This window comes from Mesobacillus stamsii, assembly GCF_030814065.1.
In the GTDB taxonomy this organism is placed as follows: domain Bacteria; phylum Bacillota; class Bacilli; order Bacillales; family Cytobacillaceae; genus Mesobacillus; species Mesobacillus stamsii.
In genome coordinates this window covers 1-57,671 of the sequence record NZ_JAUSUN010000007.1, presented here as the reverse complement: position 1 = coordinate 57,671, position 57,671 = coordinate 1, and the positions used below count along the sequence as shown (strand labels likewise).

The following is a 57,671-nucleotide window of genomic DNA, read 5'->3' as shown; positions in this document are numbered from 1 at the left end:
CAAAAATATTACTCAATTGGACTCCAATATGGACCGAACGAGAAAAAAGCCAAAACGAAGCTTCGATCGAGACGATAGGAACTTGATTGAGCAAATCGGTTCCAATGAGAGCGAGACGCTGGAAGAATACCTTCATTCCCAACTAAATTTCTTAAAAGCGTCGCCTATAGAAAAAGTGATTTTACCTGTGCTGATTGAAAATATAGATGAAAACGGTTACTTAAATCTAGATCGCGAGGAACTAATAAAAAGATTTGCAGTTGATAAAGAAATAATCGATTGCGCTTTCTTTAAGCTGCAATCATTGGATCCGGCTGGCATCGCCGGAAAGGACCTTCAGGAGTGTCTGCTTATTCAGTTAAAAAGGCAGCAGCGTTCACGAGAAAACCAGCTGGCAATCACGATTATTAGCGAGCACTTTCTTCTTTTTGCCGAGAAAAAGTGGAAGGCTCTGGCTAAAATTCTGGGGATTGATTTGAAGGATATCCAGAAGGTCCATGATGAGATTCAGAAGCTTGATCCCAAACCAGGCGCAGTTTTTCAGCGAGAGCAGCCGGCCTATATTGTGCCGGATGTTATCGTGAAACGAGAAGGAGAGAAACTATCCGTCGGTGTCTATGATGCGCTGATTCCGAAAATTTCTTTTAACGACAGCTATTATCGCCAGCTATCACAGCATAAGGATCAAGAAGTCAATAAATTCCTCCAGGAAAAGCAGGGGGATTTCCAGTGGGTTCGCCGCAGCCTTGAACAGCGGAAGGAAACATTGCTTAAAGTATCGATGAAAATCATTGAAAAACAGCCGGACTTTTTCTTGAAAGGACCTTCTCACTTGTCGCCGATGACGATGAGGGAGGTGGCGGATGAGCTGGAGATCCACGAGTCAACCGTTAGCCGGACGGTCCGTGAAAAATATGTGCAGACACCAAGCGGAACCTATGAATTGAAATCGTTCTTTACTAGTGGGGTTGCCACCACCGAAAACGATCATGCCTCATCGCAATCTGTAAAGGCGGCAATCGAGCACTATATAATGGAAGAAGATAAAAGAAAGCCGATTTCGGACCAGGCGCTAGTGGAAATGCTGAAGGAACAGAAAGGAATGATGATATCCCGCAGAACAGTCGCGAAATACCGAGACCAGTTAGGGATCCCGTCCTCCGCCAAACGAAAACGATTCGAATAAGCAGGATAAGGAGTCTGAAATGAAAAAAATAGTCAAACTTTATTCGCGTCCTCGCTGCCACTTATGCGAGAATGCGCGCCAGATTCTCGAAGAACTCCAGCAAAACTGGAATTTTACAATAGAAGAAATCAATATTGACGACGATAGCGAGCTTGTCGAAAAGTATGGGATAACCATTCCGGTCATCAAACTGGATGGAGAAGAGCTGCAAAATGGCATTATTACTAAAAAGTTCATAAATGAAGCGTTTTCACGAAAAAACCTTGAGTTTATAAGTTGATTAAGAATTTCACACCTGTTAAAATGGATTCTGTAGCAGGGGTGATTTTTTTTACCACGAGTGGGACATAATATGTCTTAGCGGGACATTTTACGCCCATCACTTATAAAGGAGAATATCAACATGGACTTATCGCTCATTGATATTCAAAAAAGAATATTGCCCGATTTACTGCAAGTTATGCAAAAACGCTCTCTCATCCTCCAATACATAAACGTAATGCAGCCAGTTGGCAGGAGGAATCTCTCGACCAGCCTGAATTTGACAGAACGGGTTTTGCGTTCTGAGGTAGAGTTTTTGAAAGACCAGAATCTGATCTCCATGTCGGTTTCAGGAATGACACTGACAAAAGAGGGTAAAGATATACTGGAAAGTCTTGATAGAGTAATGCGGGACATAATGGGTATAAACACATTAGAGCATCAGCTTGAAAAACGCATGGGCATCCGAAAGGTCATTGTGGTTCCAGGAGACAGCGATCGTTTACCATGGGTGAAAAGCGAGCTGGGCCGCGCGACAGCCGGAAGCATGAAAGAGCTCCTCCATGGCGATAAAAATATCATTGCTGTAACTGGGGGATCGACGATGGCGGCCGTGGCGGAAAGCCTGACTCCTGACTTTGGCGAAAAAGGTTTGGTGTTCGTACCAGCAAGAGGCGGAATCGGCGAGGACGTCAAGAATCAGGCGAATACGGTTTGTGCCATCATGGCAGACAAAACGAAATCCCGCAACCGGGTCTTTTATGTACCGGATCAGGTCAGCAGCGAAGTGTACAAGTCTTTTATCAAAGAACCGCTGATTTATGAAGTATGGAATTTAGTCAAATCAGCAAGCATGGTTTTACATGGGATTGGAGACGCTATTACAATGGCGGAACGCCGCAATACTAGCGAAGAAGATTTGCAAAAAATTCTCGAAGGCAAGGCAGTCGGCGAGGCTTTTGGCTATTATTTTAACGAAGAAGGAGAAATCGTCCACAAAGTGCTAACGATCGGCCTTCAGTTGGAGGATCTCGCAAATATAGGCAATATTATCGCGGTTGCTGGCGGGCAGTCAAAGGCAAAGGCAATCAGAGCCTATATGAAACAGGCACCTTCCTCGACCATTTTGGTCACGGATGAAGGGGCCGCTAAAACATTGTTACAAGGGTAACACCTTAATATAAACAACACCTTTTATAGGAATCAAAGGAGGAAATATTCATGGCAGTAAAAGTTGGTATTAACGGATTTGGACGTATAGGACGCATCGTGTTCCGCGCGGCTCTAAAAAACCCTAATGTAGAAGTGGTGGCAGTCAATGATTTAACAGATGCGAATATGCTTGCACACCTTTTAAAATATGACACCGTTCATGGAACATTGAACCAAGACATTACAGTTGATGGTGACTACCTTGTAGTGGACGGCCATAAAGTGAAGGTGCTTGCTGAAAGAGATCCAGCTCAGCTTGGCTGGGGCGATCTTGGCGTAGAAGTAGTAGTAGAATCAACTGGACGTTTCACTAAGCGTGCAGACGCAGCGAAGCATCTGGAAGCAGGCGCAAAGAAAGTTATTATTTCTGCTCCAGCATCTGACGAAGACATTACGATTGTTATGGGTGTAAACGACGACAAATACGATGCAGCTAACCACCATGTAATCTCTAATGCATCTTGTACAACAAACTGCCTGGCACCATTCGCGAAAGTTCTGAACGATAACTTTGGAATCAAGCGCGGTATGATGACAACTGTTCACTCATACACAAATGACCAGCAAATTCTTGACCTTCCGCACAAAGACTACCGTCGTGCGCGTGCAGCTGCGGAAAACATTATTCCTACAACAACTGGTGCTGCAAAAGCTGTTTCTTTAGTTTTGCCAGAACTAAAAGGCAAACTGAACGGTGGAGCAATGCGCGTTCCAACTCCAAACGTTTCACTTGTTGACCTAGTTGCTGAGCTTGAAAAGGACGTAACAGTGGAAGAAATCAATGCTGCATTTAAGAAAGCTTCAGAAAACGAACTTAAAGGCATCCTTGGATACAGCGAAGAGCCACTCGTATCTAGCGATTACAATGGCTGTACCAATTCTTCTACAATCGATGCGCTTTCCACCATGGTTATGGAAGGCAGTATGGTAAAAGTAATCTCTTGGTATGATAACGAAACCGGCTACTCTAACCGTGTAGTGGACCTAGTTGATTTCATCGCTAAAAAAGGTCTGTAAGCAAATATTGGATTCATAATCCATTTACGACTATAATGTAGTGGGATGAAAGGGGAGCGGGGTAAAAATTCCCTCTCCTCTTTTTTTGGAACATTGTCTAGCTCCAGTGTCTGAGGGCTGACCAAGGCGCTTGCGCTTTTTATGCAAAATCGCGCAATTGCGCTATTTCAAAGGAGGTTTCTAGCTTTGAGCAAAAAGACAGTAAAAGATGTGGATGTAAAAGGAAAACGAGTTTTTTGCCGCGTCGATTTCAACGTGCCGATGAAGGATGGACAGGTTACGGATGATACAAGGATCCGTGCTGCACTGCCAACAATCAAGTACCTGATGGATCAAGGTGCAAAAGTCCTTCTTGCAAGCCATCTTGGCCGGCCAAAAGGGCAGGTTGTGGAAGAATTGCGTTTGACTCCTGTAGCAAAGCGCCTGTCTGAGCTGCTAGGAAAGGATGTACAAAAAACAGATGAAGCTTATGGCGAATCTGTAAAATCTGAAATCGACAGCATGAACGAGGGCGATGTACTGCTTCTTGAAAATGTCCGTTTCTATCCAGGCGAAGAGAAGAATGATCCTGAACTTGCAAAAGCATTTGCAGAGCTTGCTGATGTATATGTCAATGATGCATTTGGAGCGGCACACCGTGCGCATGCATCAACAGAGGGGATCGCCAAGTATATTCCAGCTGTTTCTGGCTTCCTGATGGAAAAAGAACTTGAAGTACTTGGAAAAGCATTGTCAAACCCAGAGCGTCCATTCACTGCGATTATTGGCGGCGCGAAGGTTAAAGACAAAATCGGCGTCATCGATAACCTATTGGAAAAAGTAGATAACCTGATCATCGGCGGTGGACTGGCTTACACATTTGTAAAAGCACAGGGCTACGAAATCGGCAAATCTCTTTTAGAAGAAGATAAAATTGAATTGGCTAAAAGCTTCATAGAAAAGGCAAAGGCAAAAGGCGTGAACTTCTACATGCCGGTTGACGGGATCGTTGCCGATGATTTTTCTGCCGATGCAAATTCAAAAATCGTCGCGATTGAAGAAATTCCTGCAGATTGGGAAGCGCTAGATATCGGACCGAAGACTGCTGAACTATACCGGGATGTCATCCAAAAGTCCAAACTGGTGATCTGGAACGGACCTATGGGCGTCTTCGAAATAGATAAGTTCGCCGAAGGAACAAAAGCTGTAGCACAAGCATTAGCCGATGCAGGCGATACATATTCCGTCATTGGCGGAGGGGACTCTGCAGCAGCAGTCGAGAAATTTGGACTGGCTGAACAAATGAGCCACATTTCCACAGGCGGCGGAGCTTCCCTCGAATTTATGGAAGGAAAACAGCTGCCAGGAGTAGTCGCCTTGAATGATAAGTAAGGTTTTACGGACCTAATATATCTAAGGGAAACTTTAAAACAGCAATCTTGAAAGGAAGTGTCAGCATGCGAAAACCAATCATTGCTGGTAACTGGAAAATGAATAAAACGCTGCCTGAAGCGAAAGCTTTCATTGAAAAAGTAAGCGGACTTGTACCTTCAAAGGACAAGGTTGAATCTGTTGTATGTGCTCCTGCCCTATTCCTTGGCCAGCTCGTTGATTTAACCAAGCAATCAGATCTTGAAATTGGCGCACAAAACATGCACTTTGAAGAAAGCGGTGCTTTTACAGGCGAAGTCAGCCCGAAGGCATTGCAGGATATTGGTGCAAAATACGTCGTTATCGGCCACTCGGAACGACGCGAAATGTTCAATGAAACAGACGACACAGTGAACAAGAAGACATTGGCAGCATTCCAATACAATCTGACTCCGATTGTCTGCTGTGGCGAAACGCTTGAACAGCGTGAAAATGGCGAAACAAACGAGTTTGTTGGCGGTCAGATCAAAGCTGCGCTCACCGGACTTACGGAGGAGCAGGTAAAACAAACGGTTATTGCTTATGAACCGATCTGGGCGATCGGAACAGGCAAGTCCTCCACAGCTGATGATGCGAACGAAACTTGTGCTCACATCCGCAAAGTAGTTGCCGAGCAATTTTCACCAGAAGTGGCGGAAGCGGTACGGATCCAATATGGCGGAAGCGTTAAGCCAACGAATATCAAGGAATATATGTCTCAACCTGACATCGACGGCGCATTGGTAGGCGGAGCAAGCCTAGAGGCAGATTCCTTCTTACAGTTATTGGAGGCAGGTAAGAATGAGTAAAAAGTCACCAACAGCCTTAATCATTCTCGATGGCTTTGCATGTCGGTCTGAGTCGAAAGGGAATGCCGTTGCCCAAGCGAAAAAGCCGAATTTCGATCGGTATTGGAGTAAATTCCCGCACGCGAATTTAACGGCAAGTGGCGAGGCGGTCGGACTTCCTGAGGGTCAAATGGGGAATTCCGAGGTGGGCCACTTGAACATCGGAGCCGGCCGTATTGTTTATCAAAGCCTTACACGCGTAAACCTTTCCATCCGTGAAGGCGAATTTGAAAGAAATGAGACCTTTCTTGCGGCGATCAAGCATGTAAAAGAAAAAGGCAAAGCTCTTCATCTGATGGGCTTGCTATCAGATGGCGGAGTTCATAGCCATATTGAGCATATGTTTGCTCTCTTGAAGCTTGCTGCTGAGGAAGGCCTAACGAATGTTTATGTACACGGATTCCTTGACGGCCGTGATGTTGGACCGCAAACTGCCCCTAAGTATATTGAACAAACGCTAGAAAAAATGAGTGAAATCGGAGTCGGTGAATTTGCCACGATTTCTGGGCGATACTATTCGATGGACCGCGACAAGCGTTGGGATCGTGTAGAGAAATCGTACCGTTCCATGGTATACGGCGACGGACCAACGTATTCGAACCCAATGGAATTGATTGAAGATAACTATAATAATGGCATCTTTGATGAATTCGTTGTTCCATCTGTGCTTGTACGTCCGGACGGTTCACCAGTTGCGACAATCCAGAACGAAGATGCGGTGATTTTCTACAATTTCCGTCCTGATCGCGCAATCCAGATTTCAAACACTTTTACAAATAAAGACTATCGTTCATTTGATCGTGGCGAAGGTCATCCCGAAAATCTTCACTTTGTTTGCTTGACGCATTTCAGTGAGACGGTTGATGGCTATGTGGCATTCAAGCCAACCAACCTGGATAACACAGTAGGAGAAGTGATATCCCAGGCTGGCATGACTCAGCTGCGCATCGCCGAAACAGAAAAATATCCGCACGTAACGTTCTTTATGAGCGGCGGCCGGGAGAAGGAATTCCCGGGTGAACAGCGGATCCTGATCAACTCGCCAAAGGTTGCAACCTATGACCTGAAGCCAGAAATGAGCGCGTATGAAGTGACGGACGCTTTGATCAAGGAAATCGAAGCAGAAAACTTTGATGCGATTCTCTTGAACTTTGCAAATCCGGATATGGTAGGACATTCAGGTATGCTCGAGCCGACGATTCAGGCGATAGAAACAGTGGATGAGTGCCTTGGACGCATTGTAGACCTGATTTTATCAAAAGGCGGAACTGCGATTATCACTGCGGACCACGGAAATGCAGATGAGGTAGTAACCCTTGAAGGCAATCCAATGACGGCGCACACAACAAATCCGGTACCTGTCATAGTGACGAAAGAAGGCGTTGAGCTCAGGGAAGATGGAATCCTCGGCGACTTGGCACCTACTATGCTAGAATTGCTGGGACTGAACCAGCCGGCAGAAATGACAGGAAAATCTTTAATCAAGGCGGATTTCAAATAGATCCAGCTTCATCATCAAACAAACATATAATATAAGGAGAGTGTATTTATGCCATTTATTACAGATGTATACGCACGTGAAGTATTGGATTCCCGCGGAAACCCAACAGTCGAAGTAGAGGTTTATACAGAATCAGGCGCATTTGGACGCGCGCTCGTTCCAAGTGGTGCTTCTACTGGTGAATACGAAGCCGTTGAACTTCGTGACGGTGACAAGAGCCGTTACCTTGGCAAAGGTGTGTTAAAAGCAGTTGAAAACGTGAATGAAATTATCGCTCCTTTCCTTGTTGGCGAAGAGTTCAACGTTCTGGACCAGAACGGCATCGACATGGCGCTAATCGAATTAGATGGCACTGAAAACAAAGGCAAGTTAGGTGCAAATGCTGTCCTTGGTGTTTCTATGGCAGTTGCCCACGCTGCTGCAGACTATCTGGATCTTCCTTTATACCAATACCTTGGCGGATTCAATTCCAAGCAGCTTCCAGTTCCGATGATGAACATCGTGAATGGCGGCGAGCACGCGGACAACAACGTAGACATCCAGGAATTCATGGTAATGCCTGTTGGCGCAGAAAACTTCCGTGAAGCACTTCGCATGGGAGCGGAAATTTTCCACAACCTGAAGTCTGTTCTTCAGGAAAAAGGCTTGAACACAGCTGTAGGGGATGAAGGAGGCTTCGCTCCAAACCTTGGTTCCAATGAAGAAGCACTTCAAACAATCGTGACGGCGATCGAAAAAGCAGGCTACAAACCAGGCGAGCAAGTAATGCTTGCAATGGACGCTGCATCATCTGAGTTCTACAACAAAGAAGACGGCAAGTATCACCTTTCTGGTGAAGGTGTCGTGAAAACTTCTGCAGAAATGGTTGACTGGTACGAAGAAATGGCTTCTAAATACCCAATCATCTCAATTGAAGACGGGTTAGATGAAAACGACTGGGAAGGCCACAAGCTATTGACTGAGCGCCTAGGCGGAAAAGTTCAGCTTGTTGGGGATGACCTGTTTGTTACCAACACGAAGAAGCTTGCTCAAGGAATCGAGCAAGGCGTAGGCAACTCTATCCTGATTAAAGTGAATCAAATTGGTACTTTGACAGAAACTTTTGATGCAATCGAAATGGCGAAGCGTGCAGGCTACACTGCAGTGATCTCTCACCGTTCTGGTGAAACAGAAGATTCAACGATCGCTGACATCGCTGTTGCAACAAATGCTGGCCAGATTAAGACTGGTGCACCATCACGTACGGACCGCGTAGCGAAATACAACCAGCTTCTTCGCATTGAAGATCAGCTTGGCGAAACAGCTCGCTTCAACGGAATCAAATCTTTCTACAACCTGAAGAAGTAATCAGAAACACCGGTTGCATGACGATGCTTCCGGTGTTTTTTTACAACAATTCGGCCAAGTATTGTGTCCATTGCGAAAGTGTGATAAATTAAACTTACTGTTACAGTTTTATCGGGAGGTACGTCATGCATACATTTTTAACCGTTCTGCTAGTGATTGTGAGCATTGGACTTATTGCGGTTGTTGTTCTTCAGTCAGGCAAGAGTGCTGGTCTTTCTGGTGCTATTTCTGGAGGCGCTGAGCAATTGTTTGGTAAGCAGAAGGCAAGAGGGCTGGATTTAGTTCTTCACCGAGTTACGGTTGTTCTATCGGTTCTATTTTTTGTTCTGACAATTGCCGTTACTTATTTTAAACTATAATACAAGCAATTCACCCGGCTTCCAACAAGAGGCCGGGTTTTATTGTGTACAAATAACCTACATATTTACAGGGAATCAGGGTATTTACAAATTAAAGTCTTTTAATTGAATGTTCCATGTATGTTTGTTAAAACTAAGAAAGAGATTAGACAGAGGGAGAAGAAAAATGCGAAAGTTAGTGCCAAGACCTTTTACATTTAAAGCTGGAAAAAGAGCGGTATTGCTGCTGCATGGATTTACCGGCAATTCTGCGGACGTCAGGATGCTGGGCCGATTTTTAGAAGGAAAAGGATATACTTGCCATGCACCTGTTTTTAAAGGACATGGGGTACCTCCTGAAGAACTTATACATACAGGACCTGCTGATTGGTGGCAGGATGCGCTTGATGGATACGAGTTCCTAAAGAGAGAAGGATATGAGGAAATAGCAGTTGCCGGATTGTCACTGGGAGGCGTCCTGTCCTTGAAGCTTGGATATTCCAAGCCGTTAAAGGGAATCGTGCCAATGTGCGCACCGATGCATCTGAAGACGGAAGAGTTGATGTATCGGGGCGTCCTTGAGTATGCGCGCGAATACAAACGACTGGAAGGCAAGCCGGTGGAGCAAATAGAGGCAGAGGTAAAGGCACTCGAACAAAAATCGATGGCCACCTTACAAGACCTCCAGGAACTGATCAAGGAGGTCCGGGGAAGCATAGACCTAATTTATGCTCCGACTTTTGTTGTCCAGGCGCGCAATGACGTGATCATCGATCCTGACAGTGCGAATATCATTTATGACAACATTGAGTCAGAACATAAGAAATTGAAGTGGTATGAAGAGTCAGGGCATGTCATCACCCTTGATAAGGAACGCGATCAGCTTCATGAAGACGTTTATGAGTTTCTTGAAACGTTAGATTGGCAAGAATAAAGAGAAAGAACACTAAATAGAAGGAGGGATTTATATGGATGAGAACATTAAAAGCCATATAGACAGGCTATTGCACCATATGAAAGATGAAGCCTATAAGCCGCTTACCGTCCAGGAACTAGAGAGTGCCTTTGGAATCGAGGACTCCTCGACATTCAAAGAGTTTGTCAAAGCACTTGTGGTTATGGAAGAGAAGGGCCTAGTTGTCAGAACTCGCAGTGACCGATATGGTCTTCCCGAAAAAATGAATTTAGTCCGCGGCCGATTAAGCGCCCATGCTAAGGGCTTCGCTTTTGTCATAACAGAAGAGCCGGGCATGGATGATATCTTTATCCCGCCAAATGAAACGGGCAATGCGATGAACGGGGACACCGTCCTTGTCCGTGTATCGTCAGACAGTTCTGGCCAGCGCCGGGAAGGCACAGTAGTGCGGATTCTTGAAAGAGGTGTCTCACAAATCGTCGGGACTTATACAGAAAGCAAACATTTTGGCTTCGTTATACCCGATGATAAGAAATTCACAAGCGATATCTTTATTCCAAAGGAAGCTGGCATGGGGGCAGTGGAAGGACATAAGGTCGTTGTAAAACTGACGAGCTTTCCTGAAGGACGAAAAAGCGCAGAGGGAGAAGTAATCGCCATTCTCGGCCATAAAAATGACCCGGGTGTTGATATCCTTTCGATCATCCATAAACATGGCTTGCCAATGGAATTTCCAGATGAAGTAATGAAGCAGGCGAATAATGCCCCAGACCAAATCAAGGAGAGTGAAATGGCCAATCGCCGTGACCTGCGCAATGAAGTCATTGTCACGATTGACGGCGCTGATGCCAAGGACCTTGACGATGCAGTTCAGGTGACGAGACTCGAAAATGGCAACTATCAACTTGGCGTTCATATCGCGGATGTCACCTATTATGTAACCGAGGATTCACCAATTGATCGCGAAGCAGAAGACCGTGCCACGAGTGTGTATCTCGTTGACCGGGTCATCCCGATGATTCCGCACCGCTTATCGAACGGTATTTGTTCCCTGAATCCGAAAGTCGACCGACTGACGCTGTCTTGTAATATGGAGATCACTCCAGATGGACAGGTCATAGACCATGAAATCTATCAGAGTGTCATCAAGACGACTGAGCGGATGACATATTTTGATGTCAATCGTATCCTTGTTGATAAAGACGAAGAAACCCGTTCACGATATGATTCTTTAGTGCCAATGTTTGAATTGATGGAGGAACTCGCTGCTATTCTTCGGAAAAAAAGAATGGATCGCGGCGCAATTGACTTTGATTTTAAAGAATCAAAGGTACTGGTCGATGAAGACGGCCATCCAACAGATATTGTGTTAAGAGAGCGTTCCGTTGCTGAAAAACTGATTGAAGAATTCATGCTTGCAGCGAACGAAACGGTCGCTGAGCACTTCCACTGGCTGGATGTGCCGTTCATTTACCGTATCCATGAGAATCCAAAAGAAGAAAAACTCAGGAAATTCTTTGATTTCATTACCAACTTCGGATATCTTGTCAGAGGTTCTGCAAATGGGGTTCATCCAAGGGCCCTGCAGGAAATCATTGAGGAAGTCCAGGGAAAGCCGGAGGAAATGGTAATATCAACTGTCATGCTCCGTTCGATGCAGCAGGCGAAATACTATCCGGAGAGTCTGGGCCACTTTGGTCTTTCAACGGAGTATTACACTCATTTCACATCACCAATCCGCCGTTATCCAGACTTAATTGTCCACCGTTTGATCAGGACATACTTGATTGAGGGCAGACTGGACCAGGCAACGAAGGAAAAATGGAATGCGGTGCTGCCGGATATTGCCGAGCATTCTTCCAACATGGAACGCCGTGCGGTAGAAGCCGAACGTGAAACAGATGAGCTGAAAAAAGCGGAGTACATGGAAGACAAGGTGGGAGTAGAATACGATGGTATCATCAGTTCCGTTACAAACTTTGGAATGTTCGTTGAGCTGCCAAATACCATCGAAGGTCTAGTACATGTCAGCTATATGACCGATGATTATTACCGCTATGATGAACGACATCTGGCGATGATTGGCGAGCGAACGGGCAATGTCTTCCGAATTGGTGATGAAATTACTGTCCGAGTCATCAAAGTGAACAAAGATGAGCGTTCCATTGATTTTGAAATCGTCGGCATGAAGGGCACGCCAAGACGTGAGCGTCCGGCTCAGCCAAAGATCTTCAAGACCGGCAGCAGCGAGAAAAAGCCGCGTCACGGAAAAGAAGAAGAGAGTAAGCGCGGAGGCCGGAGTTTTGGGAACAGCAAAAACGGCTCAAGCTCAAATCCAAAGAGCAAGAAGAAAAAATTCTTCGAAAACGCACCAGCTGCCAAACGTAAACCGAAAAAGAGAAAATAGGCAATGTTTACTGGAGAGCTCCTGACGAAGGGGCTCTCTGTTGTCCTAGCTCTCTTTTCGTTGTGGAGGAACACTTTATTTGCTAAAATTAGAGAACAGATAAGGGGGAAGTTTTTTATGCCAAAAGGTGAGGGAAAAGTCGTTGCCCAGAATAAAAAAGCAAATCACGACTATTTTATTGAAGAAACGTATGAAGCCGGAATCGTCCTCCAAGGAACAGAGATAAAATCGATTCGCAACGGGCGCGTTCAGCTAAAAGATTCATATGCAAAGGTCGATAATGGGGAGTTATTCTTATATAATCTGCACATCAGCCCGTATGAACAGGGAAACCGATACAACCATGATCCTCTGCGCACAAGAAAACTTTTGCTTCATAAGCGCCAGATCAACCAGCTGATCGGTGAAACGAAGGAAGCAGGCTATGCACTTGTGCCCTTGAAAGTTTACCTAAAAAATGGGTATGCGAAGGTTTTAATTGGTCTTGGTAAGGGGAAAAAGAGCTACGACAAGCGTGAGACATTGAAGAAGAAGGAAGCGGGCCGCGATATTGAGCGAGCATTCCGTGAACGACAGAAAATGTAGGCTTGTCTGCTGAGGAAGAGTGTACCAGTTGAAAAAAGGATTCAGTGTGTTATAATAATAACTGTCACCAACGAGTGACAACTTAACTTAATGCTCGGCTTAACCGAGTTCTCCTAACGTCTGTATCACTGATACAGCAGCCTTTTCTATGGGGACGTTACGGATTCGACAGGGGTAGTTTGAGCTTAGGTGGCGAGTCGAGGGGATCGGCCTCGTTAAAACGTCAACGCCTATAACTGGCAAACAAAACAACAACCTCGCTTTCGCAGCTTAATACTGCATAGCGGTTCGCCCCTCCATCGCCCATGTGGTAGGGTAGCGGACTCACTCTAAGTGGGCTACGCCGGATTCCACCGCCTGAGGATGAAGGAAGAGAACAACCAGGCTAGCTGGCCGGCCGCCTGTCGGTAGGCAAAAGGACCAGCGAAACGCCAATATGCCGACTACACTCGTAGAAGCTTAAGTGCCAATATCTTTGGACGTGGGTTCGACTCCCACCGTCTCCACCAATACATATGTTGGTGGATTTTTTATTTTGTGATTTTACCCATTATTTTGCCAGTATGGCAATGATATGCTTCAATAAACTCTCGGCAAATATATGCTTCATATACTTCAATACTTCAAGAAGACTGTAGTAAATCTACGGTCTTTTTTTTTCCTAATTTCGGTAACCCCCTATAAACTAAATAAATCAAATTGAATATTGGGATTTAATTCAGCGATTTAAAACAATTCTTCATAAACAGTTGCTGGGACTCCCTTATACTTATCATTTACAACATAAAAAAATTCATTAATTGGACATAATGGATCCCAATGCGATTTTAACCCAGCAAAAATGCCATTAAAATGTATCCAAGTTCTATTAGGGCATAACGGACCACATCAAACGCAGCTGTATGCTACTGTAATCTCACTGACTGAGTTCATGATAAAGTCCGCAGCTTGATTTAATACATCATAATCCAAAAAACTTATTTCTTCATTTGGTATAAAAACTATATGTCTATCATGTCATCTTCACATAACTCCATAAATGTAACTTCTAAATTGTTAGACATGAGTTTCAAATAATCTTAATAGTCTTGAAGGATTGAATATTAAAAAAAATAAGCTAAGAGTGGATCGTTTGGTACGGCTTTACCATTTGAAAATTCAAGTTGTGTTTAATCATTACTTTAGAGAGTTTAGTTTGTAACAAAAAAAAGCGTTAGTCATTTGACTAACGCTTTTTCCAATTTAATATGTTAAGTTCTCTCGACGCTATCACAAACACATATGATGCACGCAACCTTTTAAACGACACTTATATAGACAATCCGGATTTTGAAAAAAGTTAAGTTTTAACAATTTGACTCCTGTTTGCGCAAATTGCCGAGCATCAACAAAAACCAAGAGTGGATGTGGCACCTATGGGGTATTGAAAATCCGAATGAAACTAAACTAACAGTCGTTGGTTTTCACAGAGAAACAGGAACTGTTCATCAAATTCTAACAACAGGCTGGACGATAGAGCTCGGGGGAGAGAATAATGGAGCAGATGCACACGCGCCATCAAGCGTTAGCAATTCAATGGCAGGAAAATGGGCAATATTACTTTATGTTGATGGAAAATTATTCGATGTATTAGTCTATAACATAAAGGAATAATTAATAAGTAAGGGGAGGACGTTAATAGAAATGTTAATGTCCTTATTAAGGAAAACTCCTATAGTTTGTGAAGGTTCGTACTTAAACTATAGGGTGCGAGAACACAAAATCGACGCTAACAACGTCGCTTTTGCTTAGAAATATTTTTGGTAAAACTCCTGCCTTAACCTTCCGCTTAGCTGGGCATATATTCGAGTTGTTTCACTCTTCTCGTGGCCCAAGAAGACTTTGTATGACTTCAACAGGGGCTCCGTTATTCAACAAATGGGTTGCATAGCTGTGTCTGAGTTGATGAGGATAAATTTCTTTATCAATGGCTGCACGAGCTGAGATTTGCTTTATGACATATCGCATTTGGGCAATACTCATCTTTGAGGCAACAGCTCTGTCACAAAAATGGCAGGATCGGCATCCTTACGCTCATTGATGTATCGCTTTAGCCAGATTTCTGCTCTAATATTGAAATAGACTTCACGTTCCTTATCCCCTTTCCCCCTTACAATGGCTGAACGGTTGGACCAATTAATACAGTTGCGTTCCAGCGAAACAATTTCGCCAATCCTGCATCCTGTCGAAAACATAAATTCAAACAGGTCTTTTTCCATTGGACTTACGCAAGCCTCACGCAAAAAGCTCGCTTTCCTTTTCGGTTAAGAATTTCGGAATTCGTTTTCCGACCTTGGGTTCCTTTATCTTTACTGCGGGGTTATGTGTCATATGGCCATCTTCGTGGCACCAGCGGAACAGGGATTTCATAAATCGTATCCTGTGTGCCATACTGGACGGCTTTAAGGCCGCCGCTGAATGATTAAGGTATTTCTTCAAATTTGCAGTGCTGATGGAGCCAATTTCTGCATCCTTGAAATACAGAACAAGCAACCTTGCCTGAATGCCATAGGCTTTGATTGTATATGGGGAAAAGCCCTCGATTCGTTTGTCGGCTGATATGTTTCCCACGCCTTTGATAGTAACAACCTAATTCCTCCCATTATTTTCTCTTTTAAAAGGAATTATTGCCTGGTTTATCGAAATATACACTTATTCAACAAAAGAAGCAGGTTAGTGGAATAAAGATATTCTATTTTTTCTAATGGCATAACTTGGAAAAGTTCTAGTAAAAGGAGAAATGATAAAAATGGATAATTGGTTGTTTGTTTTCATCATAACTTTCATTGGGAGTTTTGTTTTGGTATATGGAATTGGATCTATTATTGGTGGAGAAAATATTGAATTCATTTATTTATTTTTGTTTATTGTTCAATTTTCCTTTACCACGACAATACTATTTCAGATTCTTCATAGATTGAAACAGGTAGAAAAAAAAGACTACCATAAAGAGTAATATTTAATTTTTCAAAAAATGTGTGAAACATTCGATTGTTTAATCTTAAGGAACTCCTTGTGGGTTGGTTTAGGAAGAGAAAAGGCACTTTTTCTTAAATTCTTATGGAAGAATAGGTTAGAAAACGGTGCCTAATCTAGCAGGATTTACGCACCGTTTTATTGAATTTCTAATGAAACTAATGGTGCAAATGGAGAAAAGGAAATTTAGTAAGACTCCATATGAGGAAGGTGAAAATAGATTGAGTGGAATAGAATATAGAACTTCCTCTGCTTTTGATTTGTTCGATAAAGGCGAGTATCTAAAAGCTGAAAAAATTTATGATGAATGCCTAAATGAAATAGATAAAAATTCAAGTGAATATAATCAGGTTTTACACGCAATGGGATATGTGAAATCACATCTCAACAAATTTGCAGACGCACGGGATATATACAAGGAATTAAAGAATTTGGCAAAGAATGTCGAGGAAGAAGCAATTGCAATTCATCAAATGGGTATGGTAGAAAGAATGGCTAAGAATTATGAAAAAGCACTACACCATCTTGATAAAGAACATAGATTGTTAAGTGATTACGGTTTGGATAACTACCTTAAACTATCTGCTAATTTTTATGAGCGAGCTTATATTCATTTACTAAATTATGAATTGAAAACTGCGGAAAAATTAATGAATAAGTGCTTGGAATATGCTCAACTATGTGATGATAAAGTTTGCCTTGGTTGTTCTTATAGAGGTCTTGGGGAAGTTTACAAAACTAATGGAAACAACATATTTGCAACAGAATGTTTTGAAAGGGCAATAATGGCATTTAGGGAAGCAAACGACCAAATTGCTGTAAGGGAAATTGAAGCCTTAATGAAATAGTTCTTATACTAACGGGGTAGCAGCCTATATTGAAGCTAACTTTGTGAATAAATGTACTTAAACATAAGGGGCAGGATTATTGAACAAGGAAAATCATCGTAGTATGGAATTATTAAAATTGAAAAAGGGAGGGAAATAAATGAACTTTTATAAGATTTTAGGAATTGTACTTATTATTATATCTGGTTTAATCTATACGTTGGAACGGGGATTTACTGTACTTTCTACCAGTATTGTTCGTGCAGGGTTTTACTCTGGAAGAATGACAGGTGAAGTTCCAAATGTTGAGGCGAGTGGAATCTTAGATAATTTTTATGTTCCACTTTTCCTTGCTTTTGGTGTATTACTTATAATTTATTGGTTTAAGAGGAAAGGATGATTTTCAACCAACGGGTGTGAGTGTTAAGTAGATAGAGCTGCGGCAGCACTTTTTGTTAATTCAACTATAGAAGCAGTTTAGTTGAAGATACGTCCCAATATATTTTCTATAATAAAAATAATTCGGGATATTAATGTTGACTTCTGGGGAATTAATTATTGAATAAACTATTGGTAATTATCAAACAAATGCGATGAAGAGAAAAAGTAAAATGATATTGTTTTTCATCAGAGAGCTTCGGTAGCACTCGTTATCAATGTCACAGTATAAGAGTAGAACTGTTTACTCCGTACTAGCTGAGACAAATGGTGTGAGTCATTTGTGAAATAAGGTGGTATCACGTGGTCATTCAAACCTCGTCCTTAACTATTAAAGTTAAGGCGAGGTTTTTTGTTTTTAATAATAAATTTTATTGGAGGCTTTTATTAATGACCTGAAATATTCATAGCTCCACGAAACCTCATGGGTAAATTTTACAATAGGTGAAATTTTGTAGATTATTTTAAAATTTATACGTTGCCACCAAATTAACTGAATATTTTATCGATAATATTCAAATTTTGGACAGACTCCCCCCTTAACCGAAAAAACTATTTTTTTCAGTTGTGTTGAGCAAAGGCTAATCTAACAGATTATTCTATCTGGAGTTTTTGAATTTGACCCAATACGTTCCAAAAGAATTTCTGATATACAAAACTCGATGATTTTAAAGTGAAATGATCTGCCTGATTTCACTAGTCTACTGGCTACTTTGATTATTCGAGTACGTATGGTATCAATTTGCATCGTCTTTTGCCCTTCTGGAAAGCAAAGGGTTCGTAACCAATTGGTTAAGTTATAACCTAGAAGAGTCAACATCATCTTAACCTCGTTAACCATGTAAGAATGGCTATTCATTTTATCAAAATAAAAGCCATTTTTAGCTTCCTTGATGTAGTTCTCCATCGTTCCTCTTTTTTGATAACCACGGACGATATCTTGAGGGGAAGCCCATTCGAAATTGGTGACAAAAAAGGAGTGGGTAAAGAATAATTCACCCGCAGGTCGCACCGATTGGATAATGACCTTTCTAGGTTTTGACCATGATTTTGCTTGGTAAATGCTTTCTTCAAAAAAGTATTCTGTTTTTGAAACGTCTACAGGTGTAGAAGAAGGATGATATTCTTTCGCTAGACTCTGTAGTTGAGCATTTGATTTTAAACGAATAATGTAATAGACGGATTCCTTTTCGCATAATTCATATAGTGCTGGAACAGCAAATCCACTGTCTCCACGTAGGAACAAACTCGTTTCTGGGAATGTTTCGTTGTAGTGTTCAATCAAGGGTTGTATAAATTCTACAACGCCATTGGAAGTATAGACATTACCAGGACGAAGCTTGGCCTTCAAAAAGTCACCTGTGACACCATCAAAGGCAACTAAAGGATGAAAGCCCATTGTTCCATAATGCGAATTGTAAGATGAAGATTCTTGTTCACCATACGTATCGGAATGGGTAGAATCTAGGTCTATGAATAGCGTCTCTGCTTTTCGGAAGCCGTGAATTTTATCAAGTAATTCTTGGTTAGCTTGATTTAAGTGATCGATCGACTTTTCATCAAACCGAGGGTAAAAACGAGATAAGCTTGGTTGTGAAGCAAGTGCCGGTATACCAATAATTTGTGTAAAAACGGGATCTTTTGTTAATTGGTCCGCAGCGTCATCTTCGGCATACCCAGCAATCATTGATAAATCTTTTGGCGTAACAAGTTTTCGTTTGAATGAAGATAATAAGCTCTTGAATCATTTAGTTCTAAATGTTGAACCAGAGTTTTTGAAAAGCCGATTTTTTCATCAAATTCTCTGAAAAGAAATTCACCCGTGTCGGAGGAAAGAGAACCTCCATCATTTGACAATTTAATTTCACGATTGAAATCAAGCGTTTTTTGCGTTAAAGTAGCCATTATAAGAATCCTTTCTGTGGTTATTTCGTTGTTGTTTTAACCTTATCAGAAATGGATTCTTTTTTCATTTATTTAGTGCAGATTAAATCAGGCAAGAAAGCCTAGAGTACTGGAATTTAAGGCCGATTCTTAATTACTGTGAATAATTCAGGACAAGATATTTCTTTAATCCTTCTGTGTCGACACTATCGATTTTCTGATCATTAAAATAACCAATGAGCAACTTCGCTTGGATTCCATATGCTTTTAAAGTATAAGGTGAAAAGCCTTCTATACGTTTATCAGCTTTATAGGATTTCCACGCAGTTGATAATAACAAACTAATCCCCCACATTTAATTGGAATACTAAAAGGAATTATTGCCTGTTTTATAGAAATTAAGACTCAAGGTATTCAAAAGTATAGAAGATTTATTCCAAGACTATTAGTATAGATAACTAGATAGGTAAGGAGATTTAGAAATGACCTACTGGGAAACGAAAACAATTCATACCGCACGCGGTAACTTTGAGGTCTTTGTAAAAGGAGAGGGTAATCCAATTTGCGTCACTCATCATTATTCAGAGTTTAATCATACTGGTGATTACTTTGCAGATTCTTTGACAGAGAATAATACGGTCTACCTTGTGAATTTAAAACAAGCCGGTAATTCAAGTAAGGCTGATGAGGCTCATGAGTTGAGTATGTTTGATGCTGTATACGACCTTGAAGCAATCCGAGAGGCGTTGGGGTATGCCAAATGGACATTTGCAGGGCACTCGACAGGAGGTATGATAGGAATCATCTATGGCATTCATTTTTCTACGTCGCTTACTTCACTAATAATTGTTGGGTCGGCTGCCAGGAAGTATGCTAATTCATCCTCTGAGTGTATCTATCATCCTGACCACCTACACTTTGAGCGAATGCAGCAACTTATTGAGACTTTAAAACGCTCTGATTTGTCACCTAGTGAAAGAGAGCGTTTCTCAAAAGAGAGAACGCAACTGTCTCTATTTCACCCGGATAAGTATGATGAATACTTTTCTTTAGGCATACATAAAAAGATGTCTGCTCCAAGAATGAACTTTTTTATTAGGGAAGAAATGATCTTTGATGTAACCCGTGAGTTAGAAAAAATTTCAACTAATACTTTAATATTGAGTGGCCGATACGATGTACAATGCCCGCTTTCTTTCTCCGTAGAAATGAATGAGTTAATACCAAAGTCACAACTATTTGTTTTTAATGAAAGCAATCATTACCCTTTCCTTGAAGAAAAGTCGTTGTTTAGACAAGTCATTTCAACTTACTTAAAAGAAACTATTTCTTATTGAGCTATAGGGACAGTTTAGTTCAAAAAGGAAAATACTAATTGTACAAAGGAAAATTCAAACAGTCACTTTAAGAGCTATTCTGTTGACTTTTATGATTAATTAGAATATTTTAATATTAACTGAACCCGCCACGCCTCTTAATAATGCGGACCAAGGGGTCATTTTTTTTTCAAGGAGATAATGTAAATTGGCTCTGGATAAAGATTAGGCTAGCATCAAACCACCTACTACATTTAATGGACAAATGGAGTAGTATAAAAGAAAGAGAAATTATAAAATAACTAACAAACATAAATCTAGTCCTCCAGATTTATTCGATATATGAAAGGTGTAAATAATAATGAACAATCCAATTTAAAATTCCCCTATATAAGACAATTTTCATTTCAGAAATTGGGGGACATGAAATGAACTTGAATAAAAACTTTTCTTTATTACTATTGGGTCAATCGCTCGCTAATATTGGCGATGTATTGTATATGGTCAGTATCATCAGTACGATTTTTGTATTAACGGGCTCGGCAACAGCTTCCTCATTTGTACCATTTACAATTACTTCTTCCATGTTTATATCCAGTCTGTTAACACCACTTTTGGTGGGGAAAGTAAATCTTAAATGGTTAATGGCTGGATCCCAAATTGGAAAGACTATTCTGCTTTTTATTCTGGGGTTTATGTTAGTGGGAGTTACAGCATCAAATTATTATTTGATTTTCTTAATCATAGGATTGATTGCTTTACTAGATGGAAGCGCAAATCCAATAAGGCAGACATTAATTACATACTATGTTAATCCTAGTCAATTAATGAAAGCCAATGGACTTGCAGAAACTGTTACACAGATCATACAAGCAGTGATGTGGTTCATAGGGAGTTTATTCTTAATTATTATGAGCTCACAGCAGCTGGTATGGTTAGCAGGAGGTTTGTTTATAGGAGCAAGCATCTTGCTCAGCCTTTTAGAAAATGTATCTGATAATAGAGTTGAGGCTGCTAAAGGGAAATTTAAACAGATTACGGAGGGATGGGTAACTTTATCTAACACTCCGGTATTAAGAAAGATTGCTTGGCTAGACTTCTTTGAGACAATCGCAGGAACGGTTTGGATAGCAGCCATACTCCTTGTGTTTGTTAACGATGCTTTAGAGGTTGGTGGACAGTGGTGGGGATTTATTAATGGTGCCTTCTTTATAGGATTGATTTTAGGAAGTGTTTATTGTATTAAATATTCTTCTATCATTGAAAAGAAATTGGGGACCTTTATATTTATTGGTTCAATCCTAAGCTCCTTAGTCACATTACTATTTAGCATAAACAGCATACCAATCGCTGCACTCCTATTGTCGCTATTTGTAGGGATTTTTGGTCAAATTAAAGGCATACCTCAACAAACAGTGATACAAACCAGCGTTACAAAAGAACAGTTATCAACGGTTTATACTTCGTTAGGGGCTATCGGCACTGGAATCTTTGGCGTTGGCTCTCTTGTTATGGGACTGTTAGCAGATTTACTGGGAATAAGAATCGTGTTTATGATCTCAGGAATACTCCTTGCAGTTGTCAGTTTAATTGTTTATAAAAGTAAGCACTTGTTTGTTAGGAATATAATCGAATTTGAATAATGAATGATAGAGTGGGACTGCGGATCATCTGTGGTCCCATGCTTTTATATTTGTGCTTTAAGGGGCTGAAAAGATGGAGGTAAAGAATTCACAAAGCAATTCTAATTCATTGGCAAGAATAAAAATTGTAAAAGGAGAAAACTTTGTAACTATAGAAGATACAAAAATTCTGGCGAATCAAGAACTAATTGAACTTATAACATATCTGATGGGACAGTCATTTATAAAAAACTGTAAAAATGTAAATATACTGGTTAATAGTAAATTCAACAAAGAAGTAGACTCTCTTTTAATAGAAAATGGGTTTAAGTTACATGATGAAAATGTTACTGTCCATAAGGTGTTAGATGATTCATCTAAGGTTGAAAACGGGTTCTTACTAAAGGATTTACACGAACTTTCGGTAGCAGAGTTTAAAAGGGTTTGGGAGGAATCTATGAAAGGATCATTAAATGCACCTTCTTCGCTAGATGTTGACGAACAAATGCGTAGTGTAGAGTTGGAATTAGGCCCCAACTATAAGAAATCTTGTATTATTGCTTATGATAAGGGAAATCCAATCGGAGTAATTATGCCCCATATAGAACCTGGGACTTCAGAAGAAGGAAGGATATTTTATTTTGGCATCATTCCAAACGAAAGAGGGAAGGGAAAAAGCAAACTTCTTCATCAGCAAGCATTAGAAATATTAAAAAATGACTTTATGGCCACCCATTATATTGGCTGCACTGGTCACAACAACCTTCCAATGCTTAAAACATTCCGGAATAATGGATGTACAGTTATAGAACAAAATAAGGTTTTCAAAAGGGAAAACTAAAACTTAGTGAAGAGTTAAGGGAGAGTTGATCAGGAAGGATTTATGTACTTTTTTGTTGAATTCCTTATTAAGCTATAGGAGCAGGAATATTTAATAAGGGGTAATGGATTTTTATGGTAAAGTTGTAGTGGGAGAGGTTAATTTGAAACAAAAAACATTATTTTCTATAGTTATTTTATTTATTTTTATTATTATAACAGGTGCATGTAGCGTAAAAGAACAAATTAACGTTGAAGAACAAATTATGAAACGAGTGCCTTTTCCTAAATCCACCAATATTCTTCATATTGAAGACCATAAGGGTGGTAAAATGATTTTATATAAAGATAAAAGTGGTTTTAGAGCTTCTTTTTATAGAGAAAAAGATGATTACTTTCAAGGTACATCAAATGCTGAATTGAACCCACATGATGGATTCGATTGGACAATGAGCAATATGTCAGGTATGGCTATATTTGCTGGAATTATTACAGATGAAAAAATAACAAAAGTGATTGTGAAGCAAAGGACAGTCGAACATCAAGCAGAAATAATTGATATCAATGATGGTAAGAGACATTGGTTTACTACATTTGATGAATTAGAGGAATCGCTAAATGGTGAATCTGATCCACTTAAAATTGAAGCTTATGATAAGGAGGGAAATCTCTATTGGAAATCAGGAGTTTATGGAGATGGTTTGTTTGAAGGAAGAACAAATTAGCTCCTACTCATTACTCGCTAACGGGGGCAATAGTTGAACAAAATTACATGATCGACTGCTCTTTTTCCTATTGTGCTAACGACGCAGAAGAGTTAATAAGGAGGGGAGATTTCTGAAAAAGATATCGTATTTTATTATATTAAGTTTAGCTATTATTCTAGTTCTATCTGGATGTGCTTCTCAAAAGATAACTGAGGATGACATAAAGAATACCGCTATTACAGCTATTATGCAACACGACGATATTAACAAAAATGAAATAATGATTGAAAAAATTGATAATGTTAATGAGGGTGTTTGGCAAATTTTGTTTCAAGAAAAGCTAAATGGTAAATGGGTTTCTGGGGGTAATGGTAACTATTTTCTTGAAATAAAAAAAGACTCTAATGGTAACCTTAAAGCAGACTTTACGGAATATAAAAAATAGTAACGTAAGATGCTTATTTCAAGTGTTTTAATATTTATTTAGTTATTGTTCTTTTTTCATTTTTTCAGTAATGGGTAGTATTAGTTAAAAAGCCAATAAAATAAACACAAAAAGTAGCTCAGCTTGATGTTGGCTACTTTTTATATGGCAGAAGGCACCACATTTTGCGGTGCAATTAGGTATACATTTTAATGTGTAAATAATGGTTTTTGCGATAGGAAACGGAACCCGTTAAAAATAAATGGTCCTTTTCAGATACTATTTTTTTAAATGATAAGGTACTGTAGTAACAACTACGTTCCTGCGGTAAAGCAGGAAGGCGCGAATTAATAAACTTGATTGATTATGAAGTATATTGTGCCATCCCTTCTTAGGAATAAATTGTGGGATGATCACCGTTACTTGATAATTTGCTTCCTTAGCCTTATGTTCAACGGTATCAACGAATTTGGTGAGGGGGTTAATAATACTTCTATAATGAGAGTGTAAAGTCACTAGTCTAATATCAGGTTGCCATTTTTTCCACTTTTCTTCAAACTTCTTTTCATCATCTCGTTCAAAGGAAACATAAACTGCAAGGATCTGGTCAGCAGACAAGGCTTTTGCATAATTTAAGGAGTTCTCCACCACATGCGTTAAACCAGCCACAGGTACAATGATCACATTTCCTTCAATCGGCGAAGAAGGCTCGCATGTAGTTAATCGTAACTGATCTCCAACCGCTTCATAATGTTTTCTAATACGATGAAACAGCCAAATGATGAAAGGCAAGAAAAGTAGAATCGACCATACTTGTGTAAATTTTGTTAAAAAGAAAATGAGAGAAACGATAAAGCTGATGAAAGCACCAATTGTATTAATAATAAATTTTGGCATCCATCCTTTAGGCTTTTGACGAATCCACTTAAGCATCATTCCTGTCTGGGATAAGGTGAAAGGAATAAACACACCTAACGCATATAAAGGGATGAGATGCTCTGTTTCCGCTTGAAAGGAAATAATTAATAAAATGGACGCAATCCCAAGTATGATGATGCCATTAGAGTATCCCAATCGGTCTCCTCTAACAAGAAACATCCTCGGTATGAATTTGTCTTTCGCAAGGTTAACCGCCAACAAAGGGAAAGCCGAATAGCCTGTGTTTGCTGCAAGGATTAATATCAAAGCGGTAGTTCCTTGAATGAAAAAATACATGTAATTCCGTCCGAAAGTCATTTCTGCTATTTGTGAGATGACTGTGACATCTGCACTTGGAATAACTCCATAATAATAGGCTAAATAGACAATTCCTGAAAAAAGTAACGCAAGTAATCCACCCATCGCCATTAATGTTTTCGACGCATTAACAGGGGAAGGATCTTTGAAATTTGGGATTGCATTGGAGATAGCCTCCACTCCCGTTAAGGCCGAACTGCCAGAGGCAAACGCTCTTAAAAGGATGAACAAACTAATTCCTGCGACGGGAGTGCCAATTGGTGAATGTAAAGTGGGCGGAATCTCACCAGTGGCAATATTATAGAGCCCCACAGCAATTAAGATGAATAAAGCGAGAACGAATAAATAAACGGGATAGGCTAAAATGGAAGCAGACTCTGTTACCCCTCTCAGGTTAAGTACGGTAAGGAATATAACAAAAGCAATAGCTATTCCTACATTATGGCCATGTAAAGTCGGGAAAGCAGATGTAATTGCATCGGTACCTGCTGAAACACTTACAGCGACTGTTAACACATAGTCTACCAATAAAGACCCACCGGCAATTAATCCGGGCAACATGCCTAAATTATTTTTTGAGACAACATACGCTCCTCCGCCATGAGGATATGCATAAATGATTTGCCGATAAGATAATATTAACGCTGTTAAAAGGAGTAAGACCCCGATTGCAATCGGAATAGAGTACCAGAACGCTGTCATACCAACAGTAATTAAAACAATTAATATTTGTTCTGGGCCATATGCAACGGATGATAAAGCGTCAGAAGAAAGGATCGCTAATGCTTTCGTCTTGTTAAGTCTCTGTTCTCCTAGTTCAGTAGATTTTAATGGCCGTCCAATTAAAAATCGTTTTAACATAGGTAACACTAAATTCACCCGCCAAATTAAATTTTATCAAATTATTTTACCCTGTTGCGAAACGTTGTACTCTACATCGAGTTTAAGAAAGCAAAAATGCCTACAAGCCATAAGAAATAGACCTGTAGACATGATTTTTTGTCTGCAAGCTCCACTTTCCTTCTCAATTGAACGCTTACGAGGTTAGCTGTCGGATTCGGACCTTTGAGTAGCCCTACCTAAAAAGGATTCACCCCCGGATTCTTTAGAATCCACATAACTGGTTTCCCCGTACCAAAAGGTTTCAGCGAATATAGAAATAGGAAACTGTTGATAATAATACTCCTGCAGAATGTAAAAGTAAATAAAAATTTTAGATTAACTGATCAAGGATCAGGCTATATTAATACTGTTGATTCGCACTTCTTTTGTCATGTTTTACTATTATAGGATAAAGGAGGGAAGCACTATGCTTAAAGAGAATCGTCCTTTATTATCTGATGAATTTTTAGATGAAATTGCCAAGGAAATTAATCAGGAATCTGAGGGTCGAATGCAGGAACAGAGGGAACAGCCAAACGCTCAGTGAGAAGTAAAAAGCCATTCGAGTTATAAATTTTGCGCTGTCTGAATTGTGGATTTCATTTATTCCACGTTGTTCGTGGGTTATGGTTCCAAGAACAACGTGGAACTCCTATTACTGGTTTACACCCTCGTCTGTTACCATTTGTTGAATTTCGTTCGTAGTTCCCTTTGTATTTCCTGCATGATTCTGTTTTTCAAGTTCCTTCCGTTGTTGCGTGACGGATGGAGATTCGATTTTGTTGTCGGTCGATTTTTCTGTATAGTTAGAGTCCACCTATTCTTCCTCCATTCTTTTTTTTAAAAAAGATTTTCAAATCGGAAAATCAACCTTATTATAAGAAGTTTTATCCTTCCTTATACATAGAAATCATCGGAAATAAAAACCCACTAGTAATTTTTCCCTGAATACTTGCTCTATCGGTGCAGATAATAAGCTTCGGAGTTGTTTTTTAGGCTCTACATCAAATGGAGGAGGGCGTTCACATGTTTCAAACTAATAATAGCACCAGTGTTCAGCAAATTAACCAAAGCCGCCAGATTGCTCAACAGCTAATCCAGCAAACGCAACAAGCAAGCATGGTATATCGACAATTGATGCAGCAAGAACAACAAAACGCTCAAATGCTGGATCATTTACAAAGTCGCGAGAAACAAGCTGTTAAAACAATAGAACAAGCCTTAATTGGACATGATCAAGCGATACAGCGCTGCCAAGAAGTGATTAATCTCTGTAATCAGCTTGAACAGGGAGTAACATCACAGCTCCATACCCAACACACTATGGATCCTATGCATGGATACCAGCCCTATAATCAAAATCAGGCACAAGCTTCTTTTAGACAACAATAAAAACGAGGAGGAGTTGAACAATGAATAATACACAATATCTTGCACCACATGAAACATACGAGCTTCATGAGCTGCTTACCTTTAAAAACAATTGCCTAACCAAAGCTGCAACAATGAGTACGTTAGTTCAAGACCAAGCCTTGAAAAGTATTCTCGATCAAGATGTTACGAAGTCAAAACAACAAATTCAAGGGTTGCAACAATTTATTACGAATAGAGGTGAGCAATGATGAATGAAATGATACAAAACATGACTGGAATGGGTGCAATGACAGAGCAAGTAGTAGCAACGGATTTCCTTCTTACTGCAAAATCAGGAGTTCAAAATTTTGCTGTAGCACTTACAGAAACAACAACACCAGAAGTGCGGGAGACATTAAAGCAATATTTTAATGACGCAGTTGATACGCACGAGCAAATTTTTAATTATATGGTTAGTAAAGGGTATTACCATCCAAATAATCTGTCTGAGCAGCTGACTGTAGATTTAGAAGCCGCCCAAACCGCTATGAACATAAAGTAATACAACAACTTTTTAAATCCAAGAAAATGGAGAGCCCCTATCATAAAAAGGGGGCTCCATTTAGTGTGTTCGCCAATCATTTGATCATTTAGGGTTTCTATTTACGATTTAGGGTAAAGGTATAATGAGAGAAAATGAATAATAGGGGTTTTCCCCTATGGATTGAATATTAAAACAATGAAATAATAACTAAGTAATAATCATTATAAAAAAGGAGTTGTTATCAAATGGAAGAAACAACAAATTCCGAAAAGGTAATTAGCTTACCGCGAATCGGAGACAAAGCACCAAAATTTAAGATTGAAACTACTCACGGAATGATTTCCAGTGAAGATTATAAGGGGAAATGGTTTATTCTTTTCTCTCATCCTTCCGATTTCACGCCTGTTTGTACAACTGAGTTCATTGCATTCCAAGAGATTTATCCAGAGCTGAAGGAACTTAACACGGAATTGATTGGTTTGAGCATTGACAGTGTCCATTCACACATAGCCTGGGCTCGAAACATTGAAGAAAATTTTCATGTGAAACTGGAGTTTCCTATTATTGCTGATTTAAATAAAGAGGTAGCCGTTAGTTACGGTATGTTAATGCCAGAGGGTGGAAGTACCGAGACGTCAAGAGCGGTATTTGTAGTAGATGGAGAACAAATTGTCCGAGCTATCATTTACTATCCGTTGAGCACTGGACGAAATATGCAAGAAATAGTTCGTCTCGTAAAGGCATTGCAAACAACAGATGAACATCAAGTAGCTACTCCGGCAAACTGGAATCCAGGAGAGAAAGTTATTGTAAAACCACCACGCACGCAAGAAGAAGCCGAAAACCGCGTCAATAATTCTGATTATGAATGTGTAGATTGGTATTTTTGCAAGAAACATATTTAAAAAAATGGCTGGATAGGATAACTCCTATTCAGCTTTTTTTATAGGATCTTTTAACCACCTGTTTAGAGAAGCTTGTTTTTGGTTATAAAAAATCATATTGTATTTTTTATTATATAACTTCAAAAAAAGGTGGGTTTATGTTGGAGAGTTATTTAAAGACGGCAGTGGGAAAATCTGTGCTAATGGATTGGTTGACAACTGTGGATCACAAAAAAATTGGAGTTATGTACATATTTGCGGCTGGTTTTTTCTTTTTATTGGCTGGTATCGAAGCAATATTAATTCGAATTCAGCTAATCGTACCGAATAATGATTTCTTATCCGCGTCCACTTATAATGAAATGATTACTATGCACGGTACGACGATGATGTTTTTTGCTGCCCTTCCGATCTTGTTTGGCTTGATGAATTTTATTGTGCCGTTGCAAATTGGGGCAAGGGATGTAGCTTTCCCATTTCTGAATGCATTGGGGTTTTGGCTGTTTTTCTTCGGCGGAGTTTTGCTAAATATTAGCTGGTTCTTCGGTGCCTTGCCGGATGCAGGCTGGACTGCGTACTCATCACTTGCTTTAGATAGTGCTGGAGTGGGAGTAGATTATTATTTGCTTAGCGTGCAAATTTCTGGCTTTGGGACCATCATAGGTGCTATCAATTTCCTGGTTACGATCGTTAATATGCGTGCTCCAGGAATGAGCTATATGAGAATGCCTTTATTCACGTGGTCAACTTTTGTTACGTCAGCTCTTATTTTATATGCATTTACGACATTAGCTCTCGCCTTGTTTCTGCTGACATTTGACCGGATCTTTGGCGCTAAGTTTTTTGATCCGGCAGGTGGGGGGAACTCGATCATTTATGAGCATTTATTTTGGATTTTTGGACATCCTGAGGTGTATATATTGCTGTTGCCTTCCCTGGGAATCATTTCCGAAGTAATCAGTACGTTTTCAAAGAAACGAATTTTCGGCTACTCTTCAATGGTGTTTGCAACCTTCTTGATTGGCTTCATTGGGTTTATGGTGTGGTCTCACCATATGTTCACGACTGGATTAGGACCGATTGCCAACACGATTTTCGGGATCACAACAATGGCCATTGCGATTCCTACTGGGATTAAAATCTTTAACTACCTGTTTACGATGTGGGGCGGATCTATTAAGTTTACGACAGCGATGCTCTTTGCCGTTGGTTTTATCCCATCCTTTGTTATGGGAGGGGTAACTGGGGTGATGTTGGGTGTTCCGGCAGCTGACTATCAATTCCATGATACTTACTTTGTTGTCGCTCACTTTCATTATGTCATCATCGCTTCTGTCGTTTTTGGAATCTTTTCGGGAATCTTCTATTGGTATCCAAAAATTTTCGGAAAAAAACTGGACGAGAAATTAGGGATTTGGCAATTCTGGTTATTCTTTAGCGGATTTCATTTCACTTTTTTTCCGCAGCACTTTCTCGGATTATTTGGAATGCCAAGAAGGATTTTTACGTATTTGCCAGGGCAAGGGTTCGAAACTTTAAATATGATCAGTACGATCGGTGCGATTGCGATGTTTGGCGGATCTTTACTATTAATCGTGAATATTGTTAAGACGGCCAGAGCAAAAGCAGTGATCGAAAATGACCCATGGGATGGAAGGACATTGGAATGGGCTATTTCTTCTCCTCCGCCCGAATATAATTTTGTCCAGGTCCCACTTGTCAAAAGCCTGGATGCTTTCTTCACACAAAAATATGGCGGGAAGAATGAAGGCTTCGTTGACGCCGAGCCGGCAGGCATGATTCACATGCCGAATCCTTCTATATTGCCATTATTCATAGCCCTTGGATTATTTATAGCCGGATTAGCGATCATTTATCATCAGTTTATTATCGCGGCAATAGGGATTCTCATTACCCTTCTATCAATGTTGACTAGGTCGGTAAAAGACGATCATGGTTATCACATAGAGGTAAAGCAAAAGGATGCAACACCGCAAATAGAAAGGCCTTAAGGGACTGTTTTGCTATTCCGAATTCAGGATATGAGGGGTATTCCAATGATCATAAATTCCGTTCTTGTTCTACTATTCAATTACTTTTTTGTGTTAAGTACTTAGATGTTACAAGGATTAAACAGAAATCATTGAGAATGACTTTACTATTGATCATGATGGTTCTCTCGAATAGTGTATTGGTGATTTTTTTTACGGACAAAATAGATGTTTCCTTGTTAATGATTGCCGAGGTTATTGTATTTGGAATTTTGGCCCCAGTTTATTTATTCTATTTGGATAAAAATAAAATCTTAAAGATGTTATGGCGATATCGGGAAAGGAGAATCGCTTTCTTTTTCTCTTTTCCTTTTGTTTCCCTTCTGCTTTATTCTGGGCTATTTCATGCTTTTCATTTTTACTTGATAACTGGAAATGAACCAAAAACCCTCTCTATTTTGGTTTCCTTTTATTTATCGATGCTTTTGTCCACGCTAATGTGGTACCCGTTCATCTTAAACTTAATGCCTATTATTCCAGATTGGAGCTATATTAAGAAAATTCTCATGCTCTGTCTCTATTCTAGTATAAGGGTGTTCTCATTTGTTCCGATTTTATTAAATGGAGGTTCAGCGAAAATTCAGTTCATTGCTGCGATTTATTTTGGGGTCGATCTTCTTATCACCACAATTGCTTTGTTTTTTGTCATCAAGAATGCCTGTAATCAAGAGGATCAAGTGGATAAACGGAATTACTGGTATAGTGATGCCTAAAAAAAATGGGAGCCTAGTTTATCATCATGAAATTAGGAAAAAATAACGGCTCCCACTATTCCTGAAGCGAGAATTACGAGGACAGGATGCACTTTATAATATAGAAGGGCGAACAAGGAAAGGGCAAATATACTTAATAAGATCACCATTTGCCATGAAAATGTACTCGCGATCAATCCATTCGAAATCGCGAATTTTATCGCAGCAAACAGGATCAATCCGGTCACTATCGGACGAAGACCGTAGAAAATAGAATGGAAGAGCGGACTCTGGTTAATTTTATTGAAGGAAACTGCGATGAGCAGGATTAGGATAAGTGATGGAAATGTTATCGCTATGGAGGATACAATCGCACCGGGAACCCCAGCAACATGATATCCCACTAAAGTAGCACTATTGGAAGCAATGGACCCAGGTGCCATACCTGCAACAGCAATAATATCTGTATATTCAGACGTAGTGAGCCAACCGCGCTTAGTGACTTCTGCTTCAATAACAGGGATCATGGCAAATCCTCCGCCAAATGATATAACCCCAATAAAAAGAAAAAGAAGCGATAAATTAATTAAAATCATTTAGATGTCTCCCTTATTTGTTTATTCTGAAAGTGTGTTTTTTCCTCTCGCTTTTGTTGGATTTTTTTCTTAACTGTCATTGTCAGGATTCCGGCAAGGGCGCCAATGAAGATTGCTAGGATCGGATTAAGGTGTAAAAACAGCAAGGAAAGCAGGATCAAAAAGAATAAGATGAACGTAGGTTTGTCAATAATCGAAGTGCGGGCAACCTTGATTCCTGCATACGTAATCAAGCCCACAACTGCGGCACGTATCCCTAAAAAAGCCCCCTCCACTAGCGCATTATCCTTAAATAAAAAATAAAGCGAACCCAACAGCATAACAATTGCCGTGGTTGGCAATAAAACGCCGATCATCGCGGCCAATGCACCTAAAAAGCCCGCGAGCCGATACCCAATAAAAATGGCCGCATTAACGGCGATTGCTCCAGGTGCGGTACCAGCTATTGCAAACACCTCCGAAACTTCTTCAGAGCGTATCCATTTTTTCTTATCGATAATCTCCCGTTCAATTAACGGGATCATCGCATATCCTCCGCCAAATGAAATTGGTCCAATTTTAAAGAAGACAACAAATAACTCAAATAACAATTTCCATTTCATATTGTTCTCCTCTCGAATAATTGATTTTATTTATAGTGTAACACACTTTTGACCATTTTGGTTAAAAGTGTGTAAATTTTTTTCAATGAATAAAAACGAGCGATTTTTGCAAAATAAACAGGACCGTAAATGAAAGGGAGGAAAATAAAATGCAGCTTTCCACACATGAATTGTACCAATTGAATGAATTAACAATGAGTTGTGTGAATTCATTAACAAATATGGCTTACATGTTACATCATGTTCAAGATCCAGAATTCAAAACGATCCTAGAAAGGCATTATCCAATGCATGTTAGGGATTACAATATGAAGGTGGAATTTTTGAATAAACTGGAGGGGCCAACAAAAACACTTCCTATGTTAAAAAATATCGCACATAACAACGCCATTGCTATGAACAATGTCAAAACTCTGCCTATTCAGCCTAGGACAGAAATAGAAAACATGAATGATCGTGAAATGGCAACTGCCTATCTGCTGACTTTAAAAAGAGCAGGAAGAGAATATGCCTGGTCAGCAATGGAAATGGTCCATCCTGACATCCGCGCATTTTGCCAAACGGCTTTTATTATGAGCAGCTCACACGCCTATGACGTATGGCAATATATGGTGGAAGGAGGCTATTATCCGGTTCGTCAAGCTTCAAGTGAACAAATAACCGAAATAGGTGCTATGTATGAGATTGTGCCAGAGGACAGTGATCAAGTCCAAGCGTTTTTCGCGCAGGAACACAATCCGGAAGTGGAAAATAATACTTTTCTTTCATAAGGAAGGGCAAATGAAAAAAGCAGGCCAGAACATTTATCCTTCTGGTCTGCTTTTTGAATCAATACTTTTTTTTGATCGCTTTTGTACCGAGTTTCACATCATTAGTAAATAATTTTTCCAAATCATATGCGGGGTAATACCCATTGCGATACATAAATTGGAAAACCTTTTCCTGGGCATTGATTGCTTTTATTAATTGGTTTGTCAGGATAACCCTCAGTTCATGTGTGGCAGTTTCTGTAATCGCCACAGAGTAATTCCTGATGGATGTCTTTAAGAAAATTAATAAATCAGCTGAAAAAAAACTAGTATCCAAGTCACGGGATTCATAGTTGGTATCGTTTGGAACGAATTGATAAAAAGGCAATAATTCGGTTAGATTTTGTTCCACAGCCAAAATAACTTCCTTGTACAAACCTTTTAATTGTTGATTAGAAACATTTGGATATTTTTGCTTCATGCTAACTAAACAGGTGGATTGAAACACGACAATTTCATGTAGTTCAAGTGATTCATGCCAAGCCAATGTTGCTGTTTGCTGATAATCCATAGTCATTTCCCTCCTCGAATTATTACTTTTCAAGGATTTCAGATATGATTCGCTAGATTTACCGATTCATTTGAGGCAACTTACTTTTTAAAAAAAGACTGGAGAGATAACGATGTCCATAAAGATGCTGTTTCCCCCTACGACTACGAAGGTGAATATGTTTTCGAGTCCAAGAGTAAATAGAGAAATTAAATCTCGAACAAAACGGAATATTGAGCAATATACCGAAAAAAGTGACGAAGACATTAAGGCGAGAATCAAAGAACTTGATTACGAGTGGGATACAGAGCGGACACTTGAGGTTAATTTCGCGCTTATTGTTATTGTGACAACGTTTATCGGGGCGATAAGAAATAAAAAATGGTCTCTAATTTCCACAATTGCAGCAGTGTTTATGCTACAGCATTCTCTACAAGGGTGGTGTCCTCCGTTATCGGTGATCAGGAGGCTCGGCGTCCGGACTGCAACAGAAATTTTAGAAGAGAAAGAAGCGTTAAAACGGGTGCTAAATCAAAGAGGATAATAGGTTGTTCATAAAATAAGAGCCAATCTGCGCACGACCCGCTCGGATGTCTCCATGCGCAGAATTGGAGTCTAAGAGAGCATGGATCCGCTAGCAGCTTATCAACAACGAAAAAGTTTTAGATTTTTTCGTGATAGATTTGAACGGCTGCTCCGATGGCGGTCGTTTGCTCCCCAAAAGAGTTCATGCGGATTTCGAGAATGTCATTGCTCTGGTTGATACGATTCTCCTGAATCGCTTTCTTCACTTCCAAATAGTAATCTTGATAGGCATGAACAAGCTGGCCATCAAGGACGACAATCTTTGGATGGAGGATTTTGACCATATTTGCAATTCCGATTCCTAGGTACAGTGCGGAGTTCAAGATAGCTTCTTTAACAATTGGATTATCATTGCGAATTTCGCTAACTAAGTATTCGGCGATATTTTCAACGGGTTGGAATGATGGAAGATCATTTGTCTTGATGGAATCCATTATGGCATCGAATGTGACATAAGTATTTAAACATCCCTTTTTTCCGCAGGAGCATGGTCGGCCATTTATCGCTTCAATGGCGATATGACCATAGGAACTTGCATCTCCATCCTTTTTATTCAATAAACTCCCTTCCTGAATAAAAGAACAACGCAATCCATATCCGATCGTGCAATATAAAATGCTTTCCACTCTAGGATATTGGAAGTAATACTCAGCAAGAACTGCCAAATCAGCACCATTATTTAGGGAAACTGGTACTGATAAAGCACCCTCGATAATATCCTTAATCGGCACATTAAGCCAACCCTCTGCTGGAAACGCCTCTGGATTTAAAATCATTCCTTTCTCCCTGTTCAAAGGTCCGACAGCACCAATTCCGATACCGATAAGTTGATCCTTGTCCACTTGCTTTTCGGCAAGCAATTGTTGAATTTGCTTTTGAATTTCCTTCATTGTTATGTTAGGTGTATGAAGCCTTGTAACGATGAACCGTTTCTCGCCAACAACTTGAAACCGCAAATTAAGCAATAATACCGTTACATGAGATCTGCTGATGGCAATGCCGAAAATATAACCAGCGGTGGGGAGTATTTCATACAACACGCGCGGCCTGCCTCCATTTGGGTCACTTAAGCCACTTTTCCGAATTAATCCCATCGTCTCCAGCTGATCAAGCATCCTATTCAAAGTCGATAATGGAATTTTGAATTCAGTCTGCATATCGATTTTAGAAGCAGACTTATGACGATGGATAAACCGGTACAAACTCTTCGTCGTATTCATTTTTTCGTTTTTTTGGTTCATCAAATCCTTTAGCATCCTTGAATTCCCATCCTTCATCTTTATTTCACGATTGTCTGTTGAATTGCTAGGTGGATTCACCCTGCCGCATCTGATTCACAAGGAGACTAAGCGGGTTATCTTGAAGTTCTTCAATAAAAGTCCGGACAAGAAGATTGTTTTCCATAAAAGGAGAATAAAGATAAGCAAATTTTCGATGGAAATCAACCTGTTTTGTAAATTGGACTTTCCCCATATATCCATGTAGGAGCTCCCTTTCAATCATAGTGGAAGAAAGTAAGGACATGCCTGCTCCATGAATGATCGCTTCTTTGATGCCCTCATTGCTATTAAAGACAATCGTATGTTTTTCCCGAAGCTGATTGCTGGATAAAAACTGGTCCAAATAAACTCTCAAATTGGAGCCTTCTTCGCGTTTTATCCACGTTTGGTCTTGTAATGATTGGATGTCCACCTCCTTCTTTACAGTTAAAGGATGGTCACAATTGGCAACGATAAATAGTTCATCGCTGAAAAAGGTTGCTGAACGCAAATCAGGAAAACCGATATCCCCTTCAATGATTCCTATATCTAATTCCAAAGAATTGATCCTTTCAGCAACATTATTGGTATTGCCGATTTCAATTTCTAAATTCATGTCAGGGTATTTTTGGGTTAAACTGGATAATATTCTAGGCAGGAGATATTCTCCAGCTGTAAATGATGCCCCTATCTTTAATACCCCGCTAATCGTTCCTTGCCTCTGTTTTATTTCCTCATTTATTTGTTCCACTAAGTGAAGGACTTGTTTAGCTTTCTCATACAAAATTAAGCCTTCGGGTGTAATTTTTAATTGTTTGGTCGTCCGCCAAAAAAGTTTAGTTTGCAATTCCTCCTCTAAATTTTTTATGTGCAAACTGACACTTGGCTGGGATATGAGCAGTTTTTTGGAAGTAGTTGTAAAATTCTTTTCTTCTGCTAAGGTAAGAAAGATTTTAAGTGCTTCTAAGTTCATTGAATTCACCCTTTTATAAAAAATACTAATAAGTAATATTAAATATTAATATTTAACTTATAAACAAGAAATGTTTAATATGGGAATTGGAATCATTCTAAATAAAAAAGATTCTCATTACCATTAGAGGAGGGGCAGTCATTTTGAAAAAAATAATCACAGGATTAAAGGCAGTTTCCATTATCGTGTTTGCGTTCGGGATCTATCTAATAGTCACCCATTATTATAACGGAAACAACTCAGAATTAACATCAGCACCGGCTGTACCAGCAATGAGCAGCGCAGATGAAGAAGAAAACGCTGACTTGATCAAACGCGGAAAAGAACTGATGATCCATACCGACACTGAATTACCAGAAAATGTCGGGAATACGATGTCATGTATCAGCTGTCATGCCAGTGGGGAAGAAGCAGGTTCGATTAACTCGCTTAACTTGATCGGCGTGTCCAAAACATATCCTCAATTCAATGTCAGAGATGGAAAAATAGTTTCACTTGATGAAAGAATTAATGGCTGCTTCGTTAGGAGTATGAACGGCAAGCCACTGCCTGAAGACTCTACTGAACTGAAAGCGATGGTTGCCTATATAGACTTTATTTCTAAAAATGTTCCAGAAAAAGTAAAAGAGCGGGATTGGGCGCTTCAGAAGCTAGAGGGAGACTTGCCTGAACCAAATATTGAAGAAGGAGAAAAATTGTTTAATACCGCATGTATCAGTTGTCATGCAACAGATGCGGCGTCTGAAAACGGTTTAGCGGTTTGGGGAGACGATTCTTACAACGACGGAGCAGGTATGAACCGGATTCGGACGATCGGTGCCTTTATTAAAAACGATATGCCGAAAGCCCAAATGGGAAATATCAAACCAGGAAGCTTAACAACCGAACAAGCCGTTAATCTAGCAGCCTATATAAACTCCCATGATAGGCCGTTTTTTAAAGATAAGCACAAGGACTATCCGGGTGGACAAATTCCAGATGATTTAATGTATGAAGTGGATTCCATGAAAGACATAAAGAACAAGGACAACGAAAAGTAAAGGAGGAGAAAACATGGAAGATATCATCGGATTTTATCCACTGTGGTATGTACCGAATTTTGGGTCGAATAATATCCTTGCGATAACTGCAGTGGTTCATGTACTGTTTTCTCACATGTCAGTAGGTGCATCCTTCCTATTAGCCTATTTGGCTACTAAATCATATAGAGAGAAAAAGCCAGAAATCATGCTCTATGTGAAAAAATATATTTTTACCTTGCTGATCACATCCTATGTGATTGGCTCGATAACAGGGCCTGGTATATGGTTTGCGACTACTGTTGCAAGTCCAAGAGGGATTTCTGCGCTCATTCATAATTTTGGCTGGGTATGGGCTGCAGAATGGGTTTGGTTTGTAACTGAGGTAATCATTATTTATGTCCTGTACTATATTATCAACAAAATTGATGCAAAGTCTTATATGAGGCTCACTTGGATGTTTGCAGCTGCATCCTTTATGACACTCTTGGCGATTGTCGGTATTTTGTCTTTCATGCTGTCACCTGGTGGTGATGCGTGGTTTACTTCAGGAAGCGCCATGGATGCATTTTATAACTTGAATTATTTCCCGCACGCGTTTATGAGGGCAAGTTATATGTTTGCGTTAGCTGCCTTAATGGGAATTGTCATTTCGACGAGACTGGAAAATCAAGAGTTGAAATCCAGTATATACCGCGTTATGTCGATGTGGGGGATTGGCGGAATAACGTTTGGCACATTGTTCTATCTGCTCTACATTCAGACCGTACCACAGCGGTCTTCAGAAATTTTGGATTATGCAATCACAGACATATTTAAGACATCTTTATTCTCAATGGTCATTGTTACAATCACTTTTTTCATTATTACGTACATTACCTCAAAGAGAGTGAAGCGCGCCACTCCAGCTATTTTGATGCTCCTGTTTGTTTTGGCGCTTGCGCTTTATCCAGAGGAGAAGATTAGGGAAACAATTAGGAAGCCTTTTGTTGTCGGAGAATTTATGTGGAGCAACCAAATTATTGCTCGGGACATACCTGCTAAAAAAGTGAAAAGTGAAGTAGAAACGATTGACAAAAACGGATTACTAAGTGTAAACCCGTTTGTCCCTGAGTCGATGAAGACGATAGAAGCGGATAACAAAGTTGATGCCGGACGCACGGTGGCGTTATTGCAATGCTCGGCCTGTCATAGCGTGGAACCGAATGGCGCGAGATCATTGACAAAAAAGATCGAAACGTTAACCGATGAAAAAATCATCTATGACTTCTTAGAGGCGCGGCTTAGCGGTCATCCTGAATTAGGTGGCGCGGCGTATATGCCTAAACTAGTTGGAACGGAAGAAGAGAAGCAGGCACTGGCAGCCTTTCTTGCTGATGTTAATAAAAAAAGACTGGCTGAAGAGAGCCAAAAAGCACAGAACTAAATAGAAATAAAGGGGTGAGCGTTCTGGATACACAAATGATGCTCGAAAGCTTACGTTACCCAGGTGGGGTGGATTTTTATCCCTGGGTAATACAGCTTCTTATGGTGGTAACTTGGACTTTTCATATGCTTTTTGTGAACTTACTGATCGGTGGACTTGGACTTGGCATCTATGGATTTTTTAAAAAGGATGCAAATTGGAATATTGCTTCTATTACGATGACACAGGTTGCAAAAGTGTCCTTTTCATTAGCAATTGTATTTGGGGTAGCGCCATTGCTTTTTACTCAAATCATCTATGATGGACCATGGTATACAGCAAATAATCTTTCTGCTTCCTGGGTAATGGCTTTTATTCCTATTTTGATAGTTTCTTACTATATGTTATATGTATTTTATTTCAAAAATAAATTGGGAGCGAAAAAAAGCACTGCTATTTTTCCGATTCTCTCCATCCTCCTAGTGGTCGCTGCCGGTGGAATCATGCATATTTTCAGCTATCAAGAACTTTTCCCTGAAAAATGGGTCGATTGGTATACGAGTAACGGGACAACGATGAACACGGATGGTTGGAATATTTACGCTTTCAACCTTCCTAGATATTTGCTGTTCTTACTGCTCTCGTTCTTCATAACGGGAATGTTCATGACGATCTATAGCTGGTACTACCGGAACAGAGAAGATAAGGACCAGGAATACTTGCAGTGGTTTGCAGGCAAAGGATATAAAATTTCCTTGATTAGTGGGATTTTAACCTTTATTGACGCATTGTATTATTTTAGCTCAGCCGGAATCATTCTCCACCCGCTGATTTTAATGGGGCTCGTATTCATCCTGGGCAATATAGTGTCGATTTATTTGTCAAGAAATAACCTCGTGAATTTTAGCCGATTAAACGGAGTACTTGGTCTTATCAGTATTCTGTCTGTTTCGATTATGAGAGAGACGGTAAGATTTGATACTATGCAAAAATTCAATTCAAGCATTTATGATTACAAAACAAATATCGATTCACTTGCTCCGATCTTATTTTTTGGTACGTTAGTAGTTGGCGGAACATTGATCACGTACATGCTGACCCTGGCTTACAAAAGCGGGAAAGCAAAGGAACAATATGCCGGAGATCAAGATGAAACCATTAAAAAACAATGGAATTTTTCCGTTTTCATATACTTACTATATATATCAGTGTTTATCGGAACAGGAATCATCATTATCAGCAAGAATTACTTTTAAAAAGGGAAAGCTGTCATCCACAAGAAGGGTGACAGCTTTCTTTTTTTTAGAATGTGAAAGTGCCTAGCCCCCTCGAGACGCTTGTCCAGCGTCGCCTCCATGAAATTCGTAACTTTCCGCGTGAGAGATGCCGTTATGGAGGGGGAAATGCACGCAAAAGTTCATCATTCCGCCTGATAGATGCCCTTATGGAGGGGGAAATGCTCGCATAAGGGTATCATTCCGCCCGATAGATGCCCTTATGAAGGAGGAAAGGCACGCAAAAGGGTATCATTCGACCTGAGAGATACTCTTATAGGGGTAGAACTGCTCGCAAAAGGGTATCATTCCACCAGAGAGATACCCTTATAGAGGGGAAAATGCTCGCAAAAGGGTATCATTCCACCAGAGAGATACCCTTATGGGGGTGGAACTGCTCGCAAAAGGGTATCATTCCATCAGAGAGATACCCTAATAGGGGTAGAACTGCTCGCAAAAGGGTATCATTCCGCCAGAGAGATGCCCTTATAGCAGTTGGTTTAGAAAAAAACGAAACATATAAAATTTGGGGAGTTATGATTTCCAATTAGCTATAGCTCTGTTGATTGGAACGGAAGACACTCGACTCCTGCGGGAGGAGGCTCACCTGTCGCCCCGTGGAAAGCGAGTGTCTGGAGTGGAGATCAACAGACCCGATGATAGGCCAAACCAACCGGGCATATTTTGCCCGTTTTTTCTTGAAAGATACAAAAGTATAAAATTCACTTCGAGAATTGTCTAGCTCCAGCGCCTAGCCCCTCGAGCCGCTTCGGTCCTGCCAATGAAGTCAAAGAACGACTTCACTGTCAGGCCCTCCAGCGCTTGTCGGGGCTGACCAAGGCGCTTGCGCTTTTCTTGGTAGAATCTAAATTAAATATTATCCTTATCTGGGTGTGCGAATGTTCTTTTTATTGGAATTATAAAAACATAGGGGGAAGCCCCTATGGCAAATGTATAGGGTTTTCACTATTATTAAGTTGTAAACACAGTTAATCGAGAAAGGGAAATTGGGGAGGTTGTTTGCATTGAAAAGTGAATTCAAAGTAGTCATTATCGGTGGAGGTACTGGTGGAATTTCTGTCGCCTCTAGGTTGTTAAGAAATTTGCCAGCACTTAAGGGTGAAATAGCGATTATTGATCCATCTGAATTCCATTATTACCAACCATTATGGACATTAGTGGGTGCAGGGGTATCTGATAAGGAAGTTACGAAGCGCACAATGGAATCGGTTATACCGGATGGTGTTGTTTGGAAGAAAGAAGAAGTTGTTGACATCATACCAGAAGAAAATCATTTGAACACGAAAAATGGAAGCGTTATCAAATATAGCTATTTAGTTGTTGCAGCAGGGATTGAAATTCATTGGGATGGTGTGAAAGGGCTTAGAGATGCTTTAGGGAAAAATGGTGTGACTAGCAACTATTCCTATCAACACGCGGATTATACTTGGGAGTTGATTCGTACTTTTAAAGGAGGGAATGCCGTTTTTACCCACCCTGCAACGCCTGTGAAATGTGGTGGTGCCCCTCAGAAAATTATGTACTTGGCAGATGATTATTTCAATAAAACGGGAGTTAGAAATCAAACAAATGTCATCTTTGGCTCCGCTAATCCTGCGATCTTTGATGTAGACGTTTACCGCATAGCATTGGAAAAAGTAATTGAAAGGAAAAAAATCGATGCTAGGTTTAGAAAGAGCTTAGTAGAAATCCGCGCAAATGAAAAAGAAGCTGTATTTGAAGACTTGGATACGAAGGAACAGGAAGTCGTCCCGTATGAGATGATTCATGTATCGCCACCAATGCGATCCCCTCAGTTTATCAGGGAAAACGCCATTTCAGATGATAATGGCTGGGTCGATGTCCATAAATATACACTTCAGCATAGCCGGTTTGAAAATATTTTCGGGTTGGGGGACTGCAGTAATTTGCCTACATCGAAAACTGGCGCTGCGATCCGGAAACAGGCACCTGTAGTAGCTGAAAATGTAATCTCGCTTATGAAAGGTGAGATGCTCGAAGCAGCGTATAATGGATACACATCTTGTCCGCTTGTGACAGGTTACAAAAAATTAATCTTAGCAGAATTCGACTACGATAAAAATCCGATGGAAACGATGCCATTTAATCAGGCGAAGGAACGTCATAGTATGTATATCCTCAAAAAAGACTTTCTGCCGATTTTATACTGGGATGGTATGTTAAAAGGAACCATGTAAAGGAAGGGGGAAGACCGCTATGGCAATATCAGAATTCAAACAGGAAAAGCAAAGACCTGAATGGGTGTCAGAATTAGAACAACCAGAGGTTCAAGCCTCATTAGCTGATTTAGTAAGAAAAATGCCGGAAATTCAGAAGACTTACCAATCGCTTGAAGACATTGTTTTGTTTGCTCAGGCATTTCTACAGGATCGCGAGTCAATCGATAGATTAGAAGAGAAGATAACGCAGTATAGTATAAATGAAGAAACGATAAAATCACTCGTCACTCTTATGGAAAAACTCCCTTCGATTGTTCGAGTAGTCGAGCAATTAGAAGAATTAACCATTTTTATGAATAGCGTGTTAAAGGATACGGAATCAATGGCATATATTTCCGGGATGCTTCATGAATACGTGGATCCTTTCGTAAAAGAAGGCGAAAAGGGCATGAAATTAGTAAATGAGATCAAGAAACGAGCAGAAGCAAAGCATCAAACATACTCGCTGCTAACCATTATGAAATGGTTAAAGGATCCAAGCGTACAAAAAGGATTAGGTTATGTACATGCCACTTTAGAAGTGTTATCAGACAATAAGAAATGATTATAATGGAGGAATAAATATGTTATTACGTTATTTTTATGATGAAAGACTGGCACATGCATCCTATTTAGTCGGCTGTCAAGCCACTGGTGAAGCGATAGTAGTAGATCCAATGAGAAATATTCAGCCTTATTTGCAGGTCGCTGACCAGGAGGGTTTAAGGATCGTTGGGGCACTTGAAACACATATACATGCTGATTTTGTGACAGGTTCTCGGGAGCTGGCAGCGAAACTTGATTCTACACTTTATTTATCCGATGAAGGCGATCAAGATTGGAAATACCAAAACCTCGAGTCAGTGAACCATAAGCTATTAAAAGATCGGGACACGTTTAAAATAGGAAATTTATTGTTTGAAGTGATGCATACACCTGGTCATACACCTGAAAGCATTTCTTTTTTGCTAACAGACAAGGGCGGAAGCGCAGATAAACCAATGGGTATGTTTACGGGTGATTTTGTATTTGTCGGCGATGTGGGCAGGCCGGATTTACTGGAGAAGGCAGCGGGGATGAAAGGAACGTCTGAAGATGGAGCAAAACAGATGTTTCGATCATTAAAAAAATTCAGAAATTTGCCTGATTATCTGCAAGTATGGCCTGCTCATGGGGCTGGTAGTGCATGCGGCAAGGCTTTGGGAGCAATTCCTTCCACTACAGTCGGATATGAAAAACAATTCAATTGGGCATTGCAGATAGAGGATGAACAAATTTTTATTCAAACCTTGCTGGAAGGCCAGCCGGAACCACCGAAGTATTTCGCAGTCATGAAGTCTGTAAATAAAATAGGACCAAAGCTGCTTCAGGAGAATCCAGAACTTAGCCGAATCAACTCCAATCAGGAATTATCGGAGTTGATCCAATCCGGAAGGCAGGTACTCGACACCCGTGATGCTGACTCTTTTGCTGACGGACATCTTCCTGGAACAATCAATATTCCTTTCAATAAATCTTTTACCAACTGGGCAGGCTGGTTGATTGATTATCATAAACCTTTGTATATACTAATAAGTAGTGAAGATGTTCTTGATGAACTGATGATTTCCTTGCATTCGGTCGGAATCGATTATATTGTCGGATATGGCTTGATTGGCCAATTTCTAGAAGGAAATAGCAGCTTAGAAAGCTATGTAAATGTAACCCCAACTGAGGTATATGAACAGATTAAAAATAAGGAAGTTTATTTGGTCGATGTAAGGAACCGGTCAGAATGGAATGATGGCCATATCGATGGGGCGCAGCATATTATGTTAGGAACATTGCCTGACAGAAGAAATGAAATCCTCACAGATAAGCCAATTATTGTTCAATGTGGGTCTGGAGTGCGTTCTGCGATCGGAGCAAGCATCCTTCAAGCGAACGGAATGAAAAATGTCTATAATTTATTGGGTGGTTATACCCGTTGGGTTAGAGACATTAAAGAATAAATGAGTGTCATCAAGCCGTATGAGGCATCGGGGTCGGTTCGCTTATGAACGGGCCCCGAATCTTTATACCGGGGTGAGAAGGGCGATTTGGATGGAAGAATTTCAACTGGAACAAAAATATTTAAAGCAAATTTTTGAAAACATTCAAGATGGGATTATTATTATGAATCAGGAGAGGAAAATTTTATTGATGAATCCCTCTGCTGAACGGTTAACGGGCTGGAAAATTATCGACAAAGTCCCGTATTGTTCTTTTTGTGAAAATAGGAAGTTGAAGAATAATGAAAATAAATGTTATCTTATCGAGAATGACGAAGTTCCTTATTTTTTATCCGAAATGCCTGCCTATCATGGTAAAAAAATTAACGTCGAAATGAGTACTGCACTCATGTTCCATGATGTGAAAACTGGCGAAAAAGAGTATTTGTTAGTATTAAGAGACCAGGATAGAAAAGAAATGGAAGAAGAAGCTAGAATCTCCAAGCTGATGATCAAGAAACTGATTGAAGCAAAAGAAAATGAACATAAAAGATTGGCACAGGAGCTGCATGATGGAGTTGGGCAATCATTATTCACCATTTCCGTTGCTTTGCAGGCAATTGAATCCTTCGTTGCGGAGCCAAGGCTGCACACATATCTCGGAGAAGTCAGAAAAGAATTAGATAAGGCGATGAACGATGTTAAGTCCTATTCGTATCAACTGCGGCCGCAAAGTCTTGACCGATTAGGGCTGGTTGCAACAATTGAAAGCTTGATATCAACGATAAAGCTAACCAATAAAAACCTTCAAATTGTGTTCAAAACGAATATTCGCGATCGGCTAAGTCCAGCAATAGAAATCAATTTATATCGAGTGGTTCAGGAAGCGATCCACAATATTATCAAGTACGCTTTTGCAACCAAAGTGGAGATCGTTCTTGAAAGGGATTGGGAAAAACTCAGTCTCAACATAAGTGATAATGGCAAAGGGTTTGACCTTGCAACAAGCAGGAATGGCGGATTAGGGCTAAAGCATATGAGTGAGCGAGTTAATCAATTAAATGGAGAATTCTCGATCGATTCACAGATAGGAAAAGGCACGTTCATTGCTATATCGATTCCAATAGGGGAGGGGGGTCTGTTTTGATTAAAGTACTGGTGGTGGATGATCATATTCTTATTCGGAAAGGAATCATTTTATTATTGGAAGCTTATTCGGACATCGAGGTTGTCGGCGAAGCAGGAGATGGAGAAGAGGCCATCATCCTAGCGGCGAAAACCAATCCAGATGTGATTTTAATGGATATTTCCATGCCAAACGGTTTAGACGGGTTTATGGCATCGCAAGAAATCATGCATCAAAACAAAGAGACAAAGGTCATTTTATTAACGATGCACGATGAAGAAGTATACTTGAGGAAAGCCATCGACATTAATGTTCAAGGGTATATTATGAAAAAAAGCCAATCCAGTGAATTATTTGAGGCAATCACCACAGTTTATAGAGGCAATCGGTATTATAAAGCAGGTATTCCTTCTGAACAATTAGATAAATTATTCGACCTTAAAGGAGAAAATGACGCATCCGTTTTGACAATCAGAGAACAGGAAATTGTTCGCTTTGTGATTTTAGGCTATACAAATAAACAGGTGTCTGAGAAACTTCATATCAGCCCGAAAACGGTAGAGAACCATAAAGCAAATATTATGACGAAATTAAACTTAAAAAATAAATCTGATTTGATCCAATATGGATTGAACAACTATTACTACAATCTTTAATGCTGCTCCTTCTACTATGTAGGAGTTTTTTTACGATTTTCATAAAAAATAGCATTAACAACGTAAATACAGTGGAAATGTTCACAAATTATTCAAATTTGCGAGAAGTATAGGGGAGTGGCCCTATACAGACAGAATCAGTCATCCTTTAAGATAATATTAATCTCATAAATATTGTGAGAAAATGAGGATGAAGATACTCAAGCAGGCCAGTTACTGAATTTGTCAGTTTGGGATGGTGTATAATCGGAACGAGCAACCTTCGAATAATTTTGGTTTGTCGTTTCGCATCCGCTGAGAATGGGAAGAAAGAAAGTAGCGGAAAAAAGTACTGCCTCTTAATAGAGGGAATAATAATTGAGGTGAATGAATGTATAAAAAACAGGAAAGAATGCTGATGTGGCTTGCTTTTATTGTGGCGGCAATCATGGGTCTGTCATTTATCGGAAGAATTTTTGCAGGATAGAAATGGGGTACTGAAAAATGGGGAATGAACAATCGATTTTTTTTAGCCGTGTCTTAACGGAGTTAACATTATCCTTCCATATTATTTATGCCACCATTGGAGTGGGTATACCGCTGATGATTTTGATTGCTCAGTGGCTGGGAATTAAAAAACAGGATGAACATTATATTTTACTAGCAAGAAGATGGACGCGTGGTTTTGTCATCACGGTCGCCGTTGGAGTAGTGACTGGGACAGCAATTGGCTTGCAGCTGTCATTGCTGTGGCCGAGTTTTATGGAACTTGCCGGAAATGTCATTTCGCTTCCACTATTTATGGAAGTCTTTGCTTTTTTCTTTGAAGCAATTTTTCTGGGAATTTATTTATATACATGGGATCGATTTGAAAATCAGAAGAAGCACTTGCTGCTTTTGATTCCGGTTGCGGTCGGTGCATCCGCTTCATCCGTGTTTATTACAATGGTCAATGCGTTCATGAATGCGCCGCAAGGGTTTGACTTAGTGAATGGACAGCTGGTCAATATCAATCCGATTCTGGCAATGTTCAATCCGGCAATGCCAACGAAGGTCGCCCATGTAGTTGCGACCGCCTATATGACCTCTGCATTTGTTCTTGCTTCGATTGGGGCATTCAGGCTGCTAAAAGGGTCTAATCATATCTACCATAAAAAAGCATTATTCTTAACGATGAAAATCGGTCTTATCTTTTCTATTGCTACTGCGATCATCGGTGATTTTTCGGGTAAATACTTGGCAGAATACCAGCCGGAAAAGCTAGCAGCAGCCGAGTGGCATTTTGAAACCCATGAGGGCGCACCGCTAATGCTATACGGTGTACTTGATGATGGCGAAGTAAAATACGCACTGAAAATCCCATACGCACTGAGCATTTTGGCACATGGCAACCCGAACTCGGAAGTCATTGGCTTGAATGAATTTCCGGAAGATGAGGTTCCGCCTTTTTACATCCATTATTTATTTGATACAATGGTGACGATTGGAATGTGGATGGCTGCCCTCTCGCTTTTGTATGTCCTCGGTGTATGGCTGAAATGGAGTTTCATTCATACAAGATGGTTCCGCTGGCTGATTGTTTTAGGCGGACCGTTATCTATGCTTGCGATTGAACTTGGCTGGTGGTTTGCTGAAGTCGGAAGGCAGCCTTGGATCCTGCGAGGATACATGAAGGTGGAGGATGCAGCAACCACAAGCGGACAGGTCGATCTGATGCTGGTCCTGTTTGCAGGCTTGTACTTGCTCCTGGCTATTGGCAGCACCTATGTACTAACAAGAATGTTCCGGAAAAATACGGTGGAACAGGAACTGGCTGATAGGGAATTGGAGAAGGAAGGTGAGTTTCGATGACGCTTGAATTTATTGGAATTTCGGTTCTATGGCTATTTCTTTTTGGGTATGTCATCGTTGCCTCCGTCGATTTTGGAGCAGGTTTTTTTAATGCTTATAGCCTGTTCAGAGGGAATCAGCATATCTTAACAAAAATTATTCAGCGATATTTGTCGCCTGTTTGGGAAGTCACGAATGTATTTCTCGTCTTTTTCTTCGTGGGTATTATCGGCTTTTTTCCAAAAACAGCTTATTATTATGGCACCAGCCTACTGGTTCCGGCCAGTATTGCAATTGTTTTGCTCGCAATCCGCGGAGCTTATTATGCTTTTACGACTTACGGTGGTTTGAAGCATAAGAGGTACACTTATTTATACGGACTCACCGGTTTGGTCATCCCTGCTTCTTTATCGATTGTGCTGACCATTTCTGAGGGAGGTTTTGTAACTGAAACTGCTTCGGGGATAGAGTTGGACTATTGGGCGCTGTTCACCAGTCGTTTGACATGGAGCATTGTGGTATTGAGCTTGACTTCAGTACTATACATTTCGGCTGTTTTTTTAACTTGGTATGCCAATAAGGCACAGGATAAATCGGCAACAGAACTGTTAAGGAAGTATGCGTTGACCTGGTCGGTGCCGTTGATTGTGACTGCGACAGGCATCATTGTGGAACTCAAGGACCACAACCCGGAACATTACAGCAGGCTGATGGATCTGTGGTGGCTGTTTGCCATCTCCTTCCTCCTGTTTGCAGGGACGGTATACTTAGTTAGCAAACGCAAGTCATACGGAATGGCGTTTGGCCTATTAACCGGGCAATTCTTTGTCGCCTTTTTTGCCTATGGTATTTCCCATTACCCATATCTGCTTTATCCGTATCTTAGCATATATGATAGCTTTACAAATGAAGCGATGGCGATTGCGCTCATCATCGCCTTTCTCGGTGGGCTCGGGCTTCTGCTCCCATCATTGTACCTGCTGTTAAGATTGTTTTTATTTAATAAGGACTATGTCCAGGGAAAAAAGAACGACCATGCATAGGAGGTTGGAAAATGGCTGAATTCTTAATTTTTTATGCGCCTTTCCTTGTCCTCATCGCCTCGATAATTGTTTCATTTTGGCTTGTAGGCAAGGACGAAAAGGTGAAATAACTAATACAAAAAGCTGTCAACCATGATATGGATGATAGCTTTTTGTATTTTAGAAAAAATATTTATCCTCCATACTTTCTTCATCTTTTTCATAGAGAATGAAGGTAGAAAGTATCGGAAGGAGAGAGGGAATAATGATGAGACCAGGTTATTTTGGTGGATATGGAATGGGAGGTGGATCACTGATGATGCTATTAATTGTACTTGTAATTGGAGTCCTGTTATATGTAGCCTTTAACCAGAACAGAAAGAAAAGCCAGTCAGGGAGCAATGAAGCACTTGACGTGGCCAAAGGAAGATTGGCACGAGGTGAAATTACTACAGAAGAATATGAACAAATCAAAGAAAAACTGTTATAAGGAAGTATTGCAACCTCCTTTTTGTATAAATTGCCGTTATAATGGGAACATAGCAAGAAAGAATATTTTTTAGAAAGGATGGTACCTTCTGGATCAAAAGTTGAATGAAAAAATAAAAAAAAGATACAACCGTGTCTCAAAAATTTATGATAGCATGGACAAAATGATCCGCGAAGATTGGAGACGAGACTTGCTGAACGAAGCAACTGGAAAAGTGCTGGAAGCGGGAGTCGGGACAGGAGCGAATCTCGCTTCCTACCCTGACAGTATCCAATCTTTAACGGGAGTAGATTTCAGCAGCGAAATGCTGAAGTATGCGAAGCAGAAGGCGCCCAGTCTTACTGTTCCTTATCCCATCGAATTAATCGAGGCGGATATTCAGGAACTACCGTTTCCGGATCACACCTTCGATACAATTGTATCGGTTTGTGTTTTTTGCTCTGTACCCGATCCGGTCCAGGGGCTGAAGGAGTTAAGAAGGGTTTGCAAACCCGATGGTCAAATTTTAATGCTCGAGCATATGAGAAGCGAAAACCAAGTGGCAGGACTGGCCATGGACCTCCTCAACCCTGTCACAGTAAGGATGTGGGGCGCAAATATAAACCGTGAGACGATGGAGAATATTAAAGCTGCCGGATTATCTGTTATAGGCGAAAAACGCCTAATGGGTTCCATCATGAGAAGACTGGAGCTGTCTCCAGCTAAATAGTCAAAAAAAACGGTTCAAGGCATGAATCGTTTTTTTGTGGTCAGGGAGCATCCGATGAAATGGTATAGCATATTCAGAAGTGTTTCATTTAAAATTGGATTAGTATTCAGCGTAGTGTTCATTGCCCTGCTGATGATCTTTGGTTTTACGATGTACGGGATGTTTACCAATATTGTCGTTGATTATAGTAAGCAGGAACTGGTTGCAAGAGGAAACAATCACGCTAGCATTCTTGAAAATAATTTTGATAATGCTACGATTGATCATGTCATTTTGATGGAAAAGACGGTGCCTACGGAAGTGTTGATTACGGATTCTGCCGGAAAGATTATTGGTTCTTCTACCGTTCCGGATAAGGAAATGCTGGAGCACCTTGATCCCGCTTCCGATTTGAAGGAAGGGAAAATAGTGGTAAGTGATTGGCGGAAGCATAAATATTTGATTTCCGTTTCTCCAATCGGCAATGGGGAAGGCTACCTTTATATGTACTATCCTTCTTCGATTTTAAGGGATATCGTGTTCACTATGAATGTATTGATTATTTCTGCAAGTATCGGTATCTTCCTGCTGGCTTTTGGTTTGATCGGCTTCTTGTCGAGAAGGCTGACAAAGCCGCTTTTGCAAATGGAGGAAGCAACGATGAAAATGTCCCAGGGGAAATATAGGCAGAATATTCTTTATAAAGGCGATGATGAAATAGCGAGACTGGGTAGTTCCATTCAAACACTTGGGGAGCAGCTCCAATATTATGAGGATAGCAGGAACCAGTTTCTCTCTGCAGTATCGCATGAAATCCGTACTCCGCTCACTTACATCAAAGGCTATAGTGATGTATTAAAGAAAGGACTTGTCAAAGATCCTGAGGAGCAGCTTCAATACTTGGACATCATTAACAGGGAAGCACAGCGGATTACTTTTATGATCAACGACTTGTTTGAAATGAGCAAGCTCCAGGTAGGTCAATTCGAGTTGAACAAAGAGCGGGCAGACATAAACACGATCATTGAAAGAGTATTTGAAAGCCTAAAACCGGCAGCGCAGAAAAAAGGTCTGGAAATCAGCATCGAGCTGGGAAAGAATCTTCCAAACCTATTTATTGATGTCCACAGAATGGAACAGGTTTTCTATAATTTAATCGAAAATGGAATTAAATATTCAAACGAAGGCAGCGTGGCAATTACCTCGTTTTTAAGGAAAGAGTTTATTGTGATCGAAGTACGCGATACAGGTTTAGGCATACCCGAGCAGGACCTCCCTCGGATTTGGGAGCGATTTTACCGGGTCGACCAGTCAAGGACTAGGAAAACTGGCGGTACGGGTCTCGGGCTTTATGTGGTCAAACAAATTATTGAGGCTCACGATGGGGACATTCAAGTCGAAAGCATGGAGAAAAAAGGCTCTATTTTCACAATATACTTAAAACCAATAGGAGATAGTCATGGAAAAAATATTGGTAGTTGATGATGAATTTGAGATGAGACAGCTTATTGGGTTATATCTCCGGCAGGAAAATTACCAAGTTGAGAATGCAGAGAATGGCCAGGAAGCTTTGGAAAAAGTAAAAAGGGATGATTATGATTTGATTGTTCTTGATATCATGATGCCTTTGCTCGACGGATGGCAAACGGTCGAACACATCAGGAAGATTTCTGATGTCCCAGTCATCATGCTTACAGCAAAAGGCTCAGTCAAAGACAAGGTGACCGGGCTGTCCACTGGAGCAGACGACTACGTGGTAAAGCCTTTCGACGCAGAGGAGCTGCTAGCGAGGATCAAGGCGCTGTTAAGAAGGTCCAAAAGCAAAGAGGAAGAGGATGACATCCTGAAATATCAAGGAATTGTTATCAACCTAACAGCCAGGGAAGCCGTATATAACAATATAATTCTTAGTCTGACACAGACAGAATTGGACCTTCTGCATGCCCTGATAGAAAACCGAGGCAAGGTGTTGTCTAGAGAACAGCTTGTTGATAAAATCTGGGGCATCGAGTTTATGGGAGAAGACCGGACTGTAGACTCCCATATCAAGAACCTGCGCGAGAAGCTGAAGTCTGCCGGTATTGATAAGAATCTCGTTAAGACGGTCTGGGGATTGGGATATAAAGTAGAATAAAGGTGATCTTATGAAACGTTTATTGCCGGCTATAGTATCATCATTCTTTATACTGATGGGGATTTTTATCTTTGCATTTGTCATCCGGATGGTCTGGTTTCCCCCCGGACCTATGGGCATGATGATGGAGCGAGGAATGATGGCTCATCATATGATGTTTTGGTTCGGTCCGCTAATTTGGGTGATTTTTATCATTGCGGGTATACTTTTGGTCGTTTGGATTGTTTACAGGAGAAAGAAGAGGTAGGTTTGGGTGCTATGAGCGAAAAGTTGTCAAGAAAGCCCGGTTATATTGACATGTTCTAAGTTCTTACCAAAAAACCGATCCTGTGAGAGTTTGGGGTGAAATTATTTATTTGGATAGTGAGAGGCTCGGTTGCTATCGGAATAGGTTTGAGCGAAGCGAGGAGGAGACTCACCTGTCGCCCCGCGGAAAGCGAGTTTCTGGAGTGAAATTCGATTATCAGCCTAAACCAAAAAGGACCGGGCGGTTTTTGCCCGGTTTTTCTTAAAGAATAAGAAAATATAAATTTCTTTGAAAATTGTCCAGCTTCAGCTCCAGCGCCTTGCCCCTCGAGACGCTTCGATCCTGCCAAATGAATTCAAAGATGTATTGAGATAAAAAATGGATACAGTTTTACTTATTGCTCGCATAAGGGTATCTTTCGGCATGAAAGGTGCCCTTATGGAGGGAAAAATGCTCGCATAAGGGTGTCTTTCGGTATGAAAGGTGCCCTTATGGAGGGAAAAATGCTCGCATAAGGGTGTCTTTCGGTATGAAAGGTGCCCTTATGGAGGTAAAAATGCTCGCATAAGGGTATCTTTCCGCATGAAAGGTGCCCTTATAGAGGTAAAAATGCTCGCATAAGGGTATCTTTCGGTATGAAAGGTGCCCTTATGGAGGGAAAAATGCTCGCATAAGGGTATCTTTCGGCATGAAAGGTGCCCTTATGGAGGGAAAAATGTTCGTATAAGGGTATCTTTCGGCATGAAAGGTGCCCTTATGGAGGGAAAAATGTTCGCATAAGGGTATCTTTCGGCATTTGGATGCAGTTTAGATACTAGTTCCAGTTTTTTTCTTTTGTATAAAGAATAGTGTCATCCGTTCCAATCAACAGCCCGTTAATCAGCAAAACCAAAAAAAGACCGGGCGCAGTTTGCCCGGTTTTCTTTTGCCCTGAAATATTCACTGATTTTCAGAAATAGGCAAATATCACCTGCTTAATAGGCTTTCTTGTAAATCATTCATGCATGAAATAAATGAAAAAAGAATCCATTTCTGATAAGGTTAAAACATCGACGAAATAACCATCAGAAAGGATTCTTATAATGGCTACTTTACTGCAATTAACACTTGATTTCAATCGTCAAATTAAATTAACGAATAATGGAGGTTTGCTATTCTTTTTCCAGGTCATTTATCAATTTCTTCATTTCAGAGATCTCTTTTTTTTGGGCATTTATAATGCTGTCGGCCAACCTCCGAACTCTTGGGTCTGTAATTTGAGCTCGCTCACTAGTTAAAATTGCAATGGAATGGTGGGGAATCATGGCTTCCATATAATCGACATCATCCACGAGGACTTGACTTCGCAATAAATAGAGTGAAACGAAGAAAACAACAAGGCTGCCAGCTACAATTCCTGTATTTAATTTGCGATTTTCCAACATATTACGCATAAACGCTAACATAATCATAGTCATTGTGGCTCCCATTAAAAGTGCCATATAAGCCCTGGATTCACTGAAATAGACATGATCCAGTTTATAGGTGTTGAGATATTTAAAGATAAACATGGCAATTGTAGAGACAATAACCATTCCGGCAAATTTCATATATGGCTTCATTCATATCCACCTCTAAAAATAATTTTTTGAATGTGTTTTCTTATGTTAATCAGTTGCTGTCTGCTGCCCATCGAGAATGGTTTTAAGCAAGATGCTTGTTCAACTAACTCCCATTTTTCACTTTTCCTACAAATTGGTTTTCAAATGGAAGCTCGTCCAATGTAGGAACCTCTTCGCAAGGACTTCGCATGTTCATCATCAGTCTCATAAGGCTTCTTAACAAATCGAGCTTGTTCTTTAAAATCCTCATTCTCACCCTGTTTTTTGAACCTTAATCTTAGCTATCAAGCCGTGGTGGGCTGATAGATGTTCGGAAATTAGCCCCTTATCAGTTGCAGGCAATAACATATGGATTCCTCCTGTTCTATTTTTTGGGGTTTATTACTTTCTACCACTTCTTCAAGCAAATAAACTGCATAAAAAATGCACAAACGCTGCCATATACAGCCGGGAGCCATCAGCCAGCGGCTCCCGAGCTAAAAATTCTATTCATTTTGTACATGTTTAAAGTGCTGCAAAGTCATACGTTGCATTTCTTTACTGACAGTTGGAATGAATTCTTCATGAGTATGCTTTATTAAATGGTCATAGATCATCTGCATGCTCACATCCTGATAAGCCATTTGAACATGGATATTTTTCACGTTGGGATCCTTCATCATCAAAGCCGAAGTGAAATTATCGCTGCCCATCAACTTCGCAGTGGACCTTGCTTCAAAAGCAATATTTTTGTCGCTTTCACTAAGATTTCCAGCATTCATATGAAAATCAAAATGTTTCATTTCAGGCAAATGTACTTTATGTGTTTGGTCAGGGTCAATAAGCGCTAGCATCGTCTTGACATGGTTTCTCAATGTATGAATATTCATCTCCAAAATATTTTTCAACATAGGGTTTTGGACTGAAGAATAATACATTTTCAGCTTATTGATGACTCCTTCATGAGTACTTAAATGTTCGACCATAATCCCTAAGTCGACGGCAGGCAAATTCATCTGTTTATCATCCTCCTCTTTTAGTAGGATACTCACCCTGCCGGTGTAAGGTAATTTGTCTTAAAAACTATATTATGTAGCGTCAGTACAGGTAAAACCAATTTTCAACTTAGGGGTAAAGAAGGATCTGTCTGATTTGGCTGCACAAAAAAAAACACCTTGTAAATTCAAGAATATCTCTTGTTTTACTGGTGTTTTGCTGGTTGACTGGGAGTCAAATTTACGCGGCAAATGCCCTGCAAGCCTGGGCACAATGCTGGCAAACTTGGGCGCAATTCTGGGACATCTGATCTGGGAACTTAGAGCATTCCAGTGCACACTGTTCACAGACGTAGGCACAAGAATTGGCAAGAGCTTTTGAGAAAAAGCTGTCTCTTGCAAGGTATTTTGCCATCAGTGTGCACATATCGGCACAATCTCTTACTAACAGAATCTGAACGTCTCTCCTATCATCATGTGGTAAACCAATCAAGTGAGTGACCATATGTTCACATGTTGCTTCACAGTGCTGAACAGTATGCAGCAACGAAGATCCTATCGCCATTTGACCTCCCATAGCCCCCGAATATTGCCCATATTGTCTGAATGTTTGTGTTGAATACAAAACACATACCTCCTTTTATTTAACGTTTTATTTATATGGTGAAGGGAGGATTCTGTGCATGTATCAATGCCCCTACTCGTAAATGAAATTTATTGAGGGATCATCCTTCACAAATAACAGGAAGACAGATTTTCTTCGATTTTAACGGATTTCCGAAAGAAGTCTCTCATCCTCAAGGAATGGGAAGGGCTAAAGCCCAATGAGTAGGTGGGAGATGAATTTCGGTTGGCTTTAGCCAAAGGTTTGGGTATAATCAGTCTTAGATAGAATAAATTGATTTATCAATGAAATTAGACAGTAATAATATTCAGTATTCTTGATGCATTATCATCTTGCACTGGTTGTAAAATACCGCAAACAAGTGTTTGACAGTGAAATATCTGATTTTGCAAAAGAGATGTTCACTGAGATTGGAAGTAAGTATTCTTTAGTGGAATGGAATCATGATAAAGACCCTATTCACATCTTATTCAAAGTACATCCAAACTCTTAATGATCAAAGTTCATCAATGTTTATAAGAGTGCAAGTTCTCGATTGATAAAGAGAGATTTGTCGCATATCAGAAAAAAGCTATGGAAAGAAATGTTCTGGTCAAGAAGTTTCTGCCTGCTTACAACAGACGGTGCTCCAATTGATGCCATCAAAAAATAGATCGAAAATCAAGGTCAAAAGTGAGGCGAATGGATATGACCAAACAAAACAAAGCTTTCAAATTTCGATTGTTGCCAAACAAAGAACAGGAAGTGTTATTAGCTAAAACATTTGGTTGTGTTCGTTTTGTCTATAACAAGATATTATCTGAACGCAAGGACACTTATGAAAAATTCAAAGACGATAAAGAAGCACTTAAAAAACAAAAGGTCCCGACTCCTGCCAAATACAAAGATGAATTTCCATTTCTAAAAGAAGTGGATTCGCTAGCTTTAGCGAACGCACAAATCAATTTGCAGACGGCTTATAAGAATTTCTTTGAAGGAAATGCAGAATTTCCAAAGTTCAAGAACCGTAAAGCGAAACAATCCTACACAACTAACTTAGTCAATGGAAACATCGAATGGAAAGACGGTCATATCAAACTACCAAAACTAAAACTTGTAAAAATCAAACAGCACAGGGAAATCCCTGCTGACTATAAATGGAAATCTTGCACGATTTCTAAAACAAAATCAGGTAAATACTATCTTTCGATTTTGACAGAATACGAGAAAGAAATTAAACCAGTGTCCATTCAGAAAGTTGTTGGACTAGATTTTGCTATGGATGGTCTATATGTGGAAAGTGAACAGGGTAAGAAAGCCAATTACCCACGTTTCTATCGACAATCATTAGACAAATTAGCAAAAGAACAGCGTATCTTGTCTAGCAGAAAGAAAGG

56 protein-coding genes, 1 other RNA gene, 3 pseudogenes and 1 riboswitch (1 of these 61 running past the window's edge) are annotated in these 57,671 nt (G+C 40.2%); of the genes and pseudogenes, 47 read left to right on the top strand and 13 right to left on the bottom strand.

Translation table 11 applies throughout. From position 1 onward, the window contains the following. The 14 genes from rpoN to J2S25_RS07720 all read left to right on the top strand — a co-directional run. Nucleotides 1-1,186 carry the 3' portion of an RNA polymerase factor sigma-54 gene (gene rpoN, locus J2S25_RS07785; protein WP_044390532.1) on the top strand. 158 nt of this gene lie to the left of the window's left edge, so only the last 1,186 of its 1,344 coding nucleotides appear in the window; its start codon lies off the left edge, out of view; it ends in the stop codon at nucleotides 1,184-1,186. Nucleotides 1,187-1,205: 19 nt separating this feature from the next. Continuing rightward, nucleotides 1,206-1,466: a glutaredoxin family protein gene (locus J2S25_RS07780; RefSeq protein WP_307191616.1), complete on the top strand. Its 261-nt coding sequence runs from the start codon at nucleotides 1,206-1,208 to the stop codon at nucleotides 1,464-1,466. 123 nt (nucleotides 1,467-1,589) lie between these two features. Then, nucleotides 1,590-2,618, top strand: coding sequence for a sugar-binding transcriptional regulator (locus J2S25_RS07775; RefSeq protein ID WP_307191615.1), 1,029 nt, complete (start codon nucleotides 1,590-1,592; stop codon nucleotides 2,616-2,618). A gap of 50 nt (nucleotides 2,619-2,668) precedes the next feature. Beyond that, the gene (gene gap / locus J2S25_RS07770) at nucleotides 2,669-3,676 is read left to right on the top strand and encodes a type I glyceraldehyde-3-phosphate dehydrogenase (protein ID WP_044390538.1); all 1,008 of its coding nucleotides are present in this window, start codon (nucleotides 2,669-2,671) and stop codon (nucleotides 3,674-3,676) included. Nucleotides 3,677-3,862: 186 nt separating this feature from the next. Continuing rightward, entirely contained in the window at nucleotides 3,863-5,047 is a 1,185-nt protein-coding gene (locus tag J2S25_RS07765; protein WP_307191614.1) for a phosphoglycerate kinase, read from the top strand. A gap of 65 nt (nucleotides 5,048-5,112) precedes the next feature. Further along, entirely contained in the window at nucleotides 5,113-5,874 is a 762-nt protein-coding gene (gene tpiA / locus J2S25_RS07760; RefSeq protein WP_044390541.1) for a triose-phosphate isomerase, read from the top strand. Next, nucleotides 5,867-7,414 (top strand): 2,3-bisphosphoglycerate-independent phosphoglycerate mutase, encoded by a 1,548-nt coding sequence (gene gpmI, locus J2S25_RS07755; protein WP_307191613.1) that lies wholly within the window; start codon nucleotides 5,867-5,869, stop codon nucleotides 7,412-7,414. Before tpiA ends, gpmI begins: the two co-directional genes overlap by 8 nt. A 48-nt stretch (nucleotides 7,415-7,462) precedes the next feature. Continuing rightward, the gene (eno, locus tag J2S25_RS07750) at nucleotides 7,463-8,761 is read left to right on the top strand and encodes a phosphopyruvate hydratase (protein ID WP_044390545.1); all 1,299 of its coding nucleotides are present in this window, start codon (nucleotides 7,463-7,465) and stop codon (nucleotides 8,759-8,761) included. 125 nt (nucleotides 8,762-8,886) lie between these two features. Next, nucleotides 8,887-9,120 (top strand): preprotein translocase subunit SecG, encoded by a 234-nt coding sequence (gene secG / locus J2S25_RS07745; RefSeq protein WP_044390547.1) that lies wholly within the window; start codon nucleotides 8,887-8,889, stop codon nucleotides 9,118-9,120. A gap of 166 nt (nucleotides 9,121-9,286) precedes the next feature. Beyond that, complete coding sequence (locus tag J2S25_RS07740; RefSeq protein WP_044390549.1) at nucleotides 9,287-10,033, top strand: alpha/beta hydrolase; 747 nt, start codon at nucleotides 9,287-9,289, stop codon at nucleotides 10,031-10,033. A 34-nt stretch (nucleotides 10,034-10,067) separates the two neighbouring features. Further along, nucleotides 10,068-12,422 carry a ribonuclease R gene (gene rnr, locus J2S25_RS07735; RefSeq protein ID WP_044390550.1) on the top strand — a complete coding sequence of 785 codons (2,355 nt, stop codon included), beginning with the start codon at nucleotides 10,068-10,070 and terminating at the stop codon, nucleotides 12,420-12,422. Nucleotides 12,423-12,539: 117 nt separating this feature from the next. Then, entirely contained in the window at nucleotides 12,540-13,007 is a 468-nt protein-coding gene (gene smpB / locus J2S25_RS07730) for an SsrA-binding protein SmpB (protein ID WP_044390551.1), read from the top strand. Between the two features lie 150 nt (nucleotides 13,008-13,157). Further along, nucleotides 13,158-13,516, top strand: a transfer-messenger RNA (tmRNA) gene (gene ssrA / locus J2S25_RS07725). A gap of 856 nt (nucleotides 13,517-14,372) precedes the next feature. After that, nucleotides 14,373-14,660 (top strand): DUF4871 domain-containing protein, encoded by a 288-nt coding sequence (locus tag J2S25_RS07720; RefSeq protein ID WP_500684433.1) that lies wholly within the window; start codon nucleotides 14,373-14,375, stop codon nucleotides 14,658-14,660. 134 nt (nucleotides 14,661-14,794) lie between these two features. Here the strand turns inward: J2S25_RS07720 and J2S25_RS07715 are convergent. Then, nucleotides 14,795-15,634, bottom strand: a pseudogene (locus tag J2S25_RS07715) (tyrosine-type recombinase/integrase). Between the two features lie 495 nt (nucleotides 15,635-16,129). Between J2S25_RS07715 and J2S25_RS07710 the strand changes: the two are divergent. Together J2S25_RS07710 and J2S25_RS07705 are read left to right on the top strand one after the other, a co-directional pair. Then, complete coding sequence (locus J2S25_RS07710; RefSeq protein ID WP_044390553.1) at nucleotides 16,130-16,870, top strand: tetratricopeptide repeat protein; 741 nt, start codon at nucleotides 16,130-16,132, stop codon at nucleotides 16,868-16,870. A gap of 139 nt (nucleotides 16,871-17,009) precedes the next feature. After that, nucleotides 17,010-17,249, top strand: a complete 240-nt coding sequence (locus J2S25_RS07705; protein WP_044390554.1) for a hypothetical protein — start codon at nucleotides 17,010-17,012, stop codon at nucleotides 17,247-17,249. Nucleotides 17,250-17,873: 624 nt separating this feature from the next. Here J2S25_RS07705 and J2S25_RS07700 read toward each other — a convergent pair. Both J2S25_RS07700 and J2S25_RS07695 read right to left on the bottom strand, forming a co-directional pair. After that, a pseudogene (locus J2S25_RS07700) lies at nucleotides 17,874-19,192 on the bottom strand (IS1380 family transposase). Between the two features lie 133 nt (nucleotides 19,193-19,325). Next, complete coding sequence (locus J2S25_RS07695; protein WP_044390586.1) at nucleotides 19,326-19,511, bottom strand: hypothetical protein; 186 nt, start codon at nucleotides 19,509-19,511, stop codon at nucleotides 19,326-19,328. Between the two features lie 142 nt (nucleotides 19,512-19,653). Here J2S25_RS07695 and J2S25_RS07690 point away from each other — a divergent pair, with 142 nt between their 5' ends. The 5 genes from J2S25_RS07690 to J2S25_RS07670 all read left to right on the top strand — a co-directional run bounded on the left by J2S25_RS07690 (nucleotide 19,654) and on the right by J2S25_RS07670 (nucleotide 24,080). Beyond that, nucleotides 19,654-20,508, top strand: a complete 855-nt coding sequence (locus J2S25_RS07690; protein ID WP_044390555.1) for an alpha/beta fold hydrolase — start codon at nucleotides 19,654-19,656, stop codon at nucleotides 20,506-20,508. A gap of 407 nt (nucleotides 20,509-20,915) precedes the next feature. Then, nucleotides 20,916-22,130, top strand: coding sequence for an MFS transporter (locus J2S25_RS07685; RefSeq protein ID WP_044390556.1), 1,215 nt, complete (start codon nucleotides 20,916-20,918; stop codon nucleotides 22,128-22,130). A gap of 73 nt (nucleotides 22,131-22,203) precedes the next feature. After that, nucleotides 22,204-22,950 (top strand): GNAT family N-acetyltransferase, encoded by a 747-nt coding sequence (locus tag J2S25_RS07680; protein WP_052806906.1) that lies wholly within the window; start codon nucleotides 22,204-22,206, stop codon nucleotides 22,948-22,950. Nucleotides 22,951-23,092: 142 nt separating this feature from the next. Next, nucleotides 23,093-23,653: a hypothetical protein gene (locus tag J2S25_RS07675; protein ID WP_128721465.1), complete on the top strand. Its 561-nt coding sequence runs from the start codon at nucleotides 23,093-23,095 to the stop codon at nucleotides 23,651-23,653. A 262-nt stretch (nucleotides 23,654-23,915) separates the two neighbouring features. Beyond that, nucleotides 23,916-24,080 (top strand): hypothetical protein, encoded by a 165-nt coding sequence (locus tag J2S25_RS07670; RefSeq protein WP_157841603.1) that lies wholly within the window; start codon nucleotides 23,916-23,918, stop codon nucleotides 24,078-24,080. Between the two features lie 258 nt (nucleotides 24,081-24,338). Here J2S25_RS07670 and kimA read toward each other — a convergent pair whose 3' ends face one another. After that, the gene (gene kimA, locus J2S25_RS07665; protein ID WP_431305954.1) at nucleotides 24,339-26,156 is read right to left on the bottom strand and encodes a potassium transporter KimA; all 1,818 of its coding nucleotides are present in this window, start codon (nucleotides 26,154-26,156) and stop codon (nucleotides 24,339-24,341) included. 157 nt (nucleotides 26,157-26,313) lie between these two features. Continuing rightward, nucleotides 26,314-26,455: riboswitch (cyclic di-AMP (ydaO/yuaA leader) on the bottom strand. 149 nt (nucleotides 26,456-26,604) lie between these two features. Here kimA and J2S25_RS07660 point away from each other — a divergent pair. Beyond that, the gene (locus J2S25_RS07660) at nucleotides 26,605-26,724 is read left to right on the top strand and encodes a bacitracin ABC transporter ATP-binding protein (RefSeq protein ID WP_307191612.1); all 120 of its coding nucleotides are present in this window, start codon (nucleotides 26,605-26,607) and stop codon (nucleotides 26,722-26,724) included. A gap of 108 nt (nucleotides 26,725-26,832) precedes the next feature. Here J2S25_RS07660 and J2S25_RS07655 read toward each other — a convergent pair whose 3' ends face one another. Next, nucleotides 26,833-26,994 (bottom strand): hypothetical protein, encoded by a 162-nt coding sequence (locus tag J2S25_RS07655; protein ID WP_157841604.1) that lies wholly within the window; start codon nucleotides 26,992-26,994, stop codon nucleotides 26,833-26,835. Nucleotides 26,995-27,203: 209 nt separating this feature from the next. On the opposite strand from J2S25_RS07655, the gene J2S25_RS07650 reads away from it, so the two are divergent. The 6 genes from J2S25_RS07650 (at nucleotide 27,204) to J2S25_RS07625 (ending at nucleotide 31,722) form a co-directional block, all read left to right on the top strand. Continuing rightward, complete coding sequence (locus tag J2S25_RS07650; protein WP_044390560.1) at nucleotides 27,204-27,569, top strand: hypothetical protein; 366 nt, start codon at nucleotides 27,204-27,206, stop codon at nucleotides 27,567-27,569. 20 nt (nucleotides 27,570-27,589) lie between these two features. Then, nucleotides 27,590-27,799, top strand: coding sequence for a hypothetical protein (locus J2S25_RS07645; RefSeq protein WP_307191611.1), 210 nt, complete (start codon nucleotides 27,590-27,592; stop codon nucleotides 27,797-27,799). Continuing rightward, nucleotides 27,799-28,092 carry a spore coat protein gene (locus J2S25_RS07640; RefSeq protein ID WP_307191656.1) on the top strand — a complete coding sequence of 98 codons (294 nt, stop codon included), beginning with the start codon at nucleotides 27,799-27,801 and terminating at the stop codon, nucleotides 28,090-28,092. Before J2S25_RS07645 ends, J2S25_RS07640 begins: the two co-directional genes overlap by 1 nt. Nucleotides 28,093-28,319: 227 nt before the next feature. Beyond that, the gene (locus tag J2S25_RS07635) at nucleotides 28,320-28,979 is read left to right on the top strand and encodes a peroxiredoxin (RefSeq protein WP_044390561.1); all 660 of its coding nucleotides are present in this window, start codon (nucleotides 28,320-28,322) and stop codon (nucleotides 28,977-28,979) included. A 137-nt stretch (nucleotides 28,980-29,116) separates the two neighbouring features. Beyond that, nucleotides 29,117-30,970, top strand: a complete 1,854-nt coding sequence (gene ctaD, locus J2S25_RS07630; RefSeq protein WP_307191610.1) for a cytochrome c oxidase subunit I — start codon at nucleotides 29,117-29,119, stop codon at nucleotides 30,968-30,970. Nucleotides 30,971-31,107: 137 nt separating this feature from the next. Beyond that, nucleotides 31,108-31,722, top strand: a complete 615-nt coding sequence (locus tag J2S25_RS07625) for a hypothetical protein (protein ID WP_307191609.1) — start codon at nucleotides 31,108-31,110, stop codon at nucleotides 31,720-31,722. Between the two features lie 32 nt (nucleotides 31,723-31,754). On the opposite strand, the gene J2S25_RS07620 is transcribed toward J2S25_RS07625, so the two are convergent. Continuing rightward, entirely contained in the window at nucleotides 31,755-32,297 is a 543-nt protein-coding gene (locus J2S25_RS07620; protein ID WP_307191608.1) for a chromate transporter, read from the bottom strand. Then, nucleotides 32,294-32,899: a chromate transporter gene (locus J2S25_RS07615; RefSeq protein ID WP_307191607.1), complete on the bottom strand. Its 606-nt coding sequence runs from the start codon at nucleotides 32,897-32,899 to the stop codon at nucleotides 32,294-32,296. The genes J2S25_RS07620 and J2S25_RS07615 overlap by 4 nt, the downstream gene beginning before the upstream one ends. Before the next feature lie 149 nt (nucleotides 32,900-33,048). Between J2S25_RS07615 and J2S25_RS07610 the strand changes: the two genes are divergently transcribed. Then, nucleotides 33,049-33,669 (top strand): spore coat protein, encoded by a 621-nt coding sequence (locus tag J2S25_RS07610; protein ID WP_307191606.1) that lies wholly within the window; start codon nucleotides 33,049-33,051, stop codon nucleotides 33,667-33,669. A 58-nt stretch (nucleotides 33,670-33,727) separates the two neighbouring features. Here the strand turns inward: J2S25_RS07610 and J2S25_RS07605 are convergent, their stop codons facing one another. Next, the gene (locus J2S25_RS07605; protein ID WP_307191605.1) at nucleotides 33,728-34,219 is read right to left on the bottom strand and encodes a spore coat protein; all 492 of its coding nucleotides are present in this window, start codon (nucleotides 34,217-34,219) and stop codon (nucleotides 33,728-33,730) included. Nucleotides 34,220-34,331: 112 nt separating this feature from the next. On the opposite strand from J2S25_RS07605, the gene J2S25_RS07600 reads away from it, so the two are divergent. Then, nucleotides 34,332-34,742, top strand: coding sequence for a DUF2892 domain-containing protein (locus J2S25_RS07600; RefSeq protein WP_307191604.1), 411 nt, complete (start codon nucleotides 34,332-34,334; stop codon nucleotides 34,740-34,742). A gap of 118 nt (nucleotides 34,743-34,860) precedes the next feature. Here the strand turns inward: J2S25_RS07600 and J2S25_RS07595 are convergent, their stop codons facing one another. After that, the gene (locus J2S25_RS07595; protein WP_307191655.1) at nucleotides 34,861-36,024 is read right to left on the bottom strand and encodes an ROK family transcriptional regulator; all 1,164 of its coding nucleotides are present in this window, start codon (nucleotides 36,022-36,024) and stop codon (nucleotides 34,861-34,863) included. Between the two features lie 64 nt (nucleotides 36,025-36,088). Next, the gene (locus tag J2S25_RS07590; protein WP_044390573.1) at nucleotides 36,089-37,015 is read right to left on the bottom strand and encodes a LysR family transcriptional regulator; all 927 of its coding nucleotides are present in this window, start codon (nucleotides 37,013-37,015) and stop codon (nucleotides 36,089-36,091) included. A gap of 143 nt (nucleotides 37,016-37,158) precedes the next feature. On the opposite strand from J2S25_RS07590, the gene J2S25_RS07585 reads away from it, so the two are divergent. From J2S25_RS07585 to J2S25_RS07520, 15 genes are all read left to right on the top strand, one after another. Further along, the gene (locus tag J2S25_RS07585) at nucleotides 37,159-38,055 is read left to right on the top strand and encodes a c-type cytochrome (RefSeq protein WP_052806908.1); all 897 of its coding nucleotides are present in this window, start codon (nucleotides 37,159-37,161) and stop codon (nucleotides 38,053-38,055) included. A 13-nt stretch (nucleotides 38,056-38,068) separates the two neighbouring features. Continuing rightward, nucleotides 38,069-39,460 (top strand): cytochrome ubiquinol oxidase subunit I, encoded by a 1,392-nt coding sequence (locus J2S25_RS07580; RefSeq protein ID WP_044390577.1) that lies wholly within the window; start codon nucleotides 38,069-38,071, stop codon nucleotides 39,458-39,460. A 68-nt stretch (nucleotides 39,461-39,528) separates the two neighbouring features. Then, nucleotides 39,529-40,695, top strand: a complete 1,167-nt coding sequence (locus tag J2S25_RS07575; RefSeq protein WP_128721468.1) for a hypothetical protein — start codon at nucleotides 39,529-39,531, stop codon at nucleotides 40,693-40,695. A 1,043-nt stretch (nucleotides 40,696-41,738) separates the two neighbouring features. Further along, nucleotides 41,739-42,932, top strand: coding sequence for an NAD(P)/FAD-dependent oxidoreductase (locus tag J2S25_RS07570; RefSeq protein WP_084221740.1), 1,194 nt, complete (start codon nucleotides 41,739-41,741; stop codon nucleotides 42,930-42,932). Between the two features lie 19 nt (nucleotides 42,933-42,951). Beyond that, nucleotides 42,952-43,518, top strand: coding sequence for a helical membrane plugin domain-containing protein (locus J2S25_RS07565; protein WP_307191603.1), 567 nt, complete (start codon nucleotides 42,952-42,954; stop codon nucleotides 43,516-43,518). Nucleotides 43,519-43,537: 19 nt separating this feature from the next. Beyond that, nucleotides 43,538-44,944, top strand: a complete 1,407-nt coding sequence (locus tag J2S25_RS07560) for an MBL fold metallo-hydrolase (protein ID WP_044392154.1) — start codon at nucleotides 43,538-43,540, stop codon at nucleotides 44,942-44,944. Nucleotides 44,945-45,035: 91 nt separating this feature from the next. Continuing rightward, on the top strand, nucleotides 45,036-46,070 hold the full coding sequence (locus J2S25_RS07555) for a sensor histidine kinase (protein ID WP_307191602.1): 1,035 nt from the start codon (nucleotides 45,036-45,038) through the stop codon (nucleotides 46,068-46,070). After that, complete coding sequence (locus J2S25_RS07550) at nucleotides 46,067-46,705, top strand: response regulator (protein WP_044392151.1); 639 nt, start codon at nucleotides 46,067-46,069, stop codon at nucleotides 46,703-46,705. The genes J2S25_RS07555 and J2S25_RS07550 overlap by 4 nt, the downstream gene beginning before the upstream one ends. A 483-nt stretch (nucleotides 46,706-47,188) precedes the next feature. Beyond that, the gene (locus J2S25_RS07545; RefSeq protein ID WP_044392149.1) at nucleotides 47,189-48,535 is read left to right on the top strand and encodes a cytochrome ubiquinol oxidase subunit I; all 1,347 of its coding nucleotides are present in this window, start codon (nucleotides 47,189-47,191) and stop codon (nucleotides 48,533-48,535) included. Beyond that, nucleotides 48,532-49,557 carry a cytochrome d ubiquinol oxidase subunit II gene (locus tag J2S25_RS07540; RefSeq protein ID WP_044392148.1) on the top strand — a complete coding sequence of 342 codons (1,026 nt, stop codon included), beginning with the start codon at nucleotides 48,532-48,534 and terminating at the stop codon, nucleotides 49,555-49,557. The genes J2S25_RS07545 and J2S25_RS07540 overlap by 4 nt, the downstream gene beginning before the upstream one ends. An 11-nt stretch (nucleotides 49,558-49,568) precedes the next feature. Beyond that, nucleotides 49,569-49,667, top strand: a complete 99-nt coding sequence (gene cydS, locus J2S25_RS20115) for a cytochrome bd oxidase small subunit CydS family protein (RefSeq protein ID WP_431305964.1) — start codon at nucleotides 49,569-49,571, stop codon at nucleotides 49,665-49,667. A 134-nt stretch (nucleotides 49,668-49,801) separates the two neighbouring features. Beyond that, nucleotides 49,802-50,026, top strand: a complete 225-nt coding sequence (locus J2S25_RS07535; RefSeq protein ID WP_052806972.1) for an SHOCT domain-containing protein — start codon at nucleotides 49,802-49,804, stop codon at nucleotides 50,024-50,026. 100 nt (nucleotides 50,027-50,126) lie between these two features. Beyond that, nucleotides 50,127-50,735, top strand: coding sequence for a class I SAM-dependent methyltransferase (locus tag J2S25_RS07530; RefSeq protein ID WP_241768437.1), 609 nt, complete (start codon nucleotides 50,127-50,129; stop codon nucleotides 50,733-50,735). Nucleotides 50,736-50,789: 54 nt separating this feature from the next. Further along, nucleotides 50,790-52,196, top strand: coding sequence for a sensor histidine kinase (locus J2S25_RS07525; RefSeq protein ID WP_307191601.1), 1,407 nt, complete (start codon nucleotides 50,790-50,792; stop codon nucleotides 52,194-52,196). Beyond that, nucleotides 52,174-52,848, top strand: coding sequence for a response regulator transcription factor (locus J2S25_RS07520; protein ID WP_044392145.1), 675 nt, complete (start codon nucleotides 52,174-52,176; stop codon nucleotides 52,846-52,848). The genes J2S25_RS07525 and J2S25_RS07520 overlap by 23 nt, the downstream gene beginning before the upstream one ends. Nucleotides 52,849-54,246: 1,398 nt before the next feature. Here J2S25_RS07520 and J2S25_RS07515 read toward each other — a convergent pair. The 3 genes from J2S25_RS07515 to J2S25_RS07505 form a co-directional block, all read right to left on the bottom strand. Further along, the gene (locus tag J2S25_RS07515) at nucleotides 54,247-54,696 is read right to left on the bottom strand and encodes a DUF305 domain-containing protein (RefSeq protein WP_044395822.1); all 450 of its coding nucleotides are present in this window, start codon (nucleotides 54,694-54,696) and stop codon (nucleotides 54,247-54,249) included. A 485-nt stretch (nucleotides 54,697-55,181) separates the two neighbouring features. Beyond that, nucleotides 55,182-55,691, bottom strand: a complete 510-nt coding sequence (locus tag J2S25_RS07510; protein ID WP_044395821.1) for a hypothetical protein — start codon at nucleotides 55,689-55,691, stop codon at nucleotides 55,182-55,184. A 220-nt stretch (nucleotides 55,692-55,911) separates the two neighbouring features. Next, the gene (locus J2S25_RS07505; RefSeq protein ID WP_241768535.1) at nucleotides 55,912-56,295 is read right to left on the bottom strand and encodes a four-helix bundle copper-binding protein; all 384 of its coding nucleotides are present in this window, start codon (nucleotides 56,293-56,295) and stop codon (nucleotides 55,912-55,914) included. A 284-nt stretch (nucleotides 56,296-56,579) separates the two neighbouring features. On the opposite strand from J2S25_RS07505, the pseudogene tnpA reads away from it, so the two are divergent. Both tnpA and J2S25_RS07495 read left to right on the top strand, forming a co-directional pair. Then, a pseudogene (gene tnpA / locus J2S25_RS07500) lies at nucleotides 56,580-56,947 on the top strand (IS200/IS605 family transposase). Between the two features lie 35 nt (nucleotides 56,948-56,982). Continuing rightward, a partial coding sequence (locus J2S25_RS07495) for an RNA-guided endonuclease TnpB family protein (protein WP_307191600.1) occupies nucleotides 56,983-57,671 on the top strand: 689 nt, incomplete at its 3' end.

Coding starts and splice junctions, on each gene's coding strand:
- J2S25_RS07625 (WP_307191609.1), top strand. CDS start 31,108: ATGACTTTACTATTGATCATGATGGTTCTCTCGAATAGTGTATTGGTG.
- J2S25_RS07610 (WP_307191606.1), top strand. CDS start 33,049: ATGCAGCTTTCCACACATGAATTGTACCAATTGAATGAATTAACAATG.
- J2S25_RS07565 (WP_307191603.1), top strand. CDS start 42,952: ATGGCAATATCAGAATTCAAACAGGAAAAGCAAAGACCTGAATGGGTG.
- J2S25_RS07590 (WP_044390573.1), bottom strand. CDS start 37,015: ATGAACTTAGAAGCACTTAAAATCTTTCTTACCTTAGCAGAAGAAAAG.
- J2S25_RS07640 (WP_307191656.1), top strand. CDS start 27,799: ATGAATGAAATGATACAAAACATGACTGGAATGGGTGCAATGACAGAG.
- J2S25_RS07775 (WP_307191615.1), top strand. CDS start 1,590: ATGGACTTATCGCTCATTGATATTCAAAAAAGAATATTGCCCGATTTA.
- J2S25_RS07525 (WP_307191601.1), top strand. CDS start 50,790: ATGAAATGGTATAGCATATTCAGAAGTGTTTCATTTAAAATTGGATTA.
- J2S25_RS07645 (WP_307191611.1), top strand. CDS start 27,590: ATGAATAATACACAATATCTTGCACCACATGAAACATACGAGCTTCAT.
- J2S25_RS07600 (WP_307191604.1), top strand. CDS start 34,332: ATGTCCATAAAGATGCTGTTTCCCCCTACGACTACGAAGGTGAATATG.
- J2S25_RS07595 (WP_307191655.1), bottom strand. CDS start 36,024: ATGAACCAAAAAAACGAAAAAATGAATACGACGAAGAGTTTGTACCGG.
- J2S25_RS07560 (WP_044392154.1), top strand. CDS start 43,538: ATGTTATTACGTTATTTTTATGATGAAAGACTGGCACATGCATCCTAT.
- J2S25_RS07740 (WP_044390549.1), top strand. CDS start 9,287: ATGCGAAAGTTAGTGCCAAGACCTTTTACATTTAAAGCTGGAAAAAGA.
- cydS (WP_431305964.1), top strand. CDS start 49,569: ATGGCTGAATTCTTAATTTTTTATGCGCCTTTCCTTGTCCTCATCGCC.
- J2S25_RS07605 (WP_307191605.1), bottom strand. CDS start 34,219: ATGGATTATCAGCAAACAGCAACATTGGCTTGGCATGAATCACTTGAA.
- ctaD (WP_307191610.1), top strand. CDS start 29,117: ATGTTGGAGAGTTATTTAAAGACGGCAGTGGGAAAATCTGTGCTAATG.
- J2S25_RS07535 (WP_052806972.1), top strand. CDS start 49,802: ATGATGAGACCAGGTTATTTTGGTGGATATGGAATGGGAGGTGGATCA.
- eno (WP_044390545.1), top strand. CDS start 7,463: ATGCCATTTATTACAGATGTATACGCACGTGAAGTATTGGATTCCCGC.
- J2S25_RS07515 (WP_044395822.1), bottom strand. CDS start 54,696: ATGAAGCCATATATGAAATTTGCCGGAATGGTTATTGTCTCTACAATT.
- tpiA (WP_044390541.1), top strand. CDS start 5,113: ATGCGAAAACCAATCATTGCTGGTAACTGGAAAATGAATAAAACGCTG.
- J2S25_RS07705 (WP_044390554.1), top strand. CDS start 17,010: ATGAACTTTTATAAGATTTTAGGAATTGTACTTATTATTATATCTGGT.
- J2S25_RS07680 (WP_052806906.1), top strand. CDS start 22,204: ATGGAGGTAAAGAATTCACAAAGCAATTCTAATTCATTGGCAAGAATA.
- J2S25_RS07690 (WP_044390555.1), top strand. CDS start 19,654: ATGACCTACTGGGAAACGAAAACAATTCATACCGCACGCGGTAACTTT.
- J2S25_RS07685 (WP_044390556.1), top strand. CDS start 20,916: ATGAACTTGAATAAAAACTTTTCTTTATTACTATTGGGTCAATCGCTC.
- J2S25_RS07670 (WP_157841603.1), top strand. CDS start 23,916: ATGATTGAAAAAATTGATAATGTTAATGAGGGTGTTTGGCAAATTTTG.
- J2S25_RS07545 (WP_044392149.1), top strand. CDS start 47,189: ATGGGGAATGAACAATCGATTTTTTTTAGCCGTGTCTTAACGGAGTTA.
- J2S25_RS07615 (WP_307191607.1), bottom strand. CDS start 32,899: ATGAAATGGAAATTGTTATTTGAGTTATTTGTTGTCTTCTTTAAAATT.
- J2S25_RS07540 (WP_044392148.1), top strand. CDS start 48,532: ATGACGCTTGAATTTATTGGAATTTCGGTTCTATGGCTATTTCTTTTT.
- J2S25_RS07580 (WP_044390577.1), top strand. CDS start 38,069: ATGGAAGATATCATCGGATTTTATCCACTGTGGTATGTACCGAATTTT.
- J2S25_RS07510 (WP_044395821.1), bottom strand. CDS start 55,691: ATGAATTTGCCTGCCGTCGACTTAGGGATTATGGTCGAACATTTAAGT.
- J2S25_RS07650 (WP_044390560.1), top strand. CDS start 27,204: ATGTTTCAAACTAATAATAGCACCAGTGTTCAGCAAATTAACCAAAGC.
- secG (WP_044390547.1), top strand. CDS start 8,887: ATGCATACATTTTTAACCGTTCTGCTAGTGATTGTGAGCATTGGACTT.
- J2S25_RS07555 (WP_307191602.1), top strand. CDS start 45,036: ATGGAAGAATTTCAACTGGAACAAAAATATTTAAAGCAAATTTTTGAA.
- smpB (WP_044390551.1), top strand. CDS start 12,540: ATGCCAAAAGGTGAGGGAAAAGTCGTTGCCCAGAATAAAAAAGCAAAT.
- gpmI (WP_307191613.1), top strand. CDS start 5,867: ATGAGTAAAAAGTCACCAACAGCCTTAATCATTCTCGATGGCTTTGCA.
- J2S25_RS07635 (WP_044390561.1), top strand. CDS start 28,320: ATGGAAGAAACAACAAATTCCGAAAAGGTAATTAGCTTACCGCGAATC.
- J2S25_RS07620 (WP_307191608.1), bottom strand. CDS start 32,297: ATGATTTTAATTAATTTATCGCTTCTTTTTCTTTTTATTGGGGTTATA.
- gap (WP_044390538.1), top strand. CDS start 2,669: ATGGCAGTAAAAGTTGGTATTAACGGATTTGGACGTATAGGACGCATC.
- kimA (WP_431305954.1), bottom strand. CDS start 26,156: ATGTTAAAACGATTTTTAATTGGACGGCCATTAAAATCTACTGAACTA.
- J2S25_RS07660 (WP_307191612.1), top strand. CDS start 26,605: ATGCTTAAAGAGAATCGTCCTTTATTATCTGATGAATTTTTAGATGAA.
- J2S25_RS07780 (WP_307191616.1), top strand. CDS start 1,206: ATGAAAAAAATAGTCAAACTTTATTCGCGTCCTCGCTGCCACTTATGC.
- rnr (WP_044390550.1), top strand. CDS start 10,068: ATGGATGAGAACATTAAAAGCCATATAGACAGGCTATTGCACCATATG.
- J2S25_RS07520 (WP_044392145.1), top strand. CDS start 52,174: ATGGAAAAAATATTGGTAGTTGATGATGAATTTGAGATGAGACAGCTT.